This window comes from Arthrobacter sp. SAFR-179, from assembly GCF_059414945.1.
The window spans coordinates 112,597-168,628 of sequence record NZ_JBPFDM010000010.1 but is presented as its reverse complement, the minus strand read 5'-3'; the positions used below and the strand labels follow the sequence as shown (position 1 = coordinate 168,628).

Below are 56,032 nucleotides of genomic sequence, written 5' to 3'. Positions count from 1 at the left end.
GCAACCTGGGCTGCTTCGCCTAGGCTGCTTCCTGCCGACCGGAACGCTGCGGCTTGGCCGGCGCCTGCTGGGAAACGGCGGGTTGCGCAGGGGAAGCTTCAGGCTGCGACGCTTCCCCAGCCCCGGAGGCAAGGTTGGCCTCCACGGCAGGTGCGGCGCCCCGGTTACGGCGCCAGCGCCGGACCAGATCGATGGCGGCCAGCAGCCCTGCGAGGGGGGTCAGAACCGCAGCGCCGTAGACGAACAGCATCCAGGTCAGGGTGGTAAGCGGCGGCTGGTTGTTGTTGAGCAGTGACAGTCCGCCGAGCATGCCCACGACCCAGAACAGCACCACGGCCGTCAGTACGGCGCCGGCAGGAAAATACTGGTTGGTCACGACTTTTTTCAGGGTTTCCATGCACTTCCTCCTGCCTGGCCGGGGGACGGCAAAAGCCGCTCAAAGACAAGTATGGGGCCCGGCCGGCATGAAACTGCGCAAGACGACACGGCGAGTGATGAAGCTAACGCAACCACCCGCCGTCTTAAGGATTCCCTGGCCAAAAAGGCCCTGCCCGCGCCCTTCCCGGAACAGCCTTGCGCGAATACCGTAATGCCTGTCCGCCCAAAAAACTGGAGGTTCCCATGCGCAAAGTCACTGCCGGCCTGTTCCACTCCGTGGACGGGGTGGTGTCCGAACCTTTCAAGTTCCAGTTCGACAGCTTCGACGAGGAACTTGGCGCGGGCCTGACCAGGATGATGGACACCGTGGATACCGTGGTCCTGGGCCGCGTCAGCTACCAGGAGTGGGCCGATTATTGGCCGGACGCCTCGACTGACCAGGACTTCGCCGCGTTCATCAACCCGGTGGAGAAGTTCGTTGCCTCCCGCACCCTCACCGGGCCGCTGGAATGGCAAAATTCGCAGCTGATGGACGCACCGCTGGAAGAGTTCGTGGCCGGCTTGAAGGAGCGCGACGGCGGCGAGATCGCCGTGTGCGGAAGCATCTCCGTGGTGCGGCAACTGCTCTTCGCCGGGCTGCTGGACTCGCTGCAGTTGATGACCCATCCGGTCATTGCCGGCAGCGGCCGCAAGCTGTTCCAGGACGGCGACCCACTGACCCGGCTGGTGCTGCAGGACCAGTCCACCACCAGCAAGGGCAACGTGCTGAGCACGTATGGGGTCCGCGGGGACTAGGTTTTGCACGGCCTGCTGCGACGGCCGCTCCGAATTGGGGCACATTGACACGGACGCGCCGGAGCTCAGGGCGTGCACGGCCCGTTTCCCATTCAATGTGCCCCACGACGGAAGGCCACACCGGAGGTACGCGGACCTACGCGGCCAGCGGTGCCCCGAAAAGCTCCTCCGCGAGCCGGGCCAGATGTTCCGGGATGTCCGCTTCAGCCCCGTGTTCGCCGCGGCCAAGGAAGACGGCAGTGCCGCGGATCCCGTCAAGGTCCAGACCGCATTCGTGCATCAGCTGCCCGGCGCGGACGTTGACCGGCAGGAGCATGGTGACGCTTTCGGCGTTCAGGTAGACATGCCAGTCGCCGCGGATCACCGACTCCAGAGGCCCATCCACCAAGGCTTCCAGGGCCTGCAGGTCCGCGGGCACCTGCTCGATGCGGATCGGTTCGGAATTGCCGGCCGGTACTACAAGTGCTGTGTAAGTTCTGTTGTCCATGGTTCGTTTCTCCATAGGTTTTAACACCTGTGGATCCGTCCGTGTTCCCTGGACCGGCGCAATGACGTGAAGCTAGGCGTTGCCCGCCGGCCGGGTCAACGCGGCAATGTCGCGGGGTGTGGTCCGGCAGCAGCCACCCACGATCCGGGCACCAAGCTTCCTCCACTCAGGGGCGGCTGAGCCAAGGCTGGCGGGGGCGCCTGCTGCCGCGGTCAGGTCCTGGCTCCACGTCTTTGTCCCCGGATCGTAGGTCTCCCCCGAGTTGGGGTAGGCCACCAGCGGCTTTTCCGTGTGCTCCCGCAGTGCTGCGAGCGCCGGCGTGACGAGGTTGAGCGGGACGCAGTTCACGCCCACTGCGGCGACGTGCGCCTGGCCGTCAAGGAGCCGGGCCACGTCGGCAAGCGGAGTTCCGTCGCTGATGTGCCCGCCGTCGCGCAGTGAAAAGGAGAACCAGGTGTCGACGCCGTGTTCCCGGCTGAGTGCCAGCAGGGCTTCGGCTTCGGCGAAGGAAGGCAGTGTTTCAAAGGCCAGGAGGTCGACGCCGGCGTTGACCAAAGCGGCGATCCGGGGCGCATGGAAGTCCTTGAACTCCGCCGGGCTGAGCACGTAGTCACCGCGGTATTCGGAACCATCAGCGAGGTAGGCGCCATAGGGTCCCACGGAACCGGCGACCAGCAGCGGCCCGGCATCGGGATGCCCGGCCAGGTGCTCCTGGCGCGCTTCAGCCGCCAGCTGGACGGACAGGGCAATCAGTTCCAGGGCTTCCCGGCCACCAATCCCCCGCGCTGCAAAACCCTGGGGCGTGGCCTGATAGCTGGCGGTGGTAGCGATGTTGGCACCCGCCGCGAAGTAGTCCCGGTGAACGTCCCGGATGAGGTCGGGCTGTTCCAGCAGCACTTTGGCAGACCACAGGGGGTCTGCCAGGTTGCAGCCGCGGGCCTCCAGCTCCGTTGCAAGGGCGCCGTCGGAGACCAGGGGCCTTTCCTGTGAAAGGAGGCTGGACAGGGGTGCGTTGCTGGGCATGCCGACTCCGAACTGGATAACTGCGTTGACAATAATCATTATAAACAATTTCTCATGCTTGTAATGAACATCACTGTGTGCCACGATGACAGGCATCTACGAGCCATATAGGAGGACCACACGTGAGTGTGCAGCTGAATACAGTCCGCAAGCTTCGGGTGCACTGGCCCATCAGCACAGAAACCTTCACACGGATAGCGGCCGGGGAGGTCTCCGCTCTCCGGCAGGACCCGGGTCTGGCCGCGCTCCTGCATGCCGTGGAGCAGTTCCGCGAGCTCGGCGACTTTGGGAACTACAAGCACGTTTTTGAGTCGGGCGTTGGCCTGGAAGGGTTCACCTGCGGCGAGGGCGCCGTACCCACACTGGGCGCGGTGGGGGAACACACGGTTTCGCCCACCTTCGTGTTCACCACGTACTTTGACGCCGCCCTTGAGGACCATGTGGTGGAACAGTTCATCAAGGAGTTAGTGGACATCCACCCTTGGGAGTTGCCGGTCATCGAGGTAACCGGGCCGGTGAGCGTGGCCGGGGGCCTGCGCGCCAAAGACCGTTCCGGAGCGGCTGCCTCATGATTAACACCGCCACCGGCCTCTGGCCGGCCCTGCAGTCCGTGTTGGAAGGACGGCAGTTCACCGACCTCACCCACGCTTTTCATCCCGGCCAGCCGCACTTTCCCGCCTTTCCAAACGAAACCCGGGAAGCGCTTTTCGATCTCGACAAAGGCGACGGCTTCACGGCGCACAGGTACTCCATCGTTGGCCAATGGGGAACACACGTGGACCCGCCATCACATTTCATCCGGGGCGGCCGCACCCTGGACTGCATTCCAGTCGAGGACATGATCCTGCCGCTGGTGGTCCTGGACATCACCAAGGACGTTGCCGGCAACCCGGACGCCACACCCAGCCTGGACCATGTCCGGGACTGGGAGGAGCGGAATGGCAGGATTCCGGCCGCTTCCTTTGTAGCGCTGAGGACCGGTTGGAGCCGGCACTGGCCGGACAGCGAGGCCATGGCCAACCGGGATGCTTACGGCGTCAGCCACACGCCCGGCTGGTCACGGGAAGTTCTGTCCTTCCTCGTCGAGGAACGCTCAATTTCCGTCATCGGGCACGAGCAGACGGATACAGATCCCGGCCTGGCAACCTCCAACGGGGATTTCGGCCTCGAAACCTACATCCTCGCCCAGGACCGCTGGCAGATCGAACTGCTGGCGGATCTCACCGGCCTTCCGGAGGCAGGAGCCGTAATTGTGGCCAGTTGGGCCAAACCGCTTCAGGGAAGCGGCTTTCCCGCCCGCGTCTTTGCCATCTCCTGACGGCAGGCAACAGTCATTTAGACTCGGACCATGTCGAGGACTACAAGCATGGGACGGGGAATCACGGCGGTTCTGGCTGCCGGGGAGCGCCACGCCCACGGCCTCCCCGGCGGCACCGTGGCCGAAATTGCCGCCGACCTGGGCAAGGACCGCAGCCAGGTGTCCCGGAGCCTGCGGACCGCAGAGCAGGAAGGGTTCCTGCGCCGAACAGCGCAACGCACTTTTGCCCTGGACTGGAGCGTGCTGACCGATGCCCACCTGTTGACCCGGCGCCGCCTGCACACCGACGGTGCGGCCGCGTTGGAGCGGCTCTCAAGCGAGACTGGTGAAGGATGCTTCCTGGGTGTCCTCAGCGGGGACAGCACCGTTACGGTGGGCGAAAGTATCCCCGCAACCAGCAAAATGGTGGGCTCATGGCTGGGCCGGCCCTACCCTGCCTACTGCAGCGACGCCGGCCAGGCACTCTTCTGGGAGGCCTCCGAGGCGCAGGTGCGTAAGGTCTTTGCGCAGGTCCCTTTCGTGAAGCACGGCCCCAACACACCGGCCGACGTCGAGGACTTCCTGGCGCGCCTGGAGGCGGCGAGGCGGCGCGGCTATTCCGTGGTTGATGAGGAAGCTGAACCTGGCCTGTATTCGCTGGCCGTTCCCGTGCGGGACTTCAGGGGCGACGTGGTGGCCGCCCTGCAGATCGTGGGCCCGAAAAGCCGGCTTGAGCCCCGCCAGGCTGACCATGCCAAGGCGTTGGCAACGCAGGGGAAGTGGCTTGAAGCCATGCTGGGCTGCCCGTCCCCCAACAACCAGCCCTAGGCTGCGGCCCGCTACCCTTCGGGGGTGGGCCGTGCAGCCCCCAGCCTGGCCGCGGCCCCGGCGAGGACATCGGCCAGTTCCCGGGCCTGGGAACCCATCTCCGCGCGGCTTCCAAGAACACTGAGCGAAGCAACGATTCCACCCTGGGGATCGCGGATGGGGACAGCAACTTCGACAATGCCGTGTTCAAATTCCTCCACGGCTGCAACATAGCCCTCGGCTTTGTCCCGGACCATCAACTCCCAGGCCTCGGGGATGGAGTGGGCGGCACCGGGACCACCAACGCCGATGAAATTCACGTCGGAAAGCAATGCCTCGAAAGCGCGCTGCTTGTGGTCCCACAGCAAGGCCCGTCCGGATCCCGTGCACCAAGCCGGCGTCACCATGCCGGGCTGGACAAAGCTGCCTGCACGTGAATCGTTGCTCGATGCCAGCAGCAAAATGACGCGGTAACCGTCCCGGACGGACACACGGGAGCGCAGACCGGTGGCGGCCACCAGGCTCTCCAGTTCAGCCCCGGCGTGCTGTATCCAGCCCGTATTGAGCGTGGCCGCAAGGCCGAAGAAGCTCCTCCCGACCCGGAACGGACCGCGTTCCGGCCGCTCCAGGAGGCCAAGGTCGCACAGTTCCTGGGTGAGGCGGGATACCCGGCTCTGGTCCATGTCCAGCTCAGCTGCCAGCTGGGAAACGCCCAGGAGCTGCTTGCCGGTCTTTTCCCTGTCAACCACCAGGCGCACAATCCGCAGTCCCTGCGCCAGTGACGACGCCTCCGGGGCAGTTTCGTCCACCCTTGCTGCTCCTTCCCACCGTCAACCGGTCTATCTTCACACGTGAGGGGTTCCCCTGATGCCACACGCTTCTCCGCGCCCCGGATGCAGCCATGGCCCGGCGCAGACGCTTTACGCGTCTGCGCCGGGCCTCAGCTGTGGTTCACGTCCTAGGCAGGCACGACGGCAGAGCGCTTCCGCCCGTACCTGAAGTGGAAGTAGCCGTAGCAGGCCGCAACGAAAGGAATACCGAAGTACAGGGCCGCGACCTGGTTGGGGTCAAAAGCTATGCCGACGAGTGAGATGACGCAGAGGGTAAATGCCAGGATGGGCACCACCGGAAAGAACGGGGCTTTGTAGGCCAGTGCAGCCACGTTCCCGCCGTTCCTGATGAATGAACGCCGGTGGAAGAAGTGCGAAGCGGTGATGGACATCCACACACCCACCACTGCGAAGCCCGCCACCGACACCAATGCCAGGTAGACCGTTTCAGGAGCCACCACGCTGCTGATGAGGGATGCCAGCCCGCCGAGCATGCTCACCGACAGTGCGGTCATGGGGATACCCCGCCGCGTCAGCTTCTTGAGCACCTGCGGCGCGTGGCCTTCATTGGCAAGGGAATAGAGCATCCTCGCACAGGAAAACAATCCACTGTTGCCGGCGGACAGCAGCGCCGTGATGATGACAAAGTTCATCAGGTCAGCAGCGAAAGGAACACCGGTGGCCGTAAACACCGTCACAAACGGGCTCTCGTCAAGCCCTACTTCCTGGTACGGAATAGTGGCGGCAATGACAGCGATGGCCCCGACGAAGAACACCAGCAGGCGGATGACGGTGCTTCGCATCGCTTTGGGAATGCTCGTGGCGGGATCCTTGGTTTCCCCGGCCGCCACACCGATCAGTTCAGATCCGGAAAAGGCGTAAAAGACGGCGAGCGCGGTAATCAGAACGCCGGTGAATCCGTTGGGAAACAGGCCTCCCTCAGTATTGAAATTCTCAAAGAGGAAGGGATGGCTGCCGCCTTCGCTGAGCGGATGGAAGCCCAGCAGGGCTGCACCGCCAAGGACGATGAGCGCCATGATCGCCGCGACCTTGATGATGGCAAACCAGAACTCCGACTCGCCAAAGAACCTGGACGAAACGGCGTTCAAACCGAACAGCGTGGCGGCAAAAACGAGACACCACACCCACACGTCAACGCCGGGGAACCACCGCTGCATCAGCAGGCCCGAGGCGGTGAATTCCGACCCGATGGCCACTGCCCAGCACAGCCAATAAAGCCAGGCGGTTGCGAAGCCGGTGGCCGGCCCGATGGACCGGGCAGCATAGATGTGGAATGCGCCCGAGACGGGGTACGCGATGGCGAGCTCACCAAGGCAGGCCATCACCAGGTAGACCACAAAGGCGCCGACGAGGTAGGCAAGGACGGCGCCGAGTGGCCCTGCCTGCGAAATGGTGTAGCCCGAGCTGAGGAACAAGCCGGAACCTATCACTCCGCCCATGGCGATCATGACCAGATGCCTGGGGCCCATGGAGCGGTGGAGTCCCGGTTCTCCGGAAGGCGGAGCGCCAGGTTCTGGCTTGAGGGTCAGGGGGGTCGAAGATTCCAAGGGATGCCTCCAGGTGGGGGAAGGGTCGGAAGGGCGGCCGCATGTCGCCTGCCTGTCCGAAAGGGGCTATGAGTGCGTCGACAGTGACGAAAGTAACACAAAAGCGCCGTTTTAGTCATGAAAGTCATACGAAGATGCAAATGTTGCACGTTTACTACGTGACACTGACATGTCGAACCGGCAGGCCAATGGTCGTTCTGCCTTCCCGTTTGGGCATTTGGACATGTCCTGGCGGACAGCTGGTGGGGCCACGATGGGAGCACCAACTGAACGGATTGAAGGAGCACCATGACCACGTACGACATCGCGCTGATCGGTTTCGGCGGCGTCAACAGGACACTTGCTGAATTGATCGCCACCCGCGGGGATGAGCTCAGCCGCAAACTGGGTTTCGGCCTGCGGGTGGTGGCCATTACGGACCTTCGCCTCGGCTCGCTGGTGCAGGCCGGGGGAATCGACCTGGACGCAGCCTGCCGGCTCGATCCGGGTGTGGAGACCTTCGCGGCATGCGGGGGGTCCGCAGAGCCGGACAACGAGCGTGTCATTCGGACCTGCCCTGCCGACATCATTTGCGAAGCAACCTTCACCAACCCCGGGGACGGTGAGCCCGCAGCCTCCCACGTCCGCTGGGCCCTGGAATCAGGGAAGAGCGTCTGCACCACCAACAAGGGCCCAGTTGCATTGCATGGCGCGGAACTGGCGGAGCTTGCCCGGAGAAACGGCCTGGGTTTCGAATTCGAGGGCGCGGTGATGAGCGGAACCCCCGTGCTCCGTTTTGCGAAGCAACTGCTTCCAGGCCTGGCCCTCAACGGGTTCGAGGGCATCCTCAACGGCACCAGCAACTACGTTCTGGGCCGGATGGAAGAAGGCCTCAGCTTTGACGAGTCAGTGCGCGAAGCCCAGCAGCGGGGGTACGCAGAGGCGGATCCCACCGCTGACATCGAAGGCTACGACGTCCAGCTCAAGGTCCTGATCCTGGCGAATGAACTCCTAGGCGCGGACCTCACCCTTGCCGATGTGCAGCGCCAGGGCATCTCCGCGCTGACCCCCGAAGACCTCACCAGGGCTGCCAGCCAGGGCCGGCGGTGGAAGCTGGTGGGCTCTGCGCGGCGAAACCCGGACGGGACAGTAAGCGCCGGCGTTGCCCCCGCAGCACTCCCCCTTGACCACGGGCTCGCGGGAGTTTCCGGAGCGAACAACGCTGTGTCCTTCAACACCGACCTCCTCGGCCCGGTAACGGTTTCCGGCCCCGGGGCCGGACGGGTGGAGACCGCTTATGCCCTGCTTTCGGACATCATCGCCATGCACGGTGCCAGGAACCAGGTGACTGCACATGCGTGAATCGACACTTGCGCCACTTGAAAAGGCGCGGCCCGCTGTCGGTGACGTACAGAGCCCCTTCGATGGCCGGGTGGTGGGAGCGGTGGCACTGACCGCACCGGAGGCCATGGAAACGGTCTTCGAGACCGCCCGGGCTGGGGCCGTGCAGGCCAGGGGAATGTCCCGCCACGCCCGCGGGAAGCTCCTGGACTCGGCTGCCATGCTGATGGACGCGCGGGCGGAGGATTTTGCCGGGACCATCTCCGCTGAAAGCGGCAAGACCATCCGGCAGGCACGCAAGGAAGTGCTGCGGGCGGTCAACACCCTGCGCCTGTCGGCAGCAGAAGCACGCCGGAATGCAGGAGAAACCATTCCTTTTGACTCCTATGAGGGATCGGAAGACCGCATTGGCTGGTACTCCCGCGAGCCATTGGGCATCATCGCGGCCATTACGCCCTACAACGACCCCCTGAACCTGGTGGCGCATAAGGTGGGCCCGGCCATCGCGGGAGGAAACGCCGTGATCCTCAAGCCGTCGGCATTGACTCCCCTGTCCGCCCAAATGCTGGCGGACGTCCTCACCGAAGCGGGCCTGCCGCACGGAGTGCTCACGGTTGTCCATGGAGGCAGGGACGTTGCGGAGGCGATCGTCAGGAACCGTGACATACGGATGGTGTCCTTCACCGGCGGGTTTTCGACCGGTGAGGCCATCGCCCGGACAGCTGGGCTGAAGAAGCTGTCCATGGATCTGGGCGGCAATGCACCGGTGATCGTGATGGACGACGCCGACATTGCTGCCGCCGTGGAAGCCTGCGTCTCCGGCGCCTTTTGGGCCGCCGGCCAGAATTGTGTGGGAGCACAGCGTCTCCTCGTCGCCGAGACCGTGTACTCGGAGTTCCGCCGGCGGTTCCTCGACGAAACGTCCCGGCTGGTGGCGGGCGATCCTGCAGCGGAAAGCACCGATGTGGGTCCGATGATCACGTCGGCAGCGGTGGAACACCTCCAGGCCAAAATTGATGCGGCCGTCAGCGCAGGTGCCGTGGTCCTGGCCGGCAATATCCGGAACGGCAATGTCCTGGAGCCTACGGTGCTGGAGAACGTTCCCTTGGGGAGCAGGCTCTGGGCCGAAGAAGTCTTTGGACCAGTGGTGCTGCTGCAGCCGTTCAGCACCTTTGACGAGGCGGTGGACCTGGCGAATGCGGTGGACTTCAGCCTGCATGCGGGAATCTTCACGCGCTCCCTTGGGACTGCAGTGGAGGCTGCCGGCCGCATCGATGCAGGTGGCGTGATGATCAACGATTCCTCGGATTACCGCGTCGACGGCATGCCGTTCGGTGGGTCCAAGTACGGCAGCATGGGCCGCGAAGGTGTGCGGTTCGCCTACGAGGAGATGACCCAGCCGAAGGTTGTCTGCATCAAGCGCCGGGACGGCGGGGTCTAGGTGGGCTGGACTGCCGTGCCCCGCCGGACGTAGTTGGACAGTGTCATGGCCGTCACCGTGTCCGTCACTCCGGGAGCGGCAGCAATCTGTTCCCAGATTTCCTGGATGCGCTCCAGGGAACGGGCTTCCACCCGGACCAGCAGGTCGAAGTCGCCGCTGACAACATCGCAGAGGACCACTTCCGGGATCGATTGCAGCAGGGATATCACATCGGATCCGCGCACCCTGTCCTTCCGGTAGACCATCAGGAAGGCCGAGACGGGTCCTTGACCGGGCGTACCGGTGACCACCGTGTAGCCCTGGATATACCCCTGCCGTTCCATGCGGTCGATCCGCTGCCGCACGGCGTTGCGGGACAGAAGCACCTTCGCTGCCAGCTCCGCGTGGCTGATCCTGGCGTTGCGGGTCAGCTCCGCAAGGATGCTCTGATCGATCCGGTCAAGACTCGCCCGCTCCATGTCCACCCTTCACCGCATGAGATTTCAACAGCAGACACGAGTCGGCCCGGCTCCAGAACGAAAGCACTAGGAGATGATACTTCGGCACCAGGTCAGCGCGTCCGCTGACCCGCCATGAAATGGGCGACGGCGGCACCTGGCCGGGTGCCGTCGTCGGACCTTCACGTCGTGGCCGGGATGGCGCACCGGGTAAACTTGTCCGGTCATGCGCTGTTCCTACTTTGATGCCGGCACCTGCCGCTCCTGCACCCACATGGGCAGGCCCTACGGCGAGCAGCTGGCCGGCAAGCAGCTGCACTGCCAGACCCTCCTGTCCGGCCACACCGAACTCGAATGGCTTCCGCCGGTGGCGAGCCAGGAGTCCGGCTTCCGCAATAAGGCCAAAATGGTGATTGGCGGAACCGCCCAGAACCCCACCATCGGGATCCTCGACGCCGACGGCCATGGCGTTGACCTGCGCAAGTGCGGCGTCTGCTCCCCCGGCCTGCTGGCCTGCTTCCCCGTGCTGGCCAATTTCATCCGCCGGGTCCGCCTGACGCCCTATGACGTTCCGGGCCGGACCGGCGAGCTCAAGCACGTGATCATCACCGAATCACCGGACGGGGAGGTCATGCTCCGGCTGGTCCTGCGCTCGGACCAAACGGTGCCGCGCATCCGGAAGCACCTCCCGGAACTGCTGGCCGCACTGCCGCAGGTGAAGGTGGTCTCCGTCAACCTGCACCCGGAACACAAAGCCGTGCTGGAAGGCGACCGGGAAATCCTGCTGACCCGGCAGTCCACCCTGAACATGCGGGTCAACGACGTCAACCTGCACCTGCGCCCGCAAAGCTTCTTCCAGACCAACACCGACATGGCCGCGGCGCTGTACCGCCAGGGGCGCGAGTGGGTCAACGAACTGGCGCCGGCCTCGGTGTGGGACCTGTACTGCGGCGTGGGCGGGTTCGCCCTGCACAGCGCCGCCCCGTCCCGCACCGTCACCGGCATTGAAACCAGCAGCGAGGCGATCGTGTCTGCCCGCATCAGCAGTGACGAGGCCGGCCTGCAGGGGATGGACTTCCAGGCCGGCGACGCCACCGCGTTTGCCCTTGCCAGCAGGCAGTCGCCGGACCTGGTGATCGTGAACCCGCCGCGGCGCGGCATCGGGAAGGAGCTGTGCGGCTGGCTGGAATCCTCGGACGTGCAGCACGTGGTGTACTCCAGCTGCAACGCACAGTCCCTGGCCCGAGACCTGGCCGCCCTCCCGTCGTTCACCGCCCGGCGCGCCCGGGTCCTGGACATGTTCCCGCAGACCACGCACTACGAGGTGATGGTGCTGCTGGAACGGGCCGCGTAGGTTCCCGGCTTACCTGCCGCGGACGCGTTCGACGGCGGCCGCGGCGGCTTCACGCCCGCCGGCCCGGAGTCCCGCAGCCACTCCTTTCGCGTCGGCGTCGGAGCGGTTCTGGCTCAGTTTTTCCTTCGCCTCGATCCGGGTGATCACCAGTTCCACGCCGACGATCGCCCGCAGCTGCCCGGCAATGAACTTCTCCGGCGCATCGTCCACGGTCCAGGGTTCCGCCCGGCGGTCCTCGTGCAGGCCGGTCAGGTGCCGGACGTGCCCGGCCAGCCAGGCGGCGTCGTCATGGACCACCAGCTGCCCGTACACATGTGCCGTGCTGTAGTTCCAGGTGGGGACCACGCGGCCGTGCTCGGCCTTGGAGGCGTACCACGACGGCGAGACGTAGTCGTCCGGCCTCTGGATGATGGCCAGTGCCTCACCGGTTGGCGCGGTGGACCACTGCGGGTTGTTCCGTGCCATGTGGGCCTGCAGCGCGCCGTGCTCCCCCACCGCCGGGTTGAAGGCGAAAGGCAGCAGTGTTGCCAGCAGGCCCTGGTCCGTCATGGTGACCAGGTTGGCCGCGCCGGGCGCCGCAAGGAGGTTTTGGACGGCCTGGGGGTCTGCGGCGAAGTGGGCGGGAATGTACATTGGGAGTCCTTTCAGGAGGTCAGAGGGCTGGTTTGAGGCGGACGCGGACGGCCGCAGCGGCGCAGAGGATGACGGCAAGGGCGCCGATCACGGTGGTCCAGGTGAGCGCTTCCCCCAGCAGGAGCGCGGCCCAGCCGATGCTGAGGACCGGCTGGAGCAGCTGGATCTGGCTGACCTGTGCCATGGGCCCGATGGCCAGGCCGCGGTACCAGGCGAAGAAGCCCAGGAACATGCTTACCAGCGCGAGGTAGGCGAAGGCCGCCCACTGGACGGGGGTGGCCGACGGCGGCTGGTCCAGGACGGAGAGCACGGCCAGGACCAGCATGGCCGGGGCGGCAAGGACCAGGGCCCAGGCGATGGTCTGCCAGGAGCCGAGCTGGCGTGCCAGCAGGCCGCCTTCCGCATACCCCACCGCGGCGCAGGCCACGGCGCCGAGCAGCAGGAGGTCGGCCCAGTGCAGGTGCCCCACACCGCCGGACTGCAGGAAGGCAAATGAGATCGCCGCCAGCGAGCCGAGCGCCATCACCGCCCAGAAGACGGCCGGCGGCCGCTCGCCGGAGCGCAGGACCGCCACCGTGGCAGTGGCGGCCGGCAGGAGGGCGATCACCACGGCCCCGTGCCCTGCCGGCACCGCGGTGAGCGCGTAGGACGTCAGCAGCGGAAAGCCGACGACGACGCCGCCGGCCACGAGCGCCAGGCGCGGCCAGATGCTCGGTTGCGGCAGCCGCTGGCGGGTGATGGCGAGTGCTGCGGCCGCGAGAACAGCGGCCACGACGGCCCGGCCGGAGCCGATGAACAGTGGCGGGATGCCTGCGACGGCCACGCGGGTGAACGGGACGGTAAAGGAGAAGGCCGCCACGCCCAGCAGGCCCCACCAGATTCCGGTGGCCTTTGGCGGCAGTATCACTGGGTCATTCAGCACAGTAGCGCTACTATGATCTTTCATGAATAACGATAGCAGTTCGCGGATCGTTGCGGCACTCCGGCAATGGATCGCCGGCGCGGCTCCGGGAGCCCAACTGCCGTCCACCCGCCAGCTCGTGGCCGAGTACCAGGCCAGCCCCGTGACCGTGCAGAAGGCGCTGCAGGTGCTGACGGCCCAGGGGCTGGTCGAAAGCCGGCCGGGCGTTGGGACCTTTGTCCGTGCGGTCCGCACGGCACGCCCCTCGGACTATGGCTGGCAAACGGCTGCGCTGAGGTCGCCGTCGTCCCCGCTGCCGTCGTCGTCGGGCACCATGCGCAACGTTCCCGGCGATGCCATCTGGTTCCATTCCGGCTACCCGGACCGTGAGCTGCTGCCGGAGCGCCTGGTCCGCGCCGCGCTGACGCGCGCTGCCCGTGGTGACGCTGCACTGTCACGGCCGCCGGCCGCCGGCATGCCCGAGCTGCAGCAATGGTTCGCGCAGGAACTGGGACTGGCCACTCCGGTGGGGGTCACGCCTCCCACCCCGAACGACGTGGTGGTGCTGCCCGGAAGCCAAAGCGGCCTCAGCTCCATCTTCCGGGCGCTGGTGGGCGCGGGACAGCCGCTGCTTATTGAGTCGCCGTCGTACTGGGGCGCCATCCTCGCCGCCGCCCAGACCGGGGTGCGGCTGGTTCCGGTGCCCACCGGTCCTGACGGGCCGGACCCCGCGGACGTGGACCGCGCCTTCGCCGAGACCGGTGCCCGTGCCTTCTACGTGCAGCCCAACTATTCCAACCCCACCGGGGCGCAGTGGGCGGCGGGCCGGGGCGACGGGATCCTGGATGTGGTCCGCCGGCATGGCGCCTTCCTGGTGGAGGACGACTGGGCCCACGATTTCGGCATCACCTCGGATCCTGTTCCGCTGGCCACCCGCGACGATTCCGGGCATGTGGTGTACATCAGGTCCCTGACCAAAAGTGTTTCCACCGCCATCCGGATTGCTGCCGTGGTTGTCCGCGGACCGGCGCGGGAACGCATCCTGGGCCAGCGCGCCGCCGAGTCGATGTACGTCAGCGGGCTCCTGCAGGCCGCCGCGCTGGACGTGGTGACGCAGCCCGGGTGGCAAACGCACCTGCGAAGCCTCCGCCAGCAGCTCCAGGCGCGCCGGGACCTCCTGGCGGCCAGCATCCGCGAACACGTTCCCCAGGCGCACATCGACGCCCTGCCCAAGGGCGGACTGAACCTGTGGCTGCGCCTGCCCGATGCCACGGACCTTACGCGCCTGGTGCGTGACTGTGAGGACGCCGGGGTGATTATCGCCGCGGGCACGGAGTGGTTCCCGGCCGAACCCGCCGGCGCCTTCATCCGGCTCAACTACTCGGGCCCGAATCCGGGCGCCTACCCGGAGGGTGCACGCGTGATCGGCGAGGCGCTGGCGCGGCAGGGCTGAGGCCCACGGTGCCGTAAATGCGCGACTTTTGCGCCTCCGCGGGAGCGGGTGCCCTTCTCTTCGGGGAGGGCTGACCGGAAAGTTCCGATAAGTAACGCAATCCGGTCATGGCGCGCAGGGCAAACCGGAAGCTGCAGGGTTGGCGAAGGAATGCGTCAAGATTTCCGCTTAACCCGGTTCCGGCCACGCAGCCGTGGCTACGCTGGCCGTGCAATCCGCATCCAGCACACGCATTTGGGGGAACCATGCCTGAAATTCACAGCCCTTCCGCGCCCCGCACCTCTCGCAAGGAAGACACGCTGACCGCCGGGGCTGCCTGGCGGAAGGGCTCCAACAAAACGCTGACCGCCGGGGCCGCTGCCGCCGTCGTGCTCCTGCTGGCAGCTTGCGGCGCACCCCAGGCCTCACTGACGGCCGCTGCAGGCCCCGCCAGCGAAACTGCAACCGCAACACCCACGCCAAAACCCATTGCCGATACGCCCTGCACCGCAGTGAACGGGCAGCAGGTTTCCGCAGGCACCACCTATGTCTGTACCAAGGACGAATCCGGCAGGCTGGTGTGGCTGGACGCCGCGCAGTCCAAGCGGGTCACGGAGAAGCTGGCAGCCGCAGCTGCAACGAAGGTGGCCGCGGAAAAGGCCGCAGCTGACAAGGCAGCCGCAGATAAGGCCGCAGCCGACAAGGCCGCGGCCGACAAAGCTGCCGCTGATGCAGCCGCCGCAGAGGCCGCTGCCCGGCAGGCCGCCGAAGCGAAGGCCGCCCAGGAAGCGGCGGCAGCCCAGGCAGCAGCGGACAAGGCTGCGGCGGCGGCTGCCGCAAAGGCTGCTGCGCCTCCCGCTCCCGTGGCCCAACCCGTTCCGGGCACCAATCCCGGCTGCGACCCCAACTATTCAGGCTGCGTTCCCATTGCCTCCGACGTGGACTGCGCCGGCGGAAGCGGCAACGGGCCGGCGTACGTCCGCGGCCCCATCCAGGTCACAGGCACGGACATCTACGGACTGGACGCCGACCACGACGGCCTGGCCTGCGAACGGTAGGCTAGACGAAGGCCTTGACCAGCTCTTCGCTCTTCTCCCACAGGCCCCTGGCCAGCTCGGCGTCGTACGCCTGCGGGTTGGCCTTGGCCAGGGAGCGCTTGTAGTAATACGCCCCGGAGATCCAGTCGGTGCCCGGGGTGCCGTTGGTGAGCCACAGCAGGGTGTCGGCACCCTGATCAGGGCTGAGCATGAAGCGGTTCAGCAAGGTGGTGTACGCGTGCCGCCAGGGGCTCCCGGACTCCGCCGCGAAGTTGGTGCGGACCACGCCCGGGTGGAATGCCGCCGTCGTGATTCCCTGGTCGTGGAAGCGGCGGTGCAGCTCGGACGTGAAGAGGATGTTGGCGAGCTTGCCCGTTCCGTAGGCGCGGTTGGTGCTGTATCCGTGCTCGGCGCTGAGATCGAACAGGTCCAGCTTGCCGAAGCTGTTGGCGCCGCTGGAGGTGTTGACCACCTTGGCCCTGCTGGCGGTGAGCGTGTCCATGAGCAGCGTGGTCAGCAGGAACGGTGCCAGGTGGTTGACCTGGAATGTCGATTCGTTGCCGTCCACCGTGAGCGTGCGTTTGCCCATGATGCCGCCGGCGTTGTTGGCCAGGACGTCGATCCGGGGGTACTTTTCCTTGAGCTGGGCGGCGAGTTCGCGCACCTGCGCCAGGTCGGCGAAGTCGGCGAGGTAGGAGTCTGCACCGATCTCCCCCGCCAGGGCGCGGGTCTTTTCGGCGGAACGGCCGACGACGACCACCTGCTCCCCTGCCTTGGCCAGCGTCCGTGCGGCTGCCGCGCCAATGCCGTCGCTGGCGCCGGTGATCACGATGGTGCGAGGAGTCAAGGGGTGTCCTTTGGTCGGCGGGCGGCGCATAGGGAAAGCACGCCAAGGGGAACAACGACGGCGGGGCGGCCGGTGTTCCCACCAGCCGCCCCGCCGTCACTCAGCGTGAAGCGTCAGCCCGCCACACCGGCCACCAGGAAGATGGCAGCGGCGATAGCGAAGCCCATCACGCCGATCAGGGTTTCCATCACGGTCCAAGTCTTCAGGGTGGTCTTGACGTCCATCCCGAAGAACCGGCCCACCAGCCAGAAGCCGGAGTCGTTGACGTGGGAGACCACCACGGATCCGGCGGCGACGGCGATCACCATGGCGGCGATCTGCATGCCGTTCAGGCCGCCTGCTGCGACCGCGGGGGCAATGAGGCCCGCGGTGGTGGTGAGGGCGACCGTGGCTGAGCCCTGGGCGATGCGCAGGATGGCGGAGATCAGGAATCCTGCCAGGATCAGCGGGATGCCAAGGTTGCCCAGGACGTCCGCCAGCGCCTTGCCGATGCCCGAGGTGCGCAGGACGCCGCCGAACATGCCTCCGGCGCCGGTGATCAGGATGACCGAGCAGACCGGTCCCAGGGAGGATTCGAGCAGCTTCTCCAGCGCCCCCGCATCGCGGCCGCGGCGGGTGCCCAGCACGAACAGCGCCGCGAGCACGGCGATCAGCAGTGCCACCGGGGTTTCACCGATGGTCCGCAGGATCTGGAACCACTGTTCCTTCTTGACGGAGGCGTCCAGGGCTCCGGAGGAGGCAAGGGTGTTCAGTCCGGTGTTGAGGAAGATCAGGACCAGCGGCAGGAGCAGCAGCCCGATAATGGTGCGGAACTTTGGCGGGTGCGCCTCGGCGTCGGCACTGGCGTGGCCCAGGATTTCGGGAACCGGGAGGACCAGCTTCCGGCCGGTGTACAGGCCGTACAGGTAGGCGGTGACGTACCAGGTGGGGATGGCGGTGATGAGGCCCGCGATCAGCACCAGGCCGATGTTGGCATCGAAGAAGGCGGCGGCGGAGACCGGACCGGGGTGCGGCGGCAGGAAGATGTGCATCACCGAGAAGGCGCCGGCGGCGGGAAGGCCGTAGCGCAGCACTCCCCCACCCAGTCGGTGGGCGACGGCGAAGACCACCGGCAGCATGACCACCAGGCCGGCGTCGAAGAAGATGGGGAAGCCAAAGATCAGCGAGGCCAGGCCCAGCGCGAACGGCGCGCGCTTTTCACCGAAGACGCCGATCAGGTAGTCGGCCAGCACCTTGGCGCCGCCGCTGGTTTCCACGATCCGGCCCAGCATCGCGCCCAGGCCCACCAGCAGTGCCACGGTCCCCAGGGTGGTGCCAAAGCCGTTGACCAGGACCGGGACCACCTGGTTGGCGGGGATGCCGGTGGCAAAGGCGGTGGCCAGGCTGATGAGGATCAGGGCGATCAGGGCGTGCATCCGCAGCCGGATGATCAGGAACAGCAGCACAAGAATTGCCGCCGCGGCGATGAGCAGCAGGGGGCCTGCGCCCATCGTCTGGGTCCATCCTTCGATGGTCATGGTTCTCCTTTGAAACAGGGTTGGGGACTGGGGGTCAGGACGCTGTGGGCGCCTGGCCGGAGGGGAGGTTGAGGGCCTGCACGACGGCGGCGACCAGTTCTTCGGGTGAGCGCGAGATGTCGAGGCGGAGGCTGCCTGCGTCCAGCTCTTCCTGGCTGAGCGGCTCAAGGGTTGCCAGCTGGCTGGGCAGCAGGGTGGGCGGCATGAAGTGACCCACGCGCCCCTGCATGCGCTGACTGATCAGGTCCGCGCCGCCGTCGAGATGGAGGAAGATGACGCGGCCTTCGGCGCCGGCGAGCAGCTCACGGTAGCCGCGCTTGAGCGCGGAGCAGGTGAGGACGGTGCTCTTGCCGGCGGCGGCCTGCGCGGTCATCCAGCTGCGGATCTCCTCGAGCCAGGGCCAGCGGTCCCCGTCCTGGAGGGGAATGCCCTGGCTCATCTTGGTGATGTTCGCTTCCGGGTGGAATTCATCCGCTTCGGCGCAGGCCCATCCCAGCTGTTGGGACAGGGCGGCCGCCAGGGTGGATTTGCCGGAACCGGCAACGCCCATGACCACCAGGTGCGTGGCTGGATACTGCATGTCATACCTCCGGAGAAGACGTCTTTGGCTTTCGAAGAAGCTCGCTGCCGGCCCGGTGTTCATCGGGCCAAGCGATAAGGTATCACCTTTCTTCACTAAAGATGCTATCTATTCGTGTCACAAGTCATACCTTTGCCGCTTTCCCCGCTATTCTGGAGGGGCGCAGCGGCGCGTAACGGAACGGGGAAAAGAATGTCGACGGCGACAATCCAGGACGGCGATGAAGTGCACGACGGCGGTCCCTCCCCGGCGGCGCAGGGGCGGGTTATTGAGGCGGTGGGGGTTGCCATAGCTTCCGGGGAGCTCGTCCCGGGCACACGGCTCACCCTTGAAGGGCTGCAGCACGAGTACGGAATCTCACGGACCGTTGCCCGGGACACCATGAAGGTCCTCGAATCGATGAACCTGGTCTACTCACGCCGGCGCGTGGGCATCGTGGTGCAGGAACCCTCGCTCTGGAACGTTTTCGACCCGAACCTGGTGCGCTGGCGGCTGGCCTCGGACCGGCGGGACCTGCAGTACAGCAGCCTCACCGAGCTGCGCATCGCCGTCGAGCCCATCGCAGCAGCGGGCGCTGCACGCCGGGCCAGCGCCGCAGAGCGTGCACAACTGGTGTCCCTGGCCGCCGACCTCCGCCGGCTGGGCGAGGCTGGCGACCTCCAGGCCTTCCTGGCCGCCGATATCGCGTTCCATCAGCTGCTGCTGCGAAGCTGCGGCAATGAAATGTTCCGCGCCCTGGAAGGGATGATCGCGGAGGTCCTGACCAGCCGGACCCGGCAGGGGCTCATGCCGTTCAAGCCGAGGAGCGAAGCACTGCAGGCGCATGAAGCTGTTGCGACGGCCGTGGCCGGGGGCGATACCGCGGAGGCGGAACGGGCCATGCACCACATCCTCGATGAGGTGCGGGAAGCGATGGGGCTGCGCTGACCCCGAACGCAAACGGGTCCGGCCGGGCAATCGCCCGACCGGACCGCGTATCTCGAGGGTAACTGGGGTGTCAGTCGACGACCCTCACCTTGCCCACCATGCCCATGTAGTCATGGAGGGCGCAGATGTACCTGAAAGTTCCCTTCGCCTGGAATGTCACGGCGAACTCATCCCCGGGCCACATGACTCCCGAATTGAGGTTGCCGCCATCGAAGTGCTCCGGGTCGCCGGACGGGGCGAAAATGTTCGCCGGTTCGGTGCCAAACGTGACGGTGTGCGGAGCGTCCATGCCTGTATTCGCAAACACGACGGTATCGCCAACATGCACTGTGACGGTTGGCCGGACAAAGCGCATGACCATCGCCACGCCGTCGTCACCGCCGGCTATGACCTTGTGGTTGCTTGCCTGCTGCGCCAGGGATGCGTCCAGTTGCTGCCCGTCCCGGAGGATGGACCTCTCCTGCGCCCTCGATGCCTTGTCGTAGTCAGCCTGGCTGTAGGGGTAGTCCGTGCCCCGATCGCGCACGTGGACCGTTCCCTTCATCACCATGCCGTGGACCAGGCAGTAGTACGTGAAGTCGCCTTCCCGCGGGAACGACAGGCTGTAACTCCTCGCATCGGGGAAGCCAGGGACGTCCACGTTGGCCAGGAGGCCCGAGTTGTAGTATGAATGCCCGTCGTAGCTGTCCCCTCCGCGCTTCAGCAACTCATCGTTGCTGAACGGATTGAACGGTTGCAGCGACTGTCCCGAAGCCAGGAATGTCACTGTGTGAATTTCGGCGGAGTTTGCGTGCCACGCGATGGTGTCCCCCTTATTGATAAAGATCTCCGAGGGTAGGAACGCCATCCCCTGGATCTCCTGGTCGCGGGATTCAGAGCCCACCTGTACCTGCCAGGTCCGGTGGCCGCCGTCGGCCGATGCGGGGCCGGCTGCAGCCAATGAGGCGAGTAGTGCAACAGCGAATGCGACAATGAATGCCAGTTTGTTGGATCTCGGTGTGGTTCCCCGATAGTGCTTCATAGCAGTGCTTTCTTAAACGGCGATCTGATAAATGCCGATGTGCAGCTGCAGCCGATTCGACCCATTGCGTGACTGGCCCAACCGGCCACTGTTTTTCGGAGTGAAGGTGCCGGCTGCCGATGCCGGGGAGCGCGGGCAGCCAGTGCCGGCCAATTTTCGGGCCGGACATGCACCACCCCAACTGGTGCCGCGCAGGTATACCAATTTTCCAGACGCCGCCCACGGTGCTGGTGTGCACATGCTGGAGGCGCGTGCACCTTCAACAGTCCTCCTGTAGGTGGAACTTGTCGAGACGGGGCGGCTAAGGAAAATACTGTTCGAGGCGCAGGCCTGCGGGCGGGAACTGGCACAGCTGGGTTAAACAAAAGCAGGGCCTGCCGATGAACGGCAAGCCCTGCTTGGAAACCTAACGGTCCCGGAACCCTAGGAAATTAGAGAGCCTGGATGTTGGTGGCCTGGGGACCCTTGGGGCCCTGCTCGGTGTCGAAGGAAACCTTCTGGTTCTCTTCGAGGGAGCGGAAGCCGGAGGAGTTGATCGCGGAGTAGTGCGCGAAAACGTCCTGCGAGGAGTCGTCCGGGGAGATGAAGCCGAAGCCCTTTTCAGCGTTAAACCATTTGACGGTACCAGTAGCCATTATTTTTGTCCTTCGTGAAGGTGGAGGGAAAATCCCGACTTTCGGGCCCTCCGGCGTGGGGTGTTCAAAAACCGCTACTTCAGAAGAACACGGACTTTCGACCGCGCGTACTGCCTGAACTACCAACTGCATAAACACAACAACAGGATCAACACTACAGGAGATTCGCCCCACACCTAATTCCGTGCCTGTTCAACGGCACTAAACCTGCCGGCGATCCTCGAGCGCCGTGCTGTACCGGGTGAACCCGGGGCGGAGCCGGACCGAGCGGGGGCCCACCATCGCGATGTCCTCCCACAGCACCAGGAACGAGCCGCGGTGCCGCCACCGCAGTATCCGGGCCAGCAGCCACGGGTGGGTGAGGCCATTGCGCTCGTACCCCAGGAACGATGCAACGCTGTGCGGGCTGACCACCAGCCCCAGCAGCCGCGCGTCCGCCATCAGCTGGTGCGGGGGCCCGTCCAGCACGAACCGGGCGTCGGCAACCCGGCCCAGCCATCCGCCGTCGGGGTCATGGACCGGAGTGCCCAGCAGGTCACCGAGGATCATGGCGGCCTCCCGGTATCCGCGCGATGATCTTGTCCCGGACCCACCGTTCCACCCAGCTGGCATCCAGCGGTTCGCCGCTCACGCCCAGCCGAACCACCACTTCCACCTCCGCCACGTCCTTCCACGGGATCCGGATCAGCCTGGACGACGGCGGCCTGCCGCCAAAGATCCGCGTGCCCAGCACCGCCCCGGTCAGCAGGGCCGTGATGACCGGTGGCGCCGTCCCCGGCGGGATCTCCACGTCCAAAGCAGGCCCGCTCACCTCAAGGTCGTCCACGGTGGTGACCGGGACGCCGTCGTGGTCCAAAACCTGCCGGTCCATGAGGTGCAGCTGCGCGTCCAGGATGCGGCCGGCCACGTGCGGCACGGGCGGCAGCGGACCGGACGGGGAGGTCATGAGCCGGCTCCTGTCACAATCATGAGCGGAATGGCGGCAAGGGAGGCCACCAGGATGATCACCAGGTAGACCATTCCCAGCACGTTTACCACACGGCCGTTCACGTGCTCGTGCATGTACTGGGGATCGTTGGCCACGATGAGGACGGGCAGGTACGTCAGCGGCAGGGCAATGGCGGAGAACACCACCGAGTATTCGGTCACCTGCACCGGGTCCACGCCGGTGGCCAGGACCGCCATCCCGATCAGGAGGCAGACAATCATGGCCACGTGGAAGCGCGCGGCCTCCGCCGGGCGGCGGAACTTCCCCCACGACCAGCCGAAGAACTGGGCCAGCGTGTAGCCGGACGAGAGGGTGGTTTCCAGGGCGGCGCCGAAGGTTGCGGCCACGATGCCCACCAGCACGAACGCCAGCCCCAGCTTCCCGGCACCTTCCGCCACGGGCAGGATCACCTGGGACAGCGACGTCACCGAAATACCGGCCGGCAGGAGCACGACGGCGGCGCACGCCGCGATGGCCACGGACAGCAGGCCGCCCAGCGGGAAACCGACCAGGACGTTGATGCGTTCCTGCAGCAGGTCCTTTACGGTCCAGCCTTCCTCCACGGCGCCGGAGGAGAAGAAGAAGACCTCGTAGGGGGTCATGGCGGCGCCGAACAGTGCGATGGCGTAGTAGCTGTACGTCCACACTGTTTCCTGCTCCGGCACGGCGGGCGTCAACTGCCCGGCCAGCGCTCCCCAGTCAGGTTTGAGGAGGAACAACGCCACCGCAAAGACAATCAGCGTCAGCCCCAGCAGGCCCGCGACGTTTTCCATGATGGTGAACCTGACGCGCCAGATGACCAGCCACACGGCCAGCGCCGCCACGGGGATCCACAGCAGGTAGTACACGCTGCTGGCCAGCTGCAGGGCCAGCGCCACACCGCCGATTTCCGCGGTGACGGTCATCAGGTTGATCAGGAAGGACGCCGAGAGGTTGGCCAGGCCTGCCCGCGCGCCGAGGCGTTCGCGGATCACTTCGAAGGTGGCCCGCCCCGATGCCGCCGCCACCCGGCCGGACATGTTGGCGAACAGGCAGATGCCCACCACTCCGACGGCCACCACCCACACCATCGACAGCCCGAACCGGGAACCGACGACGGCGTTGGTCACCAGGTCCCCGATGTCCACGAACCCGCCGATGGCGGTGAGGACCCCGAGCGCGACGCCGAGGAGCCGCTTCACCGGGACCCCACCGCGCCTTCGAGCTGCTTCAGGGCGTCCTGCGCGTCCGCGAGCGCCTTGTCACCGTCGGAAAGGGCCGGGCTGCCGCCGTCGTTGGCTGCCAGCGCGGCGCGTGCCGTGGCGAAACCAGCGGCGCACTGGTCCAGCACATCCAGCGCCTGCTTTTGCGCAACGCGCTCCTCCTGCGTGGCCGGCGAGAGCTTCAGGACACTGTTCCTGCTGGCCTCGACCTCCTTGAGGCCGTCCTCCAGGCTGGTGTCGGTGGCGGCTTTGGTGAGCTTACCGTCCATGTCCTGGCGGAGGGCGATCCGTGCGGTGGCCACGGCAGAGGAACTGTCCTTCACGGCCGTGGACACCGACTCAGCAATGCCGCCGCTGCAGCCCGTCAGGAGGGCGAGCGCGGCGAGGGCCACGAGCGCGGGCCTGGCGGCGGGGCGGGCGCGGAAGGCGGCGGCCCGGGGGGTAATTTTTGCGGCCGGGAGGGAGTCGGGCGTGTTCAGCACCGTTGCCTCCAGCCCCCGGAAACTCCCGGATCCATGCGACCTGGCAGGGCAGCCAAAAAATAGTTGCCTTGAGCTATATATAGCACTCCGCAGGGAAGTTTGACCTGCTCAAGCCGGGATTTTTGTCGCCTGCGCCATGGGGTCCACGGACCCTCGACCGCGCCTGCGAATAGGCATATCCTGCATCCAGATCCTGCGGAAACAACCCACCACCGGGAGATGAAGCCATGGAGATGCCCAAGGCAACCGAGGAAGACAAAGAGCGGTTCCGGCGCGTGATCCCTGACCATCCGGGAGTGGTGGTGAAGCCGATGTTCGGCAACCTCGGCGCGTTCATCAACGGCAACATGTTCGCCGGGCTGTTCGGCTCCACCATCGGCGTGAAGCTCTCCCCGGAGGACAAGGAGATGCTCGAGTCATCCGAGCGGACCGTGCCGTTCGGGCCGGCGGAGCGGCCCATGGGCGGATACACCGGACTGCCGGAGGTCTGGAATGAAGAGGGCGACGGCGACGACACCCGGGCGCGGGCATGGGCCGAAAAGGCGTTGGGTTACATCGCGTCCCTGCCGCCCAAAGAGCCCAAGGAACGCCAAGCAAGGGCCGCGAGGACTTCCCGGGCGGCGGCGAACTAGCCATGTCCGCCCCCGCGGTTTCCCGTGACGGGACCAACACCGTGGTGGTGGGTGCCGGGCAGGCCGGCCTGGCCACCAGCTACTGGCTGGCGCAGCGGGGCGTGGAGCACCGGCTCTTGGAGCGGCGGCCTGCATTGGGCGGCGCCTGGCAGGACCGGTGGGACTCCTTCTACCTGAACACCCCCAACTTTTCATTGGCCCTGCCGGGCACTGACTATGACGGGCCGGACCCGGACGGATTCATTCCCCGCGACGCCACCATCGACTTCTTCCGCGGTTACGCAGAGGGCATCAACGCCCCGGTGGAACTGGACACGGAGGTCACCCGGATCGCCCCGGCCGGGACCGGGTTCACGCTCGAAACGGGCCGGGGCACATGGACCGCCCGGAACGTGGTGCTGGCCAGCGGCGCGTTCCAGCGCCCCCGGATCCCGCCTGCCGCCGCCGGCCTCTCCCCCGGGATCCTGCAGCTGCACAGCCATGAGTACCGCAACCCCGGGCAGCTGCCGGAGGGCGCGGTGCTGGTGGTGGGCACCGGACAATCCGGCGGCCAGATCACCGAGGACCTGCTCGACGCGGGGCGCACCGTGCACCTGTCCGTGTCCAGTTGCCCCGAAGCGCCGCGGCGGTACCGGGGCCAGGACATCTTCCACTGGATCATGGAAGTGAACGTCCACGGCCCCGGCTACGGGATCAATGCGCTGCTGGTGGACCAGCTGCCCTCCCCCGCCGGACGCTTCATGTGCAACCCGCTGCTGTCCGGCAACGGCGGCGGCCACAGTGTGCACCTGCGCGGGCTGGGCCGGCGCGGCGTCCGGCTGCATGGCCGGTTTGAGGGATTGCACGACGACGACCTGGTCTTCACGGATGATCTCCCCCAGCGCCTTGGGCTGGTGGAGGCGGGGTTCGGGCAGCGTCTCAAAATGCTTGCCGACGCGTACATCCGGGCAGCCGGGATCGACGCCCCCGAAGCTGAGGAACCGGAGGTGGACCACTGGCTGCCGGCAGAGTCCGGCGCCCGCCTGGACCTTGCGGCGGAAGGGATTACCTCCGTCATCTGGTGCACTGGCTACGCGCTGGACTTCAGCATCCTGGACCTGCCCCTCCTGGATGAGTGGAACTACCCCCGCCATGTGAAAGGCGTGACGGAGCACCCGGGCCTGTACGCCGTCGGGCTCCCTTGGCTCACCCGGCACATCTCCGCCACCCTGGTGGGCGTGGGCCCGGACGCCGAGTACGTGACGGAGCATTTGGCAGCGCGGAGCTGACCCCCAGGGAGTGATTGCCATGGAACCGGTTCGCGTGATCCTGCTGCCCGGGAGTGTCCTTCCGGCTGGCCCTGCCTACGGGGGCCTGCTGGAGGAACTGGGACCCGGGGTGAACGCCGTTTCAAAGGACCTGGAGCTCTATGCCGGGGACGCACCGCCGCCGGACTGGAGCCTGGATACGGAAGCGGACGGCGTGCTCCGCGAGGCCGACCGGCGCGGCTGGGATACGTTCCATCTGGTGGGGTACTCCGGCGGCGGCTCAGCCACCCTGGCCCTGACGGCATCGCATCCCGAACGGCTCCGCAGCCTGGCACTGCTTGAGCCCGCATGGGCGGGCACGTGGGACTGGAGTCCGGGGCACAGGGAACTGTGGAAGAAGTATGACCAGTTGGACGGACTTCCGCCGGAAGAGTTCATCACCGCCTTCATGCGGCTGGGCGTCAGGGACGACGTCGTCCTGCCGCCTCCGCCGCCCGGCCCGCCACCGTCATGGATGGCCAAGCGGCCGGCAGGGATCGGTGCGTTCATCAGGACGTTCAAGTCATACAACCTGGACCGGGACCGCCTGGCCGGCTTCGACCGGCCGGTGCTGTTCATCCTGGGCGGCAAAAGCAACCCGGATGACTACGCTGACAACGCCAGGCGGCTGGGCCAGGTCTTCCCCGACTTCCGGCTTGAGGTGTTTCCCGACCGCCACCATTTCGATCCCCCGCACCGGATCGAGCCGCAACGGGTTGCCGCGCTGCTCCGGGAGCATTGGGCACGGGCGGAGGCCGGCTGAAAAACTTGAGCAATTCCCCCGCGAGATGGCATATGACGGCAATGCCCCGGGACTGCTGCGAAGTGCCACCTCGCGGACACTGGCGTGCATGATCCTCCACCCTAAGCTGGGGGCATGGACACGGCCACTGACGCCCGGCTTCCCTTCGCCTCCCGCGCGAACCAGGCGGTGCGGACGCTGACCCCCGGCTACTTCGCCCTCACCATGGCCAGCGGGATCATCTCCGTGGGGCTTGAGCTGGAAGGGTTCCACCCCCTTTCAGTGGCGCTGCTGGTGGTGTGCGCGCTCTCCTACGTGGTGATCCTTGCGCTCAGCCTGCTCCGCCTGGCCAGATTCACCGACGACATGCGCGGAGACTTCCTGGACCCCGGCCGGGCGTTCGGATTCTTCACCTTCATCGCTGGAACAAACGTGCTGGGGACGCGGCTTGGCATGGCGGGTTGGCAGGGCACGACGGCGGTCCTCCTGTCAGTGGCGGTGATTGCCTGGGTGGTGCTTGGCTACGTCGTGCCATGGACCGCCGTGCTCGGCCGGTCTGAGCGCCCTGTAGTTAAGGATGCCAACGGCTCATGGTTTATCTGGTGTGTGGCCAGCCAGTCCGTGGCTGTCGCGGCGGCCTCCATCGAGCCCCTCGCCGCGCCGGAGTGGCGCGCGGCCCTGGCGCTCTCCGCCGTCGTTGCCTGGTCGGTGGGGCTCATCCTGTATGCCGCCGTGGGGATCTTCGTCTCGCTCCGGCTCATGACATATCCCATCCGCCCGGAGGATCTGCGCCCGCAGTACTTCGTGGCCATGGGCGCCATGGCCATCAGCGTCCTGGCGGGGGCGCGGATCGTGGAGATGGCCGGAGCCCCCATGGTGGATGCGACACGCGGGCTGGTGGCCGGCTCCTCCGTGGTGTTCTGGTCCTTCGCCTCGTGGCTGTTCCCGGTACTCCTCGCCGCCGGCTGGTGGCGGCACGTGGTCCACCGGGTTCCGTTGTCCTACGAGCCGGGCCTGTGGAGCGTGATCTTCCCCCTGGGCATGTACGCGGTGGCCGGGATTTATCTTGGCCGCGCGGATGAACTGCCCCTGGTGGCAGCCATCGGGCGTGCGGAGCTGTGGCTGGCGCTTGCGGCATTCCTGGTTACCTTCGCCGGGATGTTCCGGCACCTGTGGGCCACGCTGCTGCGCCCTTCCCGCAAAGGACAGTAAGCCGGAGACTCAACCGGCCCGCGGACCGGTGCGGTGCGTCTTTTGCCGTCCGTCCCGGGGGGCGAGGTAGGCGTAGACCATCAGGGTGATCCCGGCCAGGATCATGATGGCCGGGAAAGCGAAGTCCAGGGAAATGAACACCACCGTCGCCTGGAGAGCAAAGATCAGCCCCATGACGGTAAGGACCGCGGCCGGGATCAGCGGCCACTTCATCCTTTCCGCTGCCTGATCGCCGGTGTGCCCGGCGGTGTGGATCGGGACCAGGGAAAGCACGCCAAAGGTGGCGGCCAGGCCCAGGAAGAGGACCGCGGCGGTGGGCATGCCCTGCAGCTCCTGCGGAAGGGCCACAATGACCGCCAGCGTGAGCATGACACCGGACGGGATCAGTGCCCACCAGTTGGTGCGTTCCCGCACGAACACTGCGGCGAAGCCGGCACCCATGAAGAGGAACAGGAAGGCGGCGCCCCAGGCTCCGCCTGTGAGCTGTGTGGCGGTGATGACGGCTGCCAGGCCCAGGAACACGGATCCGGGGATGGCCGCCCACCAGTTTTCCCGCCCCCGGACGAACAGGGAAAGAAACAGAACCCCAATGGCCGCGAAGATCAGCGGCGCAACAATGGCGGCACTGTCCATGACACCGAGCCGGTCCAGCAGCAAAAGCCCACCCAGCCCAATGAGGACTATGCCTGCAATGATGCTTGCGTTTGCTGATTTCACCGTGTGCCTCCCGGTTCCGGCAGCCAACGTACGCGGGCTGCTTAACCCCACGCTACGGGCGGGCACACATGGGAAACAGGGCCCAAAGCCCCGGCCGTCAGCATGAAACGATGTCCCTTCCCCTGCCCGTTCCGAGGTTGGGACTTTCAGCCCTATAACCGGGCGCGGTCAGCTTGGCATCCTTGTAAAGGCGCCATCCGGGTCCTCAAGTTTGCGAGGCCGGAGTGGCTTTCCCCCTCCCCCCTCTCCAATGCACCCGCCACTTATTTGCACCTTGCGGCATCCAGGCGCGCCCTGCCACCTGGCTGCACTTTGAAAGGACCGGCATGCCTGGCATCCGCACGATCCGTCCCGCCCGACCAGCATTACAGGAGCACGCCCGGCTATCACGTGAAGAAGCTGCGCGCCGACGCGCGATGCTCCTTCATCCTTCCAACTTCAAGCCTTCGACATCCCACGGCACCGACGCGGGCGGTATGGCCGAGGAACTCAGCAGCAGGTTCGAGTGCCTTCATGGGGACCTGGTGTGCCGCGGCTTGCCGGACAATGAAGCCCGGACGGAAGTGGCACGCATCGCGGCGCGCGAGGTGTGGGACGGCTTTGCACTGCAGTTGCGCCGGCACCGGGCCGCGGGCCGGCAGATGGACGCAAACGTCCTTGCTGTCGCACTGACCTCGATCCAGGGCATGACCCTGGCACTGCTCCGCCACCAGGGAGACCTGGCCTATGCCAGCCGTGCGGTGTCCACGGCCCTCCGCCGCCTCCAGTACAACGGCGGCCTGCTGGACCGGCTGCACCCGCATGGCAGCCCGGCCTTCAAGGACGCAGCTCTCACCCTTCATTCGGTGGAGGCTTTCCTCCGCCGGATTCCGGGCGCTTCCGGCAACGGCGGTCCCTGATTACACCTGATAAGCGGCACGACCGGACCTTTGGCCCTGCTGCTAACGTAGCCGACACGAAATGATTGATTGAGGATCCTTCCGAACGGGGCGGGCCCGCTGACAAGGCGGCGGCTGGGGAGGCTATCGACCCGATGAGAGCGTCTTCATGGATACACCTGCAGCACCCAGCGATTCACTTCGGTCTCCGGCCTGGACCGCCCGGATCTTCATCCTCAACGACCATGAACCTGTGCGGCGGGGACTGAGGGACCTGCTCGAAAACGATGGGTTCTCCATTGCCGGTGAAAGCGGATCGGCCGCAGAAGCCAGTCGCCTGATTCCCCTTCTGGAACCTGACCTTGCGGTGTTGGACGACAGGCTGCCGGACGGAACCGGGATCGAGGTCTGCCGCGGGCTCCGCGCCACCGCCCCCGGAGTCCGATGCCTGATCCTGACAAGTTGGGATGAACCGCATGCCGTGCGGGCAGCCGTTCTGGCGGGCGCCTCTGGATATGTGCTGAAGCAGGTGCGGGACAACAACCAACTGGTGGACGCCATCCGCAGCGCCGCCGCCGGCAGTTCACTGCTGCGGCCGGGGGTGAGGGAAAGGATCGCGGAAAGCCTTTACGCAGCTTCCTCCGCGTCCTGGCTGGACAGCCTGACGGAGAGGGAGCGGAACGTCCTTGCTTTCATGGCCCGCGGCCTGACCAACCGGCAGATTGGGCAGGAACTGGTGCTGCCCGATGAGGCGGTGGCTGGCTGTGTATCCTCAGTGCTGCAGAAGCTGGGCTTCCGGCGCCGCAGCCAGCTGGTTCCGGTGCCCATCCCGCGCGCGTGGGAACTGCTGCACTGATCCCCGCCTGGCCGGGCGCTTCCTTCATTCAGGGAGGGGCGCAGTCCACGTCACGCTGGTGCCTTTGCCGGGTGCGCTGTCAATAATGCAGGTCCCGCCCACCCGGGAGGCCCGGGTCTTCATGTTGTTCAGTCCGCTGATCCGGCCGGGATTCGTAAAGCCCCGCCCATGGTCGCGGACAGTGAGCACCACGTGGCCCTCCTGCACGGAGAGGTGCACATAGATCTCCTCGCAGCCCGAATGCCTGACGGCGTTGCTGACGCTTTCAGACAGCACCGGCAGCAACTCTTCGGCCACCTCGTCGCCCACCACGTCATCGACGGGGCCCGAGAGCTGGATCCTCGGGAGGACTCCGGCCGCATTGGCAGCTTCCTGGACGGCGCGCAGCACGCGGCCGCTCAGGAGCTCCCCGTCCTGTTCCCGGGCCTGCAGGGCGTAGATGGTGTCGCGGAGCTGGTGGATGCAGTCGTCCAGTTCTGTCGTGATTCCGGCGACACGGCGCTCGTGCGCGAGGGGGTCCCCGGTGTAGCGGCGCAGCCCCTGGATGCTTAGCCCGGCCGCGAACAGCCGCTGGATAACCAGGTCGTGCAGGTCCCTTGCGATGCGTTCGCGGTCGATGAACAGCGCGTGCTCTTCCCGCAGCTGGTTGGCCCGCAGCAGGTCAAGGGTCAGGCCGATCCGGGAGGCGAAGACAGCGCTCTGTTCAAGATCAACATCTGTGTAGCGGCTTCCGCTGGACGGACGCGCCAGGATCAACACGGTGTCCCGGTGCCCGTCGATGTTGTTGCCCAGCGCAGCGAGCAGGACCGGTCCGAGCTTTTCGGCGGACGCACCGTCAAACACGTGGACCGGATCCTTAACGATCCTGGACTCCCCCGTTGCCAGCACCTCGGCTACGGCCTCGCCCACCGGAAGCTCCTGCCCCGCGGGTATGGACTGCACTCCCAGGGAGGTCCGGCACCGTAAAGTCCCGTCTCCGGCAACTGACGCGATGACGGACAACGCCGAGGCCGAGGCGTGCAGTGCACGCTCGGCGATCATGTCCAGGTTGTTCGTGTCGGACCGCGGGTTGGCCTTGAGCCGGTCGCTGACGTCCATGCCCGCTTCCAGCCACCGCTGGCGGCTCTTGCTGTCCTCGAACAACCGTGCGTTCTGGATTGCCACACCGGCGGCAGAGGCGAGGGCAACGGCGAGGTCTTCGTCCTCGGCCGTGAAGTCCTGGCCGTCGGTTTTTTCCGTCAGGTACAGGTTTCCGAAGACTTCGTCCCGGACGCGGACCGGGACGCCCAGGAAGGTCTTCATGGGCGGGTGCTCCGGCGGGAAGCCCACCGCTATGGGGTGTTCGCCGAGGTCATGGAGGCGCACCGGGCTGGGCTCGCGGATCAGGTGCCCCAGCACGCCGTGGCCGGTAGGAAGGTCACCGATGAGCCTGGCACCTTCTTCGTCAACGCCGACAGTGATGAAGTGGCTGAGCTGTTGGTCATCGCCGATAACGCCCAAGGCGCCGTACCGCGCACCCACGAGTTCGCACGCCGACTGCACCACCCGGTCCAGCACCACTTCGAGGCTGAGGTCTTCCGTCAGGGAGACGACGGCGCCGAGCAGGCCCTCCACGTGTTCCTGGGTCCGGACCAGCTCATCTGCCCGGTCCACGAACTCACGCAGAAGCTCCCTGGTTCGTCGCCGGATTGGTTCACGCCACATAAAGAAAACACCTCAGTCATAGAACAGGGCCCCATCGCCCTGGATCCGATTGGTGACAGCCCCCAGTGTCTCTCACCACCATGCTAACAACCCCGGCGACCCAGCGGCCGATAAGTTACGTCCTGGCTGTCTCCTGCCCCCGCAGCCATGCCCGGCGCCGGCTCCGGGGCTGCATCGGAGTCCGCGGCACCTTGACCGGGATGCTGAACCTGAAGGCCCTGCGGGCGATGTGGTGTGTGGCGTGCCGGGGCCGGACGGGCGGCGGCGGCGCCGGCAGCTGCTGGGCGTCGCGGGCGAAGAACCACTGCTTGGCCAGCTCCACCAGCACCAGGTACACCACCACCATGCCCAGCAGGGCCAGGAAGAACGGGACCGGCAGCGGGTCGAAGCCCAGCAGCCCGGCCAAGGGCGAGAGCGGAAGGAAGATCCCCACGGCCACCACGCCAAGGGATGCGGCAATCAGCCCGGCGGAGGGCCGGCTGCGGAGGAACGGCACGCGCCGGGTGCGGATGGCGAAAATAATCAGCGTCTGGGTGGCGATGGATTCAATGAACCAGCCGGCGCGGAACTCCCCCGGGATGGCGTTGAAAACGAACAGCATCAGGGCGAACGTGGCGAAATCGAACAGTGAACTGATGGGGCCGAAGAGCAGCATGAACCGCCGGATGAAGGCGATGTCCCAGTGCGACGGCGCCCGCAGCTGATCCTTGTCCACCCGGTCCCCCGGAATGGCCAGCTGCCCGGAGTCATACAGCAGGTTGTTCAGCAGGATCTGGCCCGGCAGCATGGGCAGGAAACTCAGCACCACGGAGGCTGCCGCCGCGCTGAACATGTTGCCGAAGTTGCTGGACGTGCCCATCAGCACGTACTTGATGGTGTTGGCGAAGATCCGCCGCCCCTCCATCACACCGTCGGCAAGCACGCCCAGGTCCTTGTCCAAAAGGACGACGTCGGCCGCGTCCTTGGCAACGTCCGTCGCCGTATCGACGGAGATGCCGATGTCCGCCTTGTGCAGTGCCAGGGCGTCGTTGACCCCGTCGCCCATGAAGCCCACGGACCCGCCACTGAGGCGTAGCAGAGCAATGATGCGGGCTTTTTGCTCCGGCGAGACGCGGGCGAAGATTGTGGCCGTCCGCGCGGCTGCGGCAAGGTCTGCGTCGGACATCGTCTCAATCTGGACGCCGGTGAGGGTGCCGCCGGAGATCACATCGAGGTCGGCACAGACTTTCTCCGCCACCTTGGCGTTGTCCCCGGTGGCGATCTTCACCGAGATCCCCAGCGCCTCCAGCAGGTCCAGTGACTGCCGGGCGTTGGCCTTGGGCCGGTCCAGGAAAACGAGGAAACCGGCCAGGGTGAGGTCTCGCTCCTCCGCGGGCGTGAGCCTGTCCAGCCCCGCGGCCGGGCGGGTGGCCACGGCAACCACCCGGGAGCCGGCGTCGAACTGTTCATCCAGCAGCCCCTGCACCGCCGGCGCGGTGGCACCGCACAGGGCAAGGACGTCCTCCGGCGCACCCTTGGTCACAAGCAGAGCCGGACCTCCCCGGTCACGGACCAGCACCGAGGTGCGGCGGCGCCGGTGGTCAAAGCGGATCAGGTCCAGCCGGTCAAAGCGCCCCGGTTCGAAAGCCGCCGCGCCGTCGCTCTCCCACAAGGCCGCATCCAGCGGGTTCTGGCCCGCGGAGGAAACCTTCGCTCCCGCATAGTCCGCCTCGGTGGCCAGCAAACCCAGGGTGAGCAGGCCGCCGTCGGACACCTCCGGGGTGGCCGGGAGGGCAGTGGTGAAACTGATCTTCCCTTCCGTGAGGGTGCCGGTCTTGTCCGTGACCAGGATGTCCATGTCGCCAAGGTCCTCGATGCAGACCAGCCGTTTGACCAGGACCTTCCGCCTGGCCAGCTGGCGGGTGCCGGTGGCCAGGCTGGTGCTGACGACGGCGGGCAGCAGCTGCGGCGTGATGCCCACGGCGATGGCCAGGGAAAACAGCAGTGATTCCAGCAGGGGGCGCTGCAGCAGCAGGTTGGCCACGAAGATCAGCGACGTCAGCACGAGGGCCACCTGCAGCAGCAGGAAGGAGAAGCGCTTGAGGCCCAGCTGGAACTCGGTCTGTGGCTGCCGTTCACCCAGGCCCAGCGCGATCCTGCCAAACTCGGCCCGGCCGCCGGTGGCCACCACCACTCCGCTGCACCCTCCGGACTGGATCACGGTGCCCATGAACACGCAGGAGGCGAGGTCCGCCAGGGGTGCGCCCGCCGGTACCGGCGCCGGGTCCTTGGCTGCAGGCTGGGACTCCCCCGTGAGGATGCTTTCGTCGCAAAGGAGGTTGTCGGCGGTCAGCAGGCGGATGTCCGCCGGGACGATGGCGCCCAGGGAAAGATGGACGACGTCGCCGGGCACCAGGGCGGTGACATCCACGTCCCTGGTGGTCCCGTCGCGCTGCACGGCGGCCTTGTGGGTGACACGCTCATGCAGGGCCTCGGACGCACGCTCTGCGCGGTATTCGTTGCTAAAGCCGAGGCCAACACTGACCAGCAGGATCACGCCGATGACGATCGAGTTGGTGGCGTCCCCCAGGAACAGCGACAGCGCAGCGGTGACGATCAGCAGGATGAGGATGGGACTGGCGAACTGCCGGCCCAGCACGGCCCAGGCGTTGGCGCGGTGGGTGCGGACAGCATTGGGACCCAGGCTTGCAAGCCGCGCGGCAGCTTCTTCTCCAGACAGCCCGTCAGGGGCCGAGCCGAGGCGCTCCAGCGTCTGATCCGCCGTCAGGGCCGCCGCATCGGTGATGGGCAGCTGGAGGGAACTGCGCTCCCGGACGTTCAGGTCTGTCATGCCGGATCCGATCGGACACGTTGGTTTGTGGCGCTACCTTAGGGCAAGGGTACGACGTCGAGTCGAGTGGCGTGTATCTACGCCGCTTGCAGGGTCGTGCCCTCACAGTGCCCGCTGAGCCAGCCACTCCGTGAGTACATTGAAGAACTGGTCCGGGGCGGTGGCGTGGACGTTGTGCCCCACATTTAGGGTGACCAGCGTGCAGTCCGGGATAAGCTCCGCGGCCTCGGCCAGCAACTCCTGCGGGATGTGGCTGCCGGCTCCGCCGCCGATGAGCAGTGTTGGTGCTCCAATCCCGGGGAGCCTGGCCCACCAACGGCGCGAGGGGTCGTTGACCTGCGCCGCGATTGCGGGGACAACAGCCCAGTCGAAGGGCAGCTCGCCTGGCGGGCGGTCGGGCAGCGGCCGGGTCCGCTGAGGGTGACACCGTCCGCGCCCGGCACGGCCAGTTTCTTCATGGCGGGGAGTCCACGTCAGCCGGGCGGACCGGGGCTGGTGGCCGTGCCAAGGATGTGGGCAAGCGGAGGATTCAGCCGCTGCACGGCGAACCCGAAGCGCTGGTTGTCTTGAACTGTGAAACCTGCAGCGGTGATGGCGGCCAGGGTGTCCCGGTTGAGGTGGCATCCGCCCATGAACTGCCCCCACACGGGCGTCAGTACATCTTCCGCCCTCGCCAGCACCGGGTGCCGGGACCGGACGTGCTCGTAATAGGCAAGGGTGCCGCCGGGGCGCAGGACGCGACGGATCTCGGCGAGCACGGCGGACTGGTCCTTGACGCTGCACAGGACAAGGCTGGCCACCACGGCGTCGGCGCTGCCTGTTTCTGCCGGTATGTCCTCTGCCGCCGCGGCTATCACGCTTACCGGAACGCTGGCGGCGGCCGCCTGTTCTTCTGCCACACCCCGGAGGTAGTCATCGGGTTCCAGTGCCAGGACGCGGGTCACGGTGGGAGGATACAGCGGGAAGGAGGACCCGGCACCGGCTCCGATTTCGACGACGGACCCCTTCAGTCCCGCGAGGATACGGCGCCGGTGCTCGGCGGCCCCGCGGCGGTCCATTGCGCCTACCGCCCTGGCAAAGGCCCGGGCAAAAAACGGGTGCTGCAACGGGCCCGGGCCTACCCCGCCCTCCGTGCCATCAGGTGCGCGGTCCATCCGGATACCTCCTTGGACTGTCTGGCTCCCATCATGGCACGGAGTGCAGGGGCGGAGGCTACAGGCAGTTGGGCTGGTAGCTGGGGTCTGCGGGACCGGAGGGCTGGCTTAATGCGTTCGCCACGAACTGGTGCACTACGGGATCGTTGGGGGTCTGGTCGTGTTCGAAGACATCGGCCGGGCACTTGTCCTGGATGGTGATGTTGGTGACCTGCCTGGCCGGTCCCACCAGGAACTGGCTGTTGTAGGGGATCACCACTTCGTCGTAGACGGTGGAGATCACGGTGTAGGACGGGCCGGCCACGGTGTCGCCCTTGGCGTTGAGTTCCTGCATGAAGGCGGAGCCTGCCTGCTGGTCCGCGCATGCCGCGCAACCCAGGGTGGTGTAGGCGGGATCGGGGACGGCGTCCGGCGGCGGCACGATCAGGCCTTGGGTGCCGTGGTTGGAGGGCGCAATGCCCACCAAGTGGTGGACGTACTTGGCGCCGCCCAGCAGGTGCATGTAGTAGCGGGGCATCATGCCGCCCTGGCTGTGGCCCACCAGGTCCACTTTTGCCGCACCGGTGGCGGCGCGGACGGCGTCCACAAACGGGGCGAGTTCCTTTGCGGAGTCTGCCACGGGGGCGGTTGCGTAGACGCCGTTGGTCTCGCCGTAGTTGAGGGCAAAGACGCAGTACCCGGCGCTCTTGAGGTAAGGCGACAGGGTGGACCAGTTCTTCGCCATACTTTCGAAGGTTCCAGGTACCAGGACCACCGGGTACGGATGCTCCGCGGAAGGCTTGCAGGACCAGTCGTTGGCGCCCGGCGGGGCGATGTCCAAGGGGTCGGCCTGGGCGGGAACCGTGGAGAGCGAGCCGGCCAGGACGGCGGCTGCGGCGACGGACAGGGCGCGTTTAAGCAGTGACATATAAACCTCTTTGTTCGCGTGTCAGCAATGGTGCCGCGGCCGGGTGTGCTGGTGGCGGGTGTGCCAACCAGGTGCCTGCTGCGGTCCTAGAAATGCTAGGCAGCAAGGATCGCCAGGTGGCCCCGCCTGCACGAACGTGCGTGGAGTGAATTCCCCTCCCACCCGCGTCTACTGGCCCGATTTGGGGACGCCGCCAGCAATATTGTTACTGGTGAGTAGCTACTTCGAACCGGCGCAGTGCCTGCGGCTGCCGCAGCCGGCAGCGTGCGTGGAGTGCAGGGCGCACTGCACAGATGTGCACGGAGCCGCGGACAGCGTCCGGCTCCGTGCAAGGCGCCTATATGAGGCCGTTTTACTTCACGGCGTTCGCCGCGTTCACCCGGCCGTACGCCCAGTAGGTGCCGGTCCCGGAGACCCTGTCAGCGGTGGATTCCACGTTGGCCCGCACCGAGGCGTTGGTGGCACCGGGGTGGGAGCTCCAGGCGAGCGCAGCGGTGGCGGCCACGATCGCCGAGGACATGGAACTGCCGTTGCCCACGTCGTAGCCTCTGGAGCGGTTGTTGGGAACTTCAAGGGCAAAGGCGTGGTTCGGGAAGGTGGAGTAGACATTGACTCCGGGCGCCGCCACGTCCACCCAGCTGGCCCCATAGGTCGAGAAGTATGCCTGGACGTCCTTGTTGTCCGTGGCCCCGACCGCGATCACGTTCGGGTAGGAGCCGGGGTAGATCTTGGTCTGGTTTCCACCGTTTCCGGCGGCCGCCACCAGCACCACTCCCTTGGTCCACGCGTTGTTCACGGCGGCCTCGAGCGTGCGCGAGGCACGGACCCCAATGCTCATGTTGATCACCTTGGCGCCGTTGCTGACGGCCCAGTTGATGCCGTTGGCAACACTTGAGCTGGACCCCACCCCGCTGTCGTTCAGGACTTTCCCGGCCAGGACGGTGCAGCCCGGGCATACCCCTGCCACGCCTGCCGAGTTGCTGGAGGTGGCGGCAACGATGCCGGCCACATGGGTGCCGTGGCCGTAATAGTCCTCCGCCACCGGGTCGCCAACCTTCGTGGCAGCGTCACTGAAGTTGGCACGTGCCACCACTTTGGGGGCAATGTCAGGGTTGTCGCTGGCCACGCCCGAGTCCAGGACGGCCACCCTGATGCCGGAGCCTGTGGTGGTGTTCCAGGCTTCGACGGCGTCGACGTCCGCGTCCGCCGTGCCTGCGGGCACGGTGATGTCGCCGCGGGTGTTGGTGAAGGACTGGCCGGTGTTCTGCAGTGCGTACTGGCGGGGGAAGTATGGGTCACTGGTGGCCACTGTGGCAGGTTCGTCGGGCTCGGCGTACTCCACGGACGAGTTCCGGTTGAGCGCCTCGATCAGCCGGGCTTCCTGGCCGGAGGGCACCGGGACCAGCCGGGCGCCCGTGCTGCCCACGGCGGAGCCGGCCGAAAGACCGTATTGGTGGAGCACGCCGGGGGCTGCGCCGCCGTCGTACGTTTTGACCAGGATCTGTCCCGCTTCGGCGGGGGACGTGGACGGCGCCGCGCTGGCGGCGGGAGCCATGGTGAGTGACCCAAACGAGAGGACTGCCGCCGTGAGACCGGCGATGACGACTTTCTTCATGGAGTTATGGTGCGGCATGGCGCCCAGGGCCCGGTAGGGGCAAGGGCCCCTCTTCTTGGTGCCCGGGCACTCGCGGCAGCCAGGCGCTGCGGGCCGTGCGTGTCATTTTCAGAAGCTGACTGCACAGAATGCAGAAGTCTTCTGCACACCCGGTTTCCGTCTTCCTTGAAAGACGTGAATGCGCTCACCTCCCGATGTGTCTCGAAACTAACGATGAATACAACGCCTCAACCAGAAGGTTTCGGCACATAGTTACGAGAATCGTGAGCCAGGAAGAGACTCCGGTATCTCCAGGAAATCTCGGCGATGGAGCCCTCGCTCAGCTCATGGTGCGAGACCTCTCGTATCCCAAGGGTTTCGAGACAGTCTGGAGTGTAGCGGTTAGGGCACCTTCACCGTGCATTTCATCGTGCGGGGTAAACGTGCGTACAGAGGCTAGTAACAGCGCTGAGGGAAGAATTTATGACTGGCTGCTCGCTCCACGACCGGCTATCGGGCGCCCGCGCAGGGAGATGAGAATGTCAACTTTCCCAAGGATTTAAGCAATTCTCTTGCCCAGTACCATGCCCCGGCTTAGCGTCTAAGCCAAATCACGTGCCAATTTCATCGACGGGAGGCGTGAAGGATTGGTTGCTGACAGGCTGGAGCCTGCGCCTCGAACCTGGATAGAGAAGACTTACGATGTTGCGGGTTTCTACATAAGTCTCATGATTGCTGTTGCAGTGACAGTCCCATGGCAGCCGTTGCGCTCCTCGCCTCTTTATTTTTCTCTTCTATTCCCGGTCACACTGTTGGTCTACCTGGTGATGAGCCTGCTGGTTAGACGGCTAAAACGTCAGCGAATCGCTCGGAATACTGAGAGGGGAATTCTTGAATGCAGTCTTCGGCCGGGCCCTAACGCACTGCCCCGCGGCTATTCCGTACCGGGTCCTGCAGACAAGCGTGGGTGGATTTCTGGACACGGCACCATGAAGGAAGGGTCGCTCATCTTCCAACCGATGGCGGCATTTACTGGATATTCCGTAGGGGAGACCCTCGTCCTCCCGAATGTGGAGCCGTTGACGGGCGGTTTGAGGACTCCAACGACAGCACCTTGGTATCTGGGTCGGAAGCGAACTGTCGTCTACGTCAAGACCGATTCAGGCATTTTTGAAGTTTCAGGTTCGGCGGAGGAGCTGAAGTCCGTGGGGATCTATCCGACGGAACCATCGCGATAGGACGAGGATGCACACCGCTGAAGGATCGGCTTACGGGCGCCCGGTCGGTCTCATAAGCGCAGGCGCACCAGGGATCGGCCAGTAATTATCGACCCGGCGGGGATCACGAAGTCCTGAAAGGGTCCTACACCACCGCGGCTCATACATTTTTACCGCTCGCTGTTCATTGCCTCCTTCGGGTCTTTTGAGTCAGCACCACGACGAGCACGACAATTGTCATGGTGGCCCCCAGCGCGGGCCAGAACATACTACTCGTGGTTCCTAGGGTTAGTGCGAGAATGCCCGCGCAAACAAAGGCCCCGATCAGGAGGCTGCCGAGGATAGCCAGAACCTGCGTTTTGCTCACCACGTCCTCCGGGTTTGATTGCTACGACTGTAGACCCAGCGGCCAAAGGTGGACAGCCCTAGGATTCCTTTCCAACCTAATTTGCCGGCCTCCACCGAATTCAACTCGAAAGTCATAGAAACCCGCGTCCGGTGAGGGATCCTGCAGCGCACGGCTGTGGGACTCCCAGGAAAACTGGGATGTTCAATAATCTAGGTTGGGGCTACGCTTCAGCACATGAACGAGCACGCGGTTCCCAATCCTGCTGGCGGGTACTTGTTTGAGTTCAAGGGAAAACGCCCCCTTCGCGAGACGGCCCGCTGGGTATCTGGTGTCGGTTTGGTTTGCGCGGGAGTTGCAATCGCGATCATAGGGAACGTCATCCATTCCTACTTATCCATGCCGCTTGGGATTGCAGTCGCAGTTCTTGGTGCCATCGTGCTCGTCTTGCACGCAATGACAAAGAGTCGAACGAGGGCTGTGGCTGCTGCTTCTGGCCACGCTGGCAAGCGCCATGTGAATGGAAACATCGGACAGGATTCGGTTGCAGCCGATCTTGCCCTTCTAGCAGACCTCTATTCGAGGGGTGCCCTTAGCGCAGAAGAATTTTCGGCAGCCAAACGTCGCATACTCGAAAGCTAAGTGTCCACGGCTAAAGCCCTCCGGTAGAGGATCCTTCACCGGCAGCCGATGGTGTGGTCAGCTCGGCGACTGAGGCGGGTAGGAGCGCCCATTTGGGGTTTCGTCAGCTGATCGCTTTCTCCACCGCCGGACCTGAAAGACCAACCATGCTGTGCCGGCAATCGGCACTAGCGGGAAAACGGGCCTCCCGCTTAATGCAACTACTGCAAAGGCAATCCAAAGAGCACCAGTGACGAGGCCCAGGGCGATCAGCGACTTGCGGGTAACCGGGTAGGAAGGCAGCTCAATACCTTCGGCGCGGAGCTGTCGAGCCTCCGAAGCTGCCGCCCGGATTAAGGGAACGAACACGGCAGCCAAAACGGCGGCTACAAGCGCGGAGCGCCACGGTTCCGGAACGCCGAATGCCTCGAGGACCGATCCCAGCAGTGATCCCAGGACAAGCAACCAAAAAATTGCCCAGCCGGCCAAGCGCCTCCGCTTAGGGGGCATTCCCTCCAGGGAATCCGGCGGCCATGATTGCCACTCGTATCTGTTATCGCTCTTGCCTGCCCCCATGGCCATGTCCACAGGATACGCCCGCGCTGACTGCAAGGAGGCGAGGGCATCCACCGTTGAGATTCCTTTGCGGGTCGCGCCCGTAAGCCGGTGGTCGACCGCGAAACTTCTCCGCGTTTAAGCAACCTCCAAGGGGACAATTCCAGATGGATCAGTTGTGGCAGCTGCCACGCGTACATAATCGGGGGATGAGGGAACAGTGAAAAGGCCGAAGGAACGCGATCTAGTCGGCTTACTTTTTGCAGGGGTACTCATTTTCGTGATGACCCTAATAGCGCAGCCGGCAGGTTCGTTCTGGATGAATCTCAAAGTTTTGCTATTGATTCTTAGCGTGACCCTGGGGCTGGCAAGTTCGGCTGTTCTGTTTGTACTGCGAAAGCGACACGACCGGGACCGGTTGCAGTAGAAAGTCCGCCCCCATAGCGCGGGCTCGATTTCCGAGTACTGCGAAAGCGGTTCTTCTCACGGTGCGCCCATTGGAGGATCCCCCAGCGGACATTAACGCGCGCTGCCGTTTGAACAGGTTCCCGGCTCTAGCGCGTTACAGCTGCCTGCCCCGACGGTCCAATTCCGCTCTCTGAGCTTCTTCTTTGCTCCAAAACGGGGCGTCATTGTGGTGGACTCGGAGCAGATATAGGAGGTATACCGCATTGACCAGAGCCACCAGAGAATAAATCCATAGTGCTGCAGTGTCCCGCCCGTCACCGGCAAGGAACTGGCGAACTGCTAGGAAAGAGAAACCCAAAACCAGTGGGACTGATGACCACGTTGAGAAACGCCAGCTGCCGCGCGTCATTCTCGGCTGGAGACGCTTCTTATCCTCTAACTCGGACATGCGCGCAGCCTACAGCAGGCCCAGAGGAAACAACGGTCCGTAAGCCGATCCCTCACCGGACAACTCACGACTCCGTGTCGCCCTCCGCATGAGTTTGCAATGAGGGGGTCGGCCCGCCCGTCTGCTCCGGCACGTCGCTTCGTGCTTGACCGTCCTGAACGAAGGTGATCCGAATTTGGCTTCCCCGCGCAAGGACCGACCCTGCCGGAGGATCTTGGGAGGTCACCCAGAATAGCCCTGGCCACGTGCGCGAGCGAAGGCCTGGACCATCAGGGTCCCCGGCTGCGAGACCGAACCCAAGGTTCGCCGCAGTCTCCTGTGCGATATGTACAGGCTGCCCAACCAGATCGGGAACATTTAGCATCTGGCGTTCGACCACCTCGGCATCTCCTTTGCGCCCGAAAACTGGTACGGCAAACTGAACCGTCTATTCATCAGATTAGCGCCGGTGTTCGCTGCGTCCCGTAAGGGATCGGCTTACGGACGCGGCCTCTGGTTAGACAAGATGGCCGGCGATTATGCTGGCGTCATGGCACCCCGGCGGCTCGGCATATTTCTTCTCTGCGTGGGTGCGCTTAATGCGCTCATCGGGACCATGCTGGCCATCCAGGTCCCTTCGGAGCGAATCGGCGGCTCGCCGTACGTAATCATTTTTTGCGGGCTCATCCTGATGTTTGCTGGGTATTACACAGGGAAGCGCAAAGCATGATACCCACAGCTGTCGATTAAGCCATGCGATCGGCGGGAAACCTCCCGGGCCGAGCGAGTCACACGGTGGACCCGGCTTTATCCGTCCGTTGGGGGATCCCTTTAGGGGCATTTGCACCTAACTCCGGACCGGAGCCATTTGTCTCATAACCCAGGTGCCTCAAATCGCTAAGGTTTCGCGCAAATCGGTGTCGCGGATTGTGAACAGGAGTGCAGAGCAAACGGGCCCTTGGCATAGGAGTACCGACCGACCAGTCACTGATCACAAACCGTCTGCACAAACCATGGAATCTAGCGGAATAATGTTCAGTCAGCTCCTGAAAGGACAGCGCGAACGCCGCAGGAGTCGATGGCGGCGTAGGCGACGGACACCGCCAGGACCGAGCCGCTGCTTTGGGCCGCGCGCATGGGGATGGACTGCGAGCGGACCAGGCGCCACGTGGTGAAACCGAGGGAGGGCCACAGCCAGCCCGGGACCTTACGGTCCGGGAAGACGGCCAGCGGCACGCCGCGCCACCGGGCTTCCTCGGCCAAGCCGTTGGTGACGCCAATGCCCACGGCGGCGAGCGCCGCCGGGCCCCCTTCCTGCCTTGGGGATCAGTTCCGTGGCGATGACCCCGGCTGGCGGGACCAGCAGGACACTCCACGCCATCGCCCTGCCCGGCGCCACGTGAGTTCCTATGGCCCTACTTCAGGCTCAGCACCTCGTCGATGGGGCGGCCGTTGACGTACACCTGTGCACTCGTGGCCCCGGACGCCGTCATGGCGGTGTATTCCAACTGCGCCTTGGCCCGGGGGACGTCGCAGACGCCGCCAAGCATGAACTGCCCGGAGAGCCAGATGGTGATGGTGCTGCCGGTCAGTTCGCCGCCCAGATACGTCAGGCTCGACTGGTAGAGGACATTGATGAGCCCGGACTGCCCTATGTCGCGGTTCTTGTTGGCCAGCAGGGTCCCGATGCTGGGGCCCACCTGGTCCGTGAACCGCACGGGGGCTGTGGTGGTGGCCACCAGGCTGTCGCCGCAGCCGATGGCGGGTCCGGAGACGCCGTTGTCACCGACGGCCACGTAGTAAATGGTCAGCGGGGCCACTTGCTCGGGCAGTCCGGTGGGCGTGGGTTCCTCCGTGGGCGGCGGGCTTGCAGGACCGGACGACGGCGGCGGGGCGGCTGGGGTGGTAGGGGCGACTGAGCTGCCCGGCGTCGTGGTGGGGTTCGCCGACGCGGTGGGAGTCGCCGTCGCGCTTGGGCTGGCGCTGCTGGGGGACGCGCTGCTGGCAGTCGGGCTCGGGGCGGCGGAACTTGTGGAGGGGGCCGGGCTGGGCTGGCCGAAGCAGCCGGTGAGGACCAGCAGGCCGCTGAGTCCAAGAATGCTGAATGCCGAAAGCCTGGGCCTGTTCATGGTGCCCCCTTGAAGACAGGTCCCGCCGTTGCGGGGCCCGTCTTCAAGCTACGCCTGAGGGTTAGTCCAGAACAGGGACTAAAGTCCGGGCGCGGCGCGGGAACACTCCAGCCCCGGCCCTACGGGTGCACCAGCACCTTCACTGCGGTGTCCTTGTGGTTGATCAGGGTGTCGAAGCCCTGCTCCACCAGGTCCTCCAGCGCGATGCGGCCGGTGATGAAGGGTTTGAGGTCCACCTTGCCCTCCTGCACCATTTTGATGACGGCGGGGTGGTCGCGGACGTACGCGATGGTGCCGCGCAGGTCGATCTCCTTCAGCACCAGCTTCTGCATATCTACGGTTGCGGGCGCGCCCCAGATGGACACGTTCACCACCACGGCGCCGGGCCGGACGGCGTCGAGCATGGTGTCCAGGACGGCGTTCACGCCCGCGCATTCGAACGCGACGTCGGCGCCGGTCCCGCCGGTCAGCTCCCGCACCCGAGCGGGAACGTCCTCCTTGCTGGGGTCCAGGATGTGGTCGGCCACGCCGCTGGAGGTGGCCTTCTCCTTGCGGGCCTGGGTGAGCTCGCTGATGATCGTGGTCACCCCCATGCCCTTGAGGACCGCGGCGGTGAGCAGCCCGATGGGGCCCGAGCCGCCCACCAGGGCTGTGTCGCCTGATTTCACCCCGCTGCGGGCCACCGCGTGGTGCGCCACGGACAGCGGCTCGATCAGGGCCGCCTCGTCCAGCGGAATGTCACCGATGGGATGTACCCAGCGCTGGTCCACCACGATCTTCTCGCTCAGCCCGCCCCCGCCCCCGGAGAGCCCGATGAAGCCCATCTGCCGGCACAGGTGGTAGCTGCCGGACTGGCACATGTCGCAGTCGCCGTCCACAAAATAGGGTTCGACGACGACGTTGTCACCAACTTCCAGCCCGTCCACGCCTTCGCCGACTTCAGAGACGGTCCCGGAGAATTCGTGCCCCAGGGTCACCGGGGATTCCTCGTGCGAGAGCGGGTGCGGGTGCCCCGGTGCCGGGCAGAAGATGGGCCCTTCCAGGTACTCGTGCAGGTCCGTGCCACAGATGCCGCACCACGCGACATCGATCTTCACCGCCCCCGCCCGCAGCTCCGGCTCCGGGATGTCCTCGATCCGGATGTCCTTGCGGGCGTGGAAACGTGCTGCCTTCATGATTCCTCCATGCTGTGAACGTGACTAGCGGGTGTGGTGGCTGGGCTGCAGTTCGTAGACGGGTGTTTCGAGTCCTTCCATCCGGGCCTTCAGCTGCAGCGCCAGGTAGGCCGAGTAGTGCCGGCTCTGGTGCAGGTTGCCGCCGTGGATCCAGAGCTGCGGCACGTTGGTTGGCTTCCACATATTGCGCAGCTCCCCCTCCCAGGGACCAGGGTCTTTTGGCGTGTCTGACCCGTATCCCCAGCACTTGCCCACGCGGTCCGCGATCTCGGGAGACACCAGGTCCGCCAGCCAGCCGTTCATGGAACCGTAGCCGGTGGCATAGACGATGAGGTCCGCCTCCAGCTCAGTGCCGTCCGCCATGACCACGGCATTGCCGGTGATCTTGGAAACCTGGCCTGACTTCAGCTTCACCCGTCCGTCGATGATCAGCTGGGAAGCGCCGACGTCGATGTAGTAGCCGGAGCCGCGCCGCAGGTACTTCACGAACAGCCCGGACCCGTCCACACCGAAGTCCAGGTCGAACCCCGCGGCCTCCAGCTGCGAGTAGAACTCGGCGTCCCGCTGGGCCATCTGCTGGTACACGGGCACCTGCGCCTCCGGCAGGATGCGCATGGGCAGCGAGGCGAACAGCAAGTCCGCCTTTTCCGTGGTGACGCCGTTCGCCAGCGCCCGCTCGGAGTACAGGTCCCCCAGTGCCAGGTCCATCAGCGATTCGCTGCGGGCGATGTGGGTGGAGGAGCGCTGGATCATGGTGACGTCGGCGCCGTGCTCCCAGAGGTCGGCGCAGATATCGTGCGCGGAGTTGTTGGAGCCGATCACCACGGCCTTCTTGCCCGTCCAGTCCCCGCCGCCGGGATGCTGTGAGGAGTGCCGCTGCTCCCCCAGGAAGCTCTCGGCGCCGTCGAACTTTGGAATGTTGGGGTAGCCGGAGACGCCCAGGGCGAAGACGAGCTGCTTGGGCCGGAGGGTCACCGGTTCGCCGTTGCGAAGGACGTTGACCGCCCATTCCTGCGTGCCGTCGTCGTACGCTGCCCCCACGCACTCGGTGCCGGACCAGTAGTTCAGCTCCATGATGCGGGTGTAGTACTCCAGCCAGTCGCCGATCTTGTCCTTGGCGGCGAAGACGGGCCAGTCGTCCGGGAACTTGAGGTAGGGCAGGTGGTCGTACCAGACGGGGTCGTGCAGGTGGAGGGACTTGTAGCGGTTGCGCCAGGAATCGCCGGGGTTCTGGTTCTTCTCGATGATGATGGTGGGCACGCCCAGCCGCTTCAGCCGGGCAGCCAGGCCGATGCCGCCCTGCCCGCCGCCGATGATCGCGCAGTAAGGCTGCTCCTCGTAGCCCAGCCGCGCCTCCTGCTCCTCCTTGAGCTCCTTCCAGGAGCGGCGGCCGCGGACGATCTGGTGCGCCACGCCCTGCTCGCGGCGCGGGCCCTTCTTCTCCTCGAAGCCCTTGAGCTCCTGCATGGTGGTCAGCAGCGTCCAGCATTTGCCGTTCCGCAGCCGGAGGTGGCCGTAGCCGCGGGCCGCTCCTGTCTCGAACGTGATCCACGCTTCCACCGCCTCGGCGTCCCCGGTGGCGTCCTCCGCGAGCGTCCAATTGGATGGCTGGACCCGGTCCAGGGTGGCCTCCAGCATGTGCCGGATGTCCGCCTTGCCTTCCAGGGTTTTGAGGTTCCAGGTAAACGCCACGAAGTCGCGCCAGTAGCTTTCGTCCTCGAAGAGTTCCAGCGCTGCCTCCACGTCGCGCCGCTGCAGCGCATCATCCAGGCCGGCAAGCCAGGCCTGGGCGGCAGCGGTGGGTGTTTGGGTCATCTCCACTCCTTTGTGTGCTGTTCTGCTGATCCATGGGCTCCGCCCGGAGCCCTGCGATATGCTGGGGCGGGCGTGAGCTGCATCACTAGTGGAACCCCGCGGGGGTAACAACGGCGTTACACGGACCGGCAAGGGTGCCGGCTGTGAGGAGGATGAGTGGACCAGGGCCTGCGGTTTTCGGACCCGGCACGGTATGCGCGGACGCTGCGGCGCGCACATGAGCTGGTGATCTCCGGTGTGCCGCGGCCCGAGATCCCCACCAGCCTGGTGGATTCGTGGCACCGCTCCATGGCCCTGGGCATCAGCCCGGACCAGCACAGCCCGCGGCACCTGCACGAGCCGTCCGAGGTGCTGGAGCTGCGGCGGGACCACCGGCTTCAGCAGGTGATGCCGGCCCTGCACGATCTCCTGGCCGATGATTCCCGTTCCGGCCGCCATCTGCTGGTGCTCACCGACTCCAGCGGAGAAATCCTGTGGCGGGTGGGCAGCCCGGCAGTACTGCGGCGGGCCGACCAGCTGGAATTCCTGGAGGGCGCGGACTGGTCCGAGGCAGGAATCGGCACCAACGCCATCAGCGAGGCTCTGGTCACCGGCGGCCCCGTGCAGCTGTTCTCCGCCGAGCACCTGGTCCGGACGCACCACGAGTGGGCATGCACCGCGGCGCCCATCACGGATCCAGCCACAGGACGGGTGCTGGGCGTGCTGGACGTGTCCGGGCCGCTAGATACGCTCAGCGCGGACACCCTGAGGATGGTGCGGTGTGCCGTCCGGGTGGCAGAGGCTTTGCTGGGAACGTCCGACGCCGGCACCTCCTTGGGTGCCCCGGCTTCCAGGGGCGCGTCCCGGCGTCCTGAACATGCTGTTGCCGGGCAGGGTGTTGCCGGGCAGGCTGCTGCCGTGGAGTCGCTGGAACTGCTCGGCGACAAGCCCGCGGCGGTGTTTGCCGATGGCGTCCGCTCACCGCTGACCCTGCGCCGGGCAGAGATCCTGGCGCTGCTCGACTCCCGGTCCCAGGGCTGGTCCGCCGAGGAGCTGGCCTATGAGCTGCACGGCGACGCCGGAACTCCGCAGGCCATCCGGACCGAGATGTTCAGGGTGCGGTCGATGTTGGCCGGGGCCGTGGAGTCGAACCCGTACCGGCTCGCAGCGGGCCTGGCCGGCGCTTCTGATTCCGGGCGGGTGCTGCGGCTGCTGCGCGAGGGCCTGGTGGCTGACGCGCTCGAAACCTACAGGGCTCCACTGCTCAGCAGGTCAGGCGCGCTGGCCGTTCAGCTGCTGCGGGACCAGCTGGACCTGGCCGTGGGATCGGCAGTGCGGGCCAGCGGGGAAGCCGGGCTGCTGGTCCGGTGGCTCTCCACCGATATGGGCGCCTTTGATTCGCGGGCCGTGGAGGCGCTGGGCCGGCTGGTGGGCCGGACTGATCCGCGATACCTGGCCTTCCGGGCGTCTTCCGGCGCCTGAGCCTGCCGGGTGGTTGCGCCTGGCCAGCCGCTCACCAGACCGAATCGCCGCGCAGCACAACGTCGCTGCCGCCGTCGACATAGACGATCTGCCCGCACAGGTGCGTGTTCTCCACGCTGTTGAGCCACGCCAGCAGACGGGCCACGACGATGGGTTCGGCGATGCCGTTCAGCGGCATGGGAACTACTTTCAGGAGTCCCTCCCGCTCCTGTTCGGTGTCAATGAGGTCGGCCGTCATGGGGGTGGCAATGACGCCGGGCGACACCGCATTCAACGGGATCCCGGCCCCTGCCCACTCGGGGCCGGCGGCCTGGCGGCGGACCCACCGGGACAATGCAAGCTTCGTGGAACAGTAGATGAGCCCGCCGGTGGCCGGCTCCTTCGCCAGCACTTCGGCACGGGCCATGGCCGCCTGTTCGTCCCCGGCGGTGAGCAGGGCAACGAGCTCATCGTCGCTGGCCATCAGGGCTGCCATCGAGGAGACCACGACGGCCCGCGGCGCGTCCGAGCCGGCGAGCAGGGGGCGGAGTTTTTCGAGCGTGGCAACAGCCCCAAAGAAGTTCACCGCAACGGTGGCGGGTCCCGGGACGGCAAGGCCGGCCACGGCGTAGATGGCATCGATCCTGCCGCCGCTGACCTTCCGCACCGCATCCACCAAGGCGCTGCGTCCTTCTGCCGTAGACAGGTCGGCCACCACCTCCGCGTCGTGGATGTCGACGCCGATGACACGCTCGCCGCGCTCCTCGAGCAGTTCCTTCGTGGCCTTGCCAATGCCGGAGGCCGAACCGGTGATGACTGAGATGCGGGGCATGGCGTCTTCTTTCCCTGGCTGGATGGACTTGGATTCACTCTGCCCGCCAGCCTTGAAACGGGCCAGAGGCCAAAGGCCTCCGCTGAGAAGCGGACGCGCCTTCGGGCCCAATCGACATCTCTTGTCACGCCGTTAACCATCCATTCATATCCTCCTCGGACCCTGTCCAACAGCCGGAAATAGCGTGGGCGCCATGGACAACATCTCCCGCAGAACCCTCATCTCCGCCGGCCTCGGAGCCGGCATCGTCGCAGCACTGCCGAGTGCCGCCGTCGCCGTTTCCACCGCTGACGACGCCGGTCTCCGCACCGATCCCTTCATGCTCGGCATCGCGTCGGGCGAGCCGTGGCCGGACGGTTTCGTCCTCTGGACCCGCCTGGCCGTGAACCCGGTGGCGGAGGACGGGCTGGCCGGCATGCCGTCGCGCCCGGTGGCCGTGCAGTGGGAGGTGGCCGAGGATGAGGGCATGCGGAAGGTGGTGGCCCGCGGCGTGGAGCAGGCGCGGACCGAGACCGCGCACTCTGTGCACGTGGAGCTCCGCGGCCTGCGGCCGGGCCGTGAGTACTTCTACCGGTTCCGCACCGGTAAGTACGTCAGCCCGGTGGGCCGTACCCTCACCAGCCCGGCCCTGCACGAGACGCCGGCGGCGCTGGCCATGGCGTTTGCCAGCTGCGCGCAGTACGAGCACGGCTACTTCACCGCGTACCGGCGCCTGGCGGAGGACCACCCGGACCTGGTGCTGCACCTGGGCGACTACCTCTACGAGTACAAGAAGGGCAGCTACGTGATCGGCGGCGGCAACCCGCGCGACCACGAGGGTCCCGAGACCGTCACGCTGGAGACCTACCGGCAGCGGCACGCGCAGTACAAGGCCGACGCCGACCTGCAGGCTGCCCACGCGATCGCACCCTGGGCGGTGGTCTGGGATGACCACGAGGTGGACAACAACTGGGCGGACGACGTGCCGGAGAACAACGACGCCGGGCAGTTGAACGACAGCGTGGAGCACTTCCGGCAGCGCCGGGCAGCCGCGTTCCAGGCGTACTACGAGAACATGCCGCTGCGGCCGTCGTCCCTGCCTGCCGGCCCCGACATGAAGATCTACCGGAGGATCCAGTGGGGCCAGCTGGCCAACTTCCACATGATGGATACGCGGCAGTACCGCGACGACCAGCTCGCGGGCGACGGCTGGAGGAAGAACGTGGCCGGGCGGCTCGCGGAGGACCGGACCATCACGGGCGCCGAGCAGGAGAAGTGGCTGCTGGACGGGTTCCGGAACTCCACCCAGCGGTGGGACATCCTGGGCCAGCAGGTGTTCTTCGCGGAGCGCGACCGGGACCAGGCGCCGGAGATCGACGACGTCTCCATGGACGGCTGGGACGGGTACGCGGCATCCCGCCGCCGCATCACCCAGGGATGGATCGACGCGAAGGTGCGTAACGCCGTCGTCCTCACTGGCGATGTGCACCGGCACTGGGCCAACGACGTGAAGGTGGACTACAAGGACACCGCCTCCCCCGTGGTGGGCTCGGAGCTGGTGTGCACGTCCATCACCTCCACCGGCGACGGCACGGGCTCCACCACGGACGCCACCATGGCCTGGAACCCGCACCTGAAGTTCTACAACGACAACCGCGGCTACGTGAACACCCGCATCACCAGGGACGCGCTGACCGCCGACTTCCGGGTGCTGGACCACGTCACGACGCCGGGCGCACCGGTGGCCACCAAGGCCTCCTTCGAGATCCGGGACGGCGTGCCGGGGCTGCAGGCGGGGGCCTGACACTTCCGCGAGACGCGTTTGCGTGACTTTTGAGCCATCGGCTGGCGGTGGCCCGTGCCCTGGCACCAGTTCACGCGCCTTCGACTGGCATAAGTCACGCAAACGCGTACGCGGCTGGCCTCCGGGTCCCGCCGTCGACCTTTCTCCCGGCCATTGTGCGCCTCAGGGCCCGGGGCTACGATGCTGGCGGGGAGAGGTCCTGTGTCTCACTGCTCGACGACAGGGGCCAGGACGTGACCGACTTCTTCACCATGCAGCCCGGTGAGACTGCTCCTCCCCTGCCGGCAGGGCCCGTCCTGTGCGGCGGAACCGCGGGTATGCGGCGCATCCACCGCTTCTTCCTCTGGGCTTATGGGGAAGCGCCGGGGCTGGTGCGATCTGCTGCAGCGGGTGATACGGCGCGCGCCGCGTACGTGGGGGAAGTGCTGGGGAACTTCGACAAGGTGCTGCACATCCACCACGAAGGTGAGGACCTGCTGATGTACCCGCAACTGCAGGAACGGGCACCGGCATGCGCCCTGCACATAGGGCAAATGCTCGAACAGCACCGGCAGGTCACCTCCAGGCTGGGGGCGATTGAACCGGTCCGGCTGCGCTGGATGCGCACGGCGGACGAAGAGTCGGCGGCCGATCTTGCCGCCCGCTACGAGGACCTGGCCCGGGTCCTCAACACGCATCTGCGCCGGGAGGTCACCGAGATGATGCCGGTAGCGGACAGAGTGATGTCCGAAAAAGAGATGAAGGAAGCCGGGCAGCACGGGATCCAGGAGCTCGACAAGAAGTTCCTGGTGGGCTACCTCGGCATGGTGCTGGCCACGAACCCGCCGGCCGACCGCAAGGAGCTGTTCAACGAGATCCCTCCGCCGGTCCGGCTCGCCTACCGCCTGGTAGGGCGGCTCATGTACCGGAAACAGTACGCAACGCTCTTTCCGGGGCGCCCGATTCCCGAGACGCTGTAGGGAACCTTGTCCAACACACGCGTGCAACGTGTTCTAGGCTGGAATCCCCCGATGCCCATCACAAAAAAGCGAGGCATAACGTGCACCAGGACGCCGCCCGGTTCCTGTCCCAGCCGGTGGCCGCCCAGCCGGGCTCGCCATTGCGGGTGGCCGTGTACTCCCGGATCGCCGAAGCCATCCGCAACGGCCTCCTCACGCCCGGCTCCATGATCCCCACGGAGACCGAGCTCGGCGCGGACATGAAGGTCAGCCGCACCGTGGTCCGTGAAGCCCTCATGCTCCTGGAGGAAGACGGCCTCATCCGGGCGCGCCGCGGCGTGGGCCGGTTCGTCTCGGACACGCTCCCCCGCATCGGTATCGAACGGATCCGCCCCTTCGAAGAGGTCCTCGGCGGCCCCGGGCAGACGGTGGAGGTCAAGCGCACCCAGGTGGTGCGGCAGGCCGCCTCCGAGTTCGTCGCCCCCGGCATCGGCATCGAGCCCGGCACCGACTGCTGGCTGTGGGAATCGGTCCTGATCCGTGACGGCGAGGCCATTGCCCACCTGCAGGAAAACGTCACCGCCCAGCCGGTCAGCATCGGCAAAGGCCCCGCCGCGCCCCTTGAAATTAAGGACGACGGCGGCGCCACCCTGCTTGCCACGCTCAACAACCAGCTGGGCCGGCTGGGGGGCCCGGGCGAGTGCCAGATCAGCCTCAGTCAGGTGGGCCCGAGCCGGGCGAAGCTGCTGGACCTGCGCCCGTCGGACCCCGTCCTGGTGCTGACACAGTTCGTCCGGCACTCCAACCGGCCGTTCTACCTGGCCAAGTGCCTGGTCTCAGCGCGCGCCGGGCACCTGTCCGTGATGCAGTCCCTGCAGTCGTAAACAGCGCTGCGTTACTTGGTGCAGCCCACCGCCTTGCAGGCGTCCACCCGGCCGTACTTCCAGTAGGTTCCCGTGCCTTTGATCGGGTTGGCGGTGGCTTCGATCTTTTTGCGAACCTCAATGTTGGACGTCCCGGCCGCCGTGTTCCATACCAATGCCGCAGTCGCGGCGACGATCGGTGAAGCCATGGAGGTCCCGGTCTCGATGTCGTAGCCCATGGACCGGCTGTTCTGGCCGCCCAAGGTGAACGGGTAGGTGGGGAAAGTCGAGTAGACGCCCACGCCCGGCGCGGCAACATCCACCCACTTTCCGTACGTGGAAAACGACGCCTTCATGTCGTTGTTGTCCGTGGCGGCAACGGCAATGACATTCGGGTAGGCACCCGGATAGACCTGGGCCTGGGTACCGCCGTTGCCGGCAGCGGCAACAATCACCACGCCCGCATTCCAGGCATTGTTGACGGCGGCTTCGAGGGTCCGTGATGAGACGCGCTGCCCGAGGCTCATGTTGATCACCTGGGCGCCCTTGCTGACGGCCCAGTTGATGCCGTTGGCAATGCCGGAGCTGGAGCCGGATCCGCTGTCGTTGAGCACCTTGGCGTCCAGGATGGCGCAGTCCGGGCACACGCCGGCAACGCCAATGGTGTTGTCCCGGGCGGCGGCAACGATGCCGGCCACATGCGTTCCGTGTCCGTACCTGTCGTAGTCCTCATCCACAAAGATGTCTTTGTCGCTGAAGTTAATCCGTTCAACAACCTTCGACGAGATGTCCGGGTGGTTGATGGCGACGCCTGAATCGATGATGGCAACGCGTTTCCCGCCGCCGGTGGTCACGGTCCAGGCCTCGACGGCGTCCACGTCGGCGTTGTCGGTGCCCGCGGCCACAGTTTTGGTGCCGGCGGTGTTCGTGAACGCCTGGCCTACGTTGTGCAGGGCGTATTGGCGGGGGAAATACTCGTCATTTGAGGTAGCCGTTGCGAGTTCGTCCGGTTCGGCGTACTCCACCGCGGGATTGTGGCTCAGTGCCTCAACGAGGTGGAGCTCCTTGCCGGCCGGCACTGTGATGAGATGGGCGCCAGTGCTGCCGATGGCCGGGCCTTCACGAAGGCCATGCTGGCCGAGGACACCGGAGGCCGCGGCGTTGTCGCGGAACTTGACCATGATCTGTCCGGACACGAAAGACGAAGATGCGAGCGGGGATGTGGCGGCAGCGTTGCCTGGCACAGCGGCCGTGAGGGCGCCGAGCGCCATCACGGCCGATGCGAGACCTGCCAGAACTGTTCTTTTCATGCCGCTTATCATGCGCCCCGTGTGTAACAGCGGGGTAGAAGGGAAATCCACAATTTTTTCGGCGGTCAAGGGATTGAGACCTTGTTCGGCATACGAACCGTAGTGCGCTAAGTGAACTTTAACACTATCCTTCATGAGCAGAACGTATGCCGTGGGTCACGCCCGAAAGCGGTGCAGCTCTCGGCCAGACGTGTTCTTACCTTTATCCCTGATCAATGAGGATTACATGACGACTTCTCCCTCCATGCGCGTATCACGCTGGCCTGTCTGGCTCTGCTGGCTGGCGATGGTTTTGGACGGCTTTGACCTGGTGGTGCTCGGCACTGTCATTCCCACTCTTATCAAGACCGGCGAACTTGGCTTTGACGCAGTAGGCGCTACTTTAGTGGCCACCATCTCCCTGGTCGGCGTCGGCCTGGGCGCACTGTTCATCGCCCCGCTCTCGGACCGCTTCGGGCGTCGGAAATTGCTGGCCGCCTGCGTGCTCTGGTTCTCGATTTTCACCATCGCGGTGGTTTGGGCGCCCAATGTCGCAGTGTTCGGCGTCTTCCGGCTCCTGGCCGGGTTGGGACTGGGGGCCTGCCTTCCGGCCGCTCTCGCCTACATGAATGACTATTCGCCGGCAGGTTCCGCAGGCAAGTCCACCACCCGCACCATGACCGGGTACCACGTGGGGGCGGTCGCAACGGCTTTCCTCGCGTTGTTGGTCATTCCCGACTGGCGAATCATGTTCGTCGTCGGTGGTGCTGCAGGGCTCATCCTCCTGCCCTTCCTGTGGTTCAAGCTGCCGGAAACCCTGCAGGCTGGTCCGACAGCGAAGACAGTTAAACAAACGGGTTTCCGGGATCTGGTGAAGAAGCCCTACCCCTTGGTCGCCGCGGCGATCGCCGCCGCCTCATTCATGGGGCTGCTGCTGGTCTATGGCCTGAACACCTGGCTCCCCCAGCTCATGGCATCCGCTGGATATCCCGTGAGCGCAGGCCTTTCCCTGCTCCTGGTGTTGAATCTCGGCGCCGTCGCCGGCCTCATCATCGCCGGCATCCTGGCCGACAGGCATGGCACCAAACCCATCGTGCTGCTTTGGTTTGGCCTCTCCGCCGTCTGCCTTGCCCTTCTGAGCATCAAGGTTGATAACGCGGTCCTGCTCAACGCCCTCGTATTCGTCACCGGAGTGTTTGTATTCAGCGCCCAAGTGCTGGTTTACGCCTGGGTGAGCCAGCTGTTCCCGGCCCGCCTGCGTGCCACCGCCCTCGGTTTCGCTGCCGGGGTGGGCCGCGTGGGGGCCATCGCCGGACCTGCAGTAACGGGCGGGCTGGTCGCAGCTGGAGTCGCCTACCCCTGGGGGTTCTACGTGTTTGCGGCAGCCGGCGCTCTTGCAGTGCTGGCCCTGGTGACCGTCCCGCACGCCATCGCCAACACTCATGCTGAGGTGGAACACGTGAGCTGAACGGTGTTGCCCGGCCCGTCCGTGCTGACGGGCCGGGCTTTCGCTAGACGGCGGTGCCCGCTTCGGCGAGCACCGCCGTCGTGCTTTCCGCGCCCGCATGGTGCTCCAGCAGCGTCTCCACCAGGTGCGGGGCGAAGTCCTCTTCCAGCGTGAGCACCACCCGGCAGCGGGCGCCCCGAACGGGCGGGTAGCCGGCGTACAGTCCGCGCATGTCGCAGATGGTCTGCCCGCGGCCCGGCCCGTCGGAAGTGTCGACGGCGGCGCGCACCACCGGC

At 65.9% G+C, this 56,032-nt stretch carries 54 protein-coding genes (1 of these 54 cut by a window edge); 23 read left to right on the top strand and 31 right to left on the bottom strand.

Annotation, left to right across the window (positions count from 1 at the left end; genetic code table 11):
• Window positions 1-19: 19 nt before the first annotated feature.
• The gene (locus ACR65K_RS15870; protein ID WP_440153944.1) at window positions 20-397 is read right to left on the bottom strand and encodes a hypothetical protein; all 378 of its coding nucleotides are present in this window, start codon (window positions 395-397) and stop codon (window positions 20-22) included.
• A gap of 224 nt (window positions 398-621) precedes the next feature.
• On the opposite strand from ACR65K_RS15870, the gene ACR65K_RS15865 reads away from it, so the two are divergent.
• On the top strand, window positions 622-1,173 hold the full coding sequence (locus tag ACR65K_RS15865) for a dihydrofolate reductase family protein (protein ID WP_440153942.1): 552 nt from the start codon (window positions 622-624) through the stop codon (window positions 1,171-1,173).
• A 136-nt stretch (window positions 1,174-1,309) separates the two neighbouring features.
• Here the strand turns inward: ACR65K_RS15865 and ACR65K_RS15860 are convergent, their stop codons facing one another.
• Both ACR65K_RS15860 and mmuM read right to left on the bottom strand, forming a co-directional pair.
• Entirely contained in the window at window positions 1,310-1,660 is a 351-nt protein-coding gene (locus ACR65K_RS15860) for a DUF3846 domain-containing protein (protein WP_440153940.1), read from the bottom strand.
• A gap of 72 nt (window positions 1,661-1,732) precedes the next feature.
• The gene (gene mmuM, locus ACR65K_RS15855; RefSeq protein WP_440153964.1) at window positions 1,733-2,683 is read right to left on the bottom strand and encodes a homocysteine S-methyltransferase; all 951 of its coding nucleotides are present in this window, start codon (window positions 2,681-2,683) and stop codon (window positions 1,733-1,735) included.
• 122 nt (window positions 2,684-2,805) lie between these two features.
• Between mmuM and ACR65K_RS15850 the strand changes: the two genes are divergently transcribed.
• From ACR65K_RS15850 to ACR65K_RS15840, 3 genes are read left to right on the top strand one after another with little or no spacing between them, the layout of a single operon-like run.
• Entirely contained in the window at window positions 2,806-3,255 is a 450-nt protein-coding gene (locus ACR65K_RS15850; protein ID WP_440153939.1) for a hypothetical protein, read from the top strand.
• Complete coding sequence (locus ACR65K_RS15845) at window positions 3,252-4,001, top strand: cyclase family protein (RefSeq protein ID WP_440153937.1); 750 nt, start codon at window positions 3,252-3,254, stop codon at window positions 3,999-4,001. The genes ACR65K_RS15850 and ACR65K_RS15845 overlap by 4 nt, the downstream gene beginning before the upstream one ends.
• Before the next feature lie 30 nt (window positions 4,002-4,031).
• On the top strand, window positions 4,032-4,808 hold the full coding sequence (locus tag ACR65K_RS15840) for an IclR family transcriptional regulator (RefSeq protein WP_440153935.1): 777 nt from the start codon (window positions 4,032-4,034) through the stop codon (window positions 4,806-4,808).
• 11 nt (window positions 4,809-4,819) lie between these two features.
• Here the strand turns inward: ACR65K_RS15840 and ACR65K_RS15835 are convergent, their stop codons facing one another.
• Together ACR65K_RS15835 and ACR65K_RS15830 are read right to left on the bottom strand one after the other, a co-directional pair.
• A complete protein-coding gene (locus ACR65K_RS15835; protein WP_440153933.1) occupies window positions 4,820-5,596 on the bottom strand; it encodes an IclR family transcriptional regulator in 777 nt (258 codons plus the stop codon).
• Window positions 5,597-5,745: 149 nt separating this feature from the next.
• Window positions 5,746-7,185, bottom strand: a complete 1,440-nt coding sequence (locus tag ACR65K_RS15830; protein ID WP_440153931.1) for an amino acid permease — start codon at window positions 7,183-7,185, stop codon at window positions 5,746-5,748.
• A 288-nt stretch (window positions 7,186-7,473) separates the two neighbouring features.
• Between ACR65K_RS15830 and ACR65K_RS15825 the strand changes: the two genes are divergently transcribed.
• Window positions 7,474-8,526, top strand: coding sequence for a homoserine dehydrogenase (locus ACR65K_RS15825; protein WP_440153929.1), 1,053 nt, complete (start codon window positions 7,474-7,476; stop codon window positions 8,524-8,526).
• The gene (locus ACR65K_RS15820; RefSeq protein WP_440153927.1) at window positions 8,519-9,946 is read left to right on the top strand and encodes an aldehyde dehydrogenase family protein; all 1,428 of its coding nucleotides are present in this window, start codon (window positions 8,519-8,521) and stop codon (window positions 9,944-9,946) included. Before ACR65K_RS15825 ends, ACR65K_RS15820 begins: the two co-directional genes overlap by 8 nt.
• Here the strand turns inward: ACR65K_RS15820 and ACR65K_RS15815 are convergent.
• On the bottom strand, window positions 9,943-10,404 hold the full coding sequence (locus tag ACR65K_RS15815) for an Lrp/AsnC family transcriptional regulator (RefSeq protein ID WP_440153926.1): 462 nt from the start codon (window positions 10,402-10,404) through the stop codon (window positions 9,943-9,945). The two genes, ACR65K_RS15820 and ACR65K_RS15815, sit on opposite strands and share 4 nt — an antisense overlap.
• 205 nt (window positions 10,405-10,609) lie before the next feature.
• On the opposite strand from ACR65K_RS15815, the gene rlmC reads away from it, so the two are divergent.
• Window positions 10,610-11,737, top strand: a complete 1,128-nt coding sequence (gene rlmC / locus ACR65K_RS15810) for a 23S rRNA (uracil(747)-C(5))-methyltransferase RlmC (protein ID WP_440153924.1) — start codon at window positions 10,610-10,612, stop codon at window positions 11,735-11,737.
• 9 nt (window positions 11,738-11,746) lie between these two features.
• Here rlmC and ACR65K_RS15805 read toward each other — a convergent pair whose 3' ends face one another.
• Both ACR65K_RS15805 and ACR65K_RS15800 read right to left on the bottom strand, forming a co-directional pair.
• Window positions 11,747-12,370, bottom strand: coding sequence for an FMN-binding negative transcriptional regulator (locus ACR65K_RS15805; RefSeq protein WP_440153923.1), 624 nt, complete (start codon window positions 12,368-12,370; stop codon window positions 11,747-11,749).
• Between the two features lie 19 nt (window positions 12,371-12,389).
• The gene (locus tag ACR65K_RS15800) at window positions 12,390-13,316 is read right to left on the bottom strand and encodes a DMT family transporter (RefSeq protein ID WP_440153921.1); all 927 of its coding nucleotides are present in this window, start codon (window positions 13,314-13,316) and stop codon (window positions 12,390-12,392) included.
• Here ACR65K_RS15800 and ACR65K_RS15795 point away from each other — a divergent pair.
• Window positions 13,315-14,724 (top strand): aminotransferase-like domain-containing protein, encoded by a 1,410-nt coding sequence (locus ACR65K_RS15795; RefSeq protein ID WP_440153919.1) that lies wholly within the window; start codon window positions 13,315-13,317, stop codon window positions 14,722-14,724. The genes ACR65K_RS15800 and ACR65K_RS15795 overlap by 2 nt on opposite strands.
• Before the next feature lie 245 nt (window positions 14,725-14,969).
• Window positions 14,970-15,761, top strand: coding sequence for a hypothetical protein (locus tag ACR65K_RS15790; protein ID WP_440153918.1), 792 nt, complete (start codon window positions 14,970-14,972; stop codon window positions 15,759-15,761).
• A 1-nt stretch (window position 15,762) separates the two neighbouring features.
• Here ACR65K_RS15790 and ACR65K_RS15785 read toward each other — a convergent pair whose 3' ends face one another.
• From ACR65K_RS15785 to ACR65K_RS15775, 3 genes are all read right to left on the bottom strand, one after another.
• On the bottom strand, window positions 15,763-16,587 hold the full coding sequence (locus ACR65K_RS15785; RefSeq protein ID WP_440153916.1) for an SDR family NAD(P)-dependent oxidoreductase: 825 nt from the start codon (window positions 16,585-16,587) through the stop codon (window positions 15,763-15,765).
• A 113-nt stretch (window positions 16,588-16,700) separates the two neighbouring features.
• Window positions 16,701-18,104 (bottom strand): GntP family permease, encoded by a 1,404-nt coding sequence (locus ACR65K_RS15780; protein ID WP_056332537.1) that lies wholly within the window; start codon window positions 18,102-18,104, stop codon window positions 16,701-16,703.
• Between the two features lie 34 nt (window positions 18,105-18,138).
• Window positions 18,139-18,684 (bottom strand): gluconokinase, encoded by a 546-nt coding sequence (locus tag ACR65K_RS15775; RefSeq protein WP_440153914.1) that lies wholly within the window; start codon window positions 18,682-18,684, stop codon window positions 18,139-18,141.
• Window positions 18,685-18,876: 192 nt separating this feature from the next.
• On the opposite strand from ACR65K_RS15775, the gene ACR65K_RS15770 reads away from it, so the two are divergent.
• Window positions 18,877-19,611, top strand: a complete 735-nt coding sequence (locus ACR65K_RS15770; RefSeq protein ID WP_200946203.1) for a FadR/GntR family transcriptional regulator — start codon at window positions 18,877-18,879, stop codon at window positions 19,609-19,611.
• 70 nt (window positions 19,612-19,681) lie between these two features.
• On the opposite strand, the gene ACR65K_RS15765 is transcribed toward ACR65K_RS15770, so the two are convergent.
• The 6 genes from ACR65K_RS15765 to ACR65K_RS15740 form a co-directional block, all read right to left on the bottom strand.
• Window positions 19,682-20,632, bottom strand: coding sequence for a plastocyanin/azurin family copper-binding protein (locus ACR65K_RS15765; protein WP_440153913.1), 951 nt, complete (start codon window positions 20,630-20,632; stop codon window positions 19,682-19,684).
• A 431-nt stretch (window positions 20,633-21,063) separates the two neighbouring features.
• Entirely contained in the window at window positions 21,064-21,267 is a 204-nt protein-coding gene (locus ACR65K_RS15760) for a cold-shock protein (RefSeq protein WP_015936345.1), read from the bottom strand.
• A gap of 201 nt (window positions 21,268-21,468) precedes the next feature.
• Window positions 21,469-21,816: a PRC-barrel domain-containing protein gene (locus tag ACR65K_RS15755; protein ID WP_440153911.1), complete on the bottom strand. Its 348-nt coding sequence runs from the start codon at window positions 21,814-21,816 to the stop codon at window positions 21,469-21,471.
• Window positions 21,803-22,213 carry a hypothetical protein gene (locus ACR65K_RS15750; RefSeq protein WP_440153909.1) on the bottom strand — a complete coding sequence of 137 codons (411 nt, stop codon included), beginning with the start codon at window positions 22,211-22,213 and terminating at the stop codon, window positions 21,803-21,805. The genes ACR65K_RS15755 and ACR65K_RS15750 overlap by 14 nt, the downstream gene beginning before the upstream one ends.
• Window positions 22,210-23,436 (bottom strand): Nramp family divalent metal transporter, encoded by a 1,227-nt coding sequence (locus ACR65K_RS15745; RefSeq protein WP_440153907.1) that lies wholly within the window; start codon window positions 23,434-23,436, stop codon window positions 22,210-22,212. The genes ACR65K_RS15750 and ACR65K_RS15745 overlap by 4 nt, the downstream gene beginning before the upstream one ends.
• On the bottom strand, window positions 23,433-23,939 hold the full coding sequence (locus ACR65K_RS15740; protein ID WP_440153905.1) for a hypothetical protein: 507 nt from the start codon (window positions 23,937-23,939) through the stop codon (window positions 23,433-23,435). Before ACR65K_RS15740 ends, ACR65K_RS15745 begins: the two co-directional genes overlap by 4 nt.
• A 227-nt stretch (window positions 23,940-24,166) precedes the next feature.
• Here ACR65K_RS15740 and ACR65K_RS15735 point away from each other — a divergent pair, with 227 nt between their 5' ends.
• The 4 genes from ACR65K_RS15735 (at window position 24,167) to ACR65K_RS15720 (ending at window position 27,811) form a co-directional block, all read left to right on the top strand.
• Window positions 24,167-24,571: a TfoX/Sxy family protein gene (locus tag ACR65K_RS15735; RefSeq protein ID WP_440153904.1), complete on the top strand. Its 405-nt coding sequence runs from the start codon at window positions 24,167-24,169 to the stop codon at window positions 24,569-24,571.
• Between the two features lie 2 nt (window positions 24,572-24,573).
• Window positions 24,574-25,839, top strand: a complete 1,266-nt coding sequence (locus tag ACR65K_RS15730; protein WP_440153903.1) for a flavin-containing monooxygenase — start codon at window positions 24,574-24,576, stop codon at window positions 25,837-25,839.
• Between the two features lie 19 nt (window positions 25,840-25,858).
• Window positions 25,859-26,620 carry an alpha/beta fold hydrolase gene (locus tag ACR65K_RS15725; RefSeq protein ID WP_440153901.1) on the top strand — a complete coding sequence of 254 codons (762 nt, stop codon included), beginning with the start codon at window positions 25,859-25,861 and terminating at the stop codon, window positions 26,618-26,620.
• 114 nt (window positions 26,621-26,734) lie between these two features.
• Window positions 26,735-27,811, top strand: coding sequence for a tellurite resistance/C4-dicarboxylate transporter family protein (locus ACR65K_RS15720; protein ID WP_440153900.1), 1,077 nt, complete (start codon window positions 26,735-26,737; stop codon window positions 27,809-27,811).
• Between the two features lie 9 nt (window positions 27,812-27,820).
• Here the strand turns inward: ACR65K_RS15720 and ACR65K_RS15715 are convergent, their stop codons facing one another.
• Window positions 27,821-28,528 (bottom strand): hypothetical protein, encoded by a 708-nt coding sequence (locus tag ACR65K_RS15715; RefSeq protein WP_440153899.1) that lies wholly within the window; start codon window positions 28,526-28,528, stop codon window positions 27,821-27,823.
• 416 nt (window positions 28,529-28,944) lie between these two features.
• Here ACR65K_RS15715 and ACR65K_RS15710 point away from each other — a divergent pair, with 416 nt between their 5' ends.
• Window positions 28,945-29,427 carry a hypothetical protein gene (locus tag ACR65K_RS15710; RefSeq protein ID WP_440153898.1) on the top strand — a complete coding sequence of 161 codons (483 nt, stop codon included), beginning with the start codon at window positions 28,945-28,947 and terminating at the stop codon, window positions 29,425-29,427.
• 148 nt (window positions 29,428-29,575) lie between these two features.
• The gene (locus ACR65K_RS15705) at window positions 29,576-30,262 is read left to right on the top strand and encodes a response regulator (RefSeq protein WP_440153897.1); all 687 of its coding nucleotides are present in this window, start codon (window positions 29,576-29,578) and stop codon (window positions 30,260-30,262) included.
• A gap of 24 nt (window positions 30,263-30,286) precedes the next feature.
• On the opposite strand, the gene ACR65K_RS15700 is transcribed toward ACR65K_RS15705, so the two are convergent.
• From ACR65K_RS15700 to ACR65K_RS15680, 5 genes are all read right to left on the bottom strand, one after another.
• On the bottom strand, window positions 30,287-31,966 hold the full coding sequence (locus tag ACR65K_RS15700) for a GAF domain-containing sensor histidine kinase (protein WP_440153895.1): 1,680 nt from the start codon (window positions 31,964-31,966) through the stop codon (window positions 30,287-30,289).
• A gap of 115 nt (window positions 31,967-32,081) precedes the next feature.
• Window positions 32,082-34,796 (bottom strand): magnesium-translocating P-type ATPase, encoded by a 2,715-nt coding sequence (gene mgtA / locus ACR65K_RS15695; RefSeq protein WP_440153893.1) that lies wholly within the window; start codon window positions 34,794-34,796, stop codon window positions 32,082-32,084.
• Between the two features lie 473 nt (window positions 34,797-35,269).
• Window positions 35,270-35,950, bottom strand: coding sequence for a class I SAM-dependent methyltransferase (locus tag ACR65K_RS15690; RefSeq protein ID WP_440153892.1), 681 nt, complete (start codon window positions 35,948-35,950; stop codon window positions 35,270-35,272).
• Window positions 35,951-36,008: 58 nt separating this feature from the next.
• Entirely contained in the window at window positions 36,009-36,857 is an 849-nt protein-coding gene (locus tag ACR65K_RS15685; protein ID WP_440153891.1) for an esterase/lipase family protein, read from the bottom strand.
• Between the two features lie 352 nt (window positions 36,858-37,209).
• On the bottom strand, window positions 37,210-38,472 hold the full coding sequence (locus ACR65K_RS15680; protein ID WP_440153890.1) for a S8 family serine peptidase: 1,263 nt from the start codon (window positions 38,470-38,472) through the stop codon (window positions 37,210-37,212).
• Window positions 38,473-40,251: 1,779 nt separating this feature from the next.
• Between ACR65K_RS15680 and ACR65K_RS15675 the strand changes: the two genes are divergently transcribed.
• On the top strand, window positions 40,252-40,656 hold the full coding sequence (locus tag ACR65K_RS15675; RefSeq protein ID WP_440153889.1) for an SHOCT domain-containing protein: 405 nt from the start codon (window positions 40,252-40,254) through the stop codon (window positions 40,654-40,656).
• A gap of 1,454 nt (window positions 40,657-42,110) precedes the next feature.
• On the opposite strand, the gene ACR65K_RS15670 is transcribed toward ACR65K_RS15675, so the two are convergent.
• From ACR65K_RS15670 to ACR65K_RS15660, 3 genes are all read right to left on the bottom strand, one after another.
• Entirely contained in the window at window positions 42,111-42,410 is a 300-nt protein-coding gene (locus ACR65K_RS15670; RefSeq protein ID WP_440153963.1) for a PASTA domain-containing protein, read from the bottom strand.
• A 650-nt stretch (window positions 42,411-43,060) separates the two neighbouring features.
• Window positions 43,061-43,312, bottom strand: coding sequence for a hypothetical protein (locus tag ACR65K_RS15665; protein WP_440153887.1), 252 nt, complete (start codon window positions 43,310-43,312; stop codon window positions 43,061-43,063).
• Window positions 43,313-43,440: 128 nt separating this feature from the next.
• The gene (locus ACR65K_RS15660) at window positions 43,441-43,845 is read right to left on the bottom strand and encodes a hypothetical protein (protein ID WP_440153886.1); all 405 of its coding nucleotides are present in this window, start codon (window positions 43,843-43,845) and stop codon (window positions 43,441-43,443) included.
• Between the two features lie 22 nt (window positions 43,846-43,867).
• Between ACR65K_RS15660 and ACR65K_RS15655 the strand changes: the two genes are divergently transcribed.
• Window positions 43,868-44,167, top strand: coding sequence for a hypothetical protein (locus ACR65K_RS15655; RefSeq protein WP_440153885.1), 300 nt, complete (start codon window positions 43,868-43,870; stop codon window positions 44,165-44,167).
• 106 nt (window positions 44,168-44,273) lie between these two features.
• Here ACR65K_RS15655 and ACR65K_RS15650 read toward each other — a convergent pair whose 3' ends face one another.
• Entirely contained in the window at window positions 44,274-45,329 is a 1,056-nt protein-coding gene (locus ACR65K_RS15650) for a 2,3-butanediol dehydrogenase (protein ID WP_440153883.1), read from the bottom strand.
• 24 nt (window positions 45,330-45,353) lie between these two features.
• Complete coding sequence (locus tag ACR65K_RS15645; RefSeq protein ID WP_440153882.1) at window positions 45,354-47,144, bottom strand: NAD(P)/FAD-dependent oxidoreductase; 1,791 nt, start codon at window positions 47,142-47,144, stop codon at window positions 45,354-45,356.
• Window positions 47,145-47,300: 156 nt separating this feature from the next.
• On the opposite strand from ACR65K_RS15645, the gene ACR65K_RS15640 reads away from it, so the two are divergent.
• On the top strand, window positions 47,301-48,605 hold the full coding sequence (locus tag ACR65K_RS15640) for a GAF domain-containing protein (RefSeq protein ID WP_440153880.1): 1,305 nt from the start codon (window positions 47,301-47,303) through the stop codon (window positions 48,603-48,605).
• A 31-nt stretch (window positions 48,606-48,636) separates the two neighbouring features.
• Here the strand turns inward: ACR65K_RS15640 and ACR65K_RS15635 are convergent, their stop codons facing one another.
• A complete protein-coding gene (locus tag ACR65K_RS15635; protein ID WP_440153878.1) occupies window positions 48,637-49,416 on the bottom strand; it encodes an SDR family oxidoreductase in 780 nt (259 codons plus the stop codon).
• 193 nt (window positions 49,417-49,609) lie between these two features.
• Here ACR65K_RS15635 and ACR65K_RS15630 point away from each other — a divergent pair, with 193 nt between their 5' ends.
• The 3 genes from ACR65K_RS15630 (at window position 49,610) to ACR65K_RS15620 (ending at window position 53,021) form a co-directional block, all read left to right on the top strand.
• Complete coding sequence (locus ACR65K_RS15630) at window positions 49,610-51,199, top strand: alkaline phosphatase D family protein (protein ID WP_440153877.1); 1,590 nt, start codon at window positions 49,610-49,612, stop codon at window positions 51,197-51,199.
• 233 nt (window positions 51,200-51,432) lie between these two features.
• Complete coding sequence (locus tag ACR65K_RS15625; protein ID WP_440153876.1) at window positions 51,433-52,158, top strand: hemerythrin domain-containing protein; 726 nt, start codon at window positions 51,433-51,435, stop codon at window positions 52,156-52,158.
• An 80-nt stretch (window positions 52,159-52,238) separates the two neighbouring features.
• The gene (locus ACR65K_RS15620; protein WP_440153874.1) at window positions 52,239-53,021 is read left to right on the top strand and encodes a GntR family transcriptional regulator; all 783 of its coding nucleotides are present in this window, start codon (window positions 52,239-52,241) and stop codon (window positions 53,019-53,021) included.
• A gap of 11 nt (window positions 53,022-53,032) precedes the next feature.
• Here ACR65K_RS15620 and ACR65K_RS15615 read toward each other — a convergent pair whose 3' ends face one another.
• Window positions 53,033-54,310, bottom strand: a complete 1,278-nt coding sequence (locus ACR65K_RS15615; RefSeq protein ID WP_440153873.1) for a S8 family serine peptidase — start codon at window positions 54,308-54,310, stop codon at window positions 53,033-53,035.
• 226 nt (window positions 54,311-54,536) lie between these two features.
• Between ACR65K_RS15615 and ACR65K_RS15610 the strand changes: the two genes are divergently transcribed.
• Window positions 54,537-55,757, top strand: a complete 1,221-nt coding sequence (locus ACR65K_RS15610; protein WP_440153871.1) for an MFS transporter — start codon at window positions 54,537-54,539, stop codon at window positions 55,755-55,757.
• A 43-nt stretch (window positions 55,758-55,800) separates the two neighbouring features.
• Here the strand turns inward: ACR65K_RS15610 and ACR65K_RS15605 are convergent, their stop codons facing one another.
• A protein-coding gene (locus ACR65K_RS15605; RefSeq protein ID WP_440153870.1) for a nucleoside hydrolase crosses the window boundary here: on the bottom strand, window positions 55,801-56,032 show its 3' portion. It continues 779 nt past the right edge of the window; 232 of the gene's 1,011 nt are visible here — the last part of the coding sequence; its start codon lies off the right edge, out of view; its stop codon occupies window positions 55,801-55,803.

Coding starts and splice junctions, on each gene's coding strand:
- ACR65K_RS15635 (WP_440153878.1), bottom strand. CDS start 49,416: ATGCCCCGCATCTCAGTCATCACCGGTTCGGCCTCCGGCATTGGCAAG.
- ACR65K_RS15680 (WP_440153890.1), bottom strand. CDS start 38,472: ATGAAGAAAGTCGTCATCGCCGGTCTCACGGCGGCAGTCCTCTCGTTT.
- ACR65K_RS15735 (WP_440153904.1), top strand. CDS start 24,167: ATGGAGATGCCCAAGGCAACCGAGGAAGACAAAGAGCGGTTCCGGCGC.
- ACR65K_RS15645 (WP_440153882.1), bottom strand. CDS start 47,144: ATGACCCAAACACCCACCGCTGCCGCCCAGGCCTGGCTTGCCGGCCTG.
- ACR65K_RS15710 (WP_440153898.1), top strand. CDS start 28,945: ATGCTCCTTCATCCTTCCAACTTCAAGCCTTCGACATCCCACGGCACC.
- ACR65K_RS15700 (WP_440153895.1), bottom strand. CDS start 31,966: ATGTGGCGTGAACCAATCCGGCGACGAACCAGGGAGCTTCTGCGTGAG.
- ACR65K_RS15780 (WP_056332537.1), bottom strand. CDS start 18,104: ATGACCATCGAAGGATGGACCCAGACGATGGGCGCAGGCCCCCTGCTG.
- ACR65K_RS15630 (WP_440153877.1), top strand. CDS start 49,610: ATGGACAACATCTCCCGCAGAACCCTCATCTCCGCCGGCCTCGGAGCC.
- ACR65K_RS15770 (WP_200946203.1), top strand. CDS start 18,877: ATGTCGACGGCGACAATCCAGGACGGCGATGAAGTGCACGACGGCGGT.
- ACR65K_RS15685 (WP_440153891.1), bottom strand. CDS start 36,857: ATGTCACTGCTTAAACGCGCCCTGTCCGTCGCCGCAGCCGCCGTCCTG.
- ACR65K_RS15750 (WP_440153909.1), bottom strand. CDS start 22,213: ATGACCTCCCCGTCCGGTCCGCTGCCGCCCGTGCCGCACGTGGCCGGC.
- ACR65K_RS15720 (WP_440153900.1), top strand. CDS start 26,735: ATGGACACGGCCACTGACGCCCGGCTTCCCTTCGCCTCCCGCGCGAAC.
- ACR65K_RS15840 (WP_440153935.1), top strand. CDS start 4,032: ATGTCGAGGACTACAAGCATGGGACGGGGAATCACGGCGGTTCTGGCT.
- ACR65K_RS15725 (WP_440153901.1), top strand. CDS start 25,859: ATGGAACCGGTTCGCGTGATCCTGCTGCCCGGGAGTGTCCTTCCGGCT.
- ACR65K_RS15775 (WP_440153914.1), bottom strand. CDS start 18,684: ATGCAGTATCCAGCCACGCACCTGGTGGTCATGGGCGTTGCCGGTTCC.
- ACR65K_RS15705 (WP_440153897.1), top strand. CDS start 29,576: ATGGATACACCTGCAGCACCCAGCGATTCACTTCGGTCTCCGGCCTGG.
- ACR65K_RS15670 (WP_440153963.1), bottom strand. CDS start 42,410: ATGCTAAATGTTCCCGATCTGGTTGGGCAGCCTGTACATATCGCACAG.
- rlmC (WP_440153924.1), top strand. CDS start 10,610: ATGCGCTGTTCCTACTTTGATGCCGGCACCTGCCGCTCCTGCACCCAC.
- ACR65K_RS15815 (WP_440153926.1), bottom strand. CDS start 10,404: ATGGAGCGGGCGAGTCTTGACCGGATCGATCAGAGCATCCTTGCGGAG.
- ACR65K_RS15675 (WP_440153889.1), top strand. CDS start 40,252: ATGAACGAGCACGCGGTTCCCAATCCTGCTGGCGGGTACTTGTTTGAG.
- ACR65K_RS15825 (WP_440153929.1), top strand. CDS start 7,474: ATGACCACGTACGACATCGCGCTGATCGGTTTCGGCGGCGTCAACAGG.
- ACR65K_RS15765 (WP_440153913.1), bottom strand. CDS start 20,632: ATGAAGCACTATCGGGGAACCACACCGAGATCCAACAAACTGGCATTC.
- ACR65K_RS15730 (WP_440153903.1), top strand. CDS start 24,574: ATGTCCGCCCCCGCGGTTTCCCGTGACGGGACCAACACCGTGGTGGTG.
- ACR65K_RS15690 (WP_440153892.1), bottom strand. CDS start 35,950: ATGGACCGCGCACCTGATGGCACGGAGGGCGGGGTAGGCCCGGGCCCG.
- ACR65K_RS15650 (WP_440153883.1), bottom strand. CDS start 45,329: ATGAAGGCAGCACGTTTCCACGCCCGCAAGGACATCCGGATCGAGGAC.
- mmuM (WP_440153964.1), bottom strand. CDS start 2,683: ATGCCCAGCAACGCACCCCTGTCCAGCCTCCTTTCACAGGAAAGGCCC.
- ACR65K_RS15805 (WP_440153923.1), bottom strand. CDS start 12,370: ATGTACATTCCCGCCCACTTCGCCGCAGACCCCCAGGCCGTCCAAAAC.
- ACR65K_RS15800 (WP_440153921.1), bottom strand. CDS start 13,316: ATGAAAGATCATAGTAGCGCTACTGTGCTGAATGACCCAGTGATACTG.
- ACR65K_RS15860 (WP_440153940.1), bottom strand. CDS start 1,660: ATGGACAACAGAACTTACACAGCACTTGTAGTACCGGCCGGCAATTCC.
- ACR65K_RS15795 (WP_440153919.1), top strand. CDS start 13,315: ATGAATAACGATAGCAGTTCGCGGATCGTTGCGGCACTCCGGCAATGG.
- ACR65K_RS15755 (WP_440153911.1), bottom strand. CDS start 21,816: ATGATCCTCGGTGACCTGCTGGGCACTCCGGTCCATGACCCCGACGGC.
- ACR65K_RS15865 (WP_440153942.1), top strand. CDS start 622: ATGCGCAAAGTCACTGCCGGCCTGTTCCACTCCGTGGACGGGGTGGTG.
- ACR65K_RS15760 (WP_015936345.1), bottom strand. CDS start 21,267: ATGGCTACTGGTACCGTCAAATGGTTTAACGCTGAAAAGGGCTTCGGC.
- ACR65K_RS15790 (WP_440153918.1), top strand. CDS start 14,970: ATGCCTGAAATTCACAGCCCTTCCGCGCCCCGCACCTCTCGCAAGGAA.
- ACR65K_RS15615 (WP_440153873.1), bottom strand. CDS start 54,310: ATGAAAAGAACAGTTCTGGCAGGTCTCGCATCGGCCGTGATGGCGCTC.
- ACR65K_RS15610 (WP_440153871.1), top strand. CDS start 54,537: ATGACGACTTCTCCCTCCATGCGCGTATCACGCTGGCCTGTCTGGCTC.
- ACR65K_RS15820 (WP_440153927.1), top strand. CDS start 8,519: ATGCGTGAATCGACACTTGCGCCACTTGAAAAGGCGCGGCCCGCTGTC.
- mgtA (WP_440153893.1), bottom strand. CDS start 34,796: ATGACAGACCTGAACGTCCGGGAGCGCAGTTCCCTCCAGCTGCCCATC.
- ACR65K_RS15870 (WP_440153944.1), bottom strand. CDS start 397: ATGGAAACCCTGAAAAAAGTCGTGACCAACCAGTATTTTCCTGCCGGC.
- ACR65K_RS15845 (WP_440153937.1), top strand. CDS start 3,252: ATGATTAACACCGCCACCGGCCTCTGGCCGGCCCTGCAGTCCGTGTTG.